The following is a 57,671-nucleotide window of genomic DNA, read 5'->3' on the forward strand; positions in this document are numbered from 1 at the left end:
TATAATCTTCGTAATGCCTTTTAAACTTAATATGCGGGGTTCTGTTACTTTTTAAAAAGTTAAGAATACAATATTTTAAGGTATCTATCTTATTCCAAATCTTTATCCCAAACCCTGGAGGTATAGATATTAACTTGCTTTTATCTTTTACAAAATCTTTGTGAATATTAATTTTAGCATAAACATCACACCAATCATATGCATATTCATCTACTATCGTTTTATCCCAGAAATCAACTATATACTTAGAATACTCAACCCCATCATAAATAACAAAGGCCAGATAATGATCGTAGATTTCATGATCGTTTCTTTTTTTTAACGATTTAAAAGCTTGGGCTGAAAAACGCACGCTATCCTTACCAAAATAATCATACAAACCTTGAATATAATATGAGGCATATAAAACTTTTACGGTCGGATCAATGTAAATTGTATATCTCGATTTCATAGGATTTGCAACAGTAATTTTATCTAAAACTAATAGAAATTATTGATCTGAAAATAAATGTAAATGCAAATAAATTTATATTTTCAACAAACTCATGGCTAAACGTATGACATGATGTGGAATTTGCTTTTTGGCGGTTTCATATATTTCTTGCAAAGAAGCATTGGGTTGATGATTCAAGATTTCCTTTACCTCCATCAATTCGTAAGGCATTACATATTGCTCAATATCAACAGCCACTCCTTTTTCGAATAGAGTTGCTAAATGCGAATACACTGTAATTACATTTATGCCTTGCTGCGAAGCGATTATCTCGGGAGACAATCCTTTTTTATATAACTCATAGGTCTTTTGAAAGGCAGGTTTAGCCTTATTACTTTTTTCACCTAAAAAGGCTTTAATTTCATCTACAAAAGCTTGCCCATATCTATCCCACTTGGTATTTCCAACTCCAGAAATATCTTTCATCTCCCATTCGTTCGTTGGTCGTTCCTCCACCATCTCTGCCAAGGTAGCATCCGAAAATAAAATATATGGAGGCACACCTTGCTGAACAGCCATCGTTCGTCGTAACTGACGTAGGCGTTCGAACAAACCTTTTTCTTGCTGGAAAGCTGGTGCCACAACACGCTTTTTAGGTTCAGGTTTTTTCTCCCGTTTTATTTTCTCATCTAAACGATGGAGCATTACTTTTCCACCCTCAAACAAAACCTCATTACTCAAAGGTGTTAAGGCCAAAATACTTCCTAACTGATAATCGATCTTCAGGTAACCTAAACTCACCAATTGATTAACTATACGCTGCCAATCATCTGTAGAAACATCAGCTCCTGCACCAAATGTTTTTATACTATCCAATTTACCTGCAACCACATCGGGCGTTCTATTACCCGTCATTACATGTGGTAAAATATTTTGAGGTAGTTTGTTTTGCAATCTGGCTACAGCCGATAATGCTTTTTGAGCCAATAAGGTGCCATCAAATAAAGATTGACTTCCTTTACAATTATCGCACTCGCCACAATTATCTTGGGTCCATTCTCCAAAATAATTGAGCAGAAGTTTTCGTCTGCAATGGTTCGATTCTGCCAAATGCAGCATTCTATCTAAACGCGCATTTAATATTACTTTTCGCTCTGACTCATCGTTAAATCCAGCCAGTATATTATAGTCCTTACCACCATAAAACAGCAAGGCATGGGCTGGCATTCCGTCTCTACCACTACGACCTATCTCTTGATAATATCCTTCTATATTTTTGGGTAAATTATGATGCACTACCCATCTAACATTAGATTTGTCAATACCCATTCCAAAGGCAATGGTAGCGCAAACCACACGAATTCTATCATTAATAAAATCATTTTGAACTCGATTTCTAATCTCTGCAGGCATACCCGCATGGTAAAAACCTGCGGCAATACCGTTGCTTTTTAAGTAGCGCGATAAGTCTTCTGTATTCTTTTTACTCAAACAATAGATAATTCCTGATTCTTCTTCTCTTCGTTGAATAAAGTTTAAGATTACCTCCTTACGTTTATAGGCAGGTCGTGCCTCAATAAAAATATTTGGCCGACTAAACGAATCTTTAAATATGGCAGGTTTATGCAGCTTTAACTGAACTACAATATCGTTTTGTGTTAAAGGGTCAGCTGTTGCAGTTAGCGCCATTATTGGCACCTCTTTAAATTGTTTTTTTAAATAGCCCAGTTTTTTATAATCAGGTCTGAAATCGTGCCCCCACGAGGAGATACAATGCGCCTCATCAATGGCAATTAAATTCAAATTAAGCTGCAACAGGGTGTAATAAAAACTCTCTGAGTTCATTTTTTCAGGTGATACATAGAGCAATTTTATTTTTCCATCAAGCGCTCTTTTTATCACATCTGCCTGTTCCGATTCCGTTAATGAGCTATTGATAAACTCAGCAGCCACACCGTTTACCTTAAGTGCTTCCACCTGATCTTTCATTAAAGCGATCAATGGAGAAACCACAACGGTAACTCCCGGTAAAGTAAGTGCTGGTATTTGAAAACAAATAGACTTCCCTCCTCCTGTTGGCATTAGTACCAAACTATCCTGTTTGTTTAAAACAGCTTCCACCACCTTTTCTTGAGTAGGTCGGAAACTGCTATAACCAAAAACATCTTTTAATATTTGCTTTGCTTGTGAAATAGCCATGGCGCAAAAATATCTAAAATTTAAAAGCTTTTTAATAAAAGTTGTAACCACTTAAAAATAGTGGTAGTCTAAATAAATAGAAACAGATAATTTAAAAATTAAAAACATCTATATTATGGTAGAAATTATAGTTCCCGTTACGTTATTTGGTGGTGTATTTACAATGATAATCATGCTTTCTTATTTTAAGAATAGACGCATGGAAAGAACCTCCTTAATTGCTGCTGGCAAAGAAGCATCCATATTTAATGAAGGTGATAAAAAACCTCTAATTAGCCAAGCTCTTAAATTTGGTATTTTGTTTATTGGTGTTGGATTGGGTTTATTAGTAGGTGATTACTTAGCTAATAGTACAAACATGGAGGAAACCATTGCTTATTTAGCACCTGTTTGTATTTCTGGCGGAATAAGCCTTTTGGTTTATTACCTGATTCAAAACAAACTTGATCAGAAAAACAAAGAGGAAATCTAATGATTTATCCATTAAGGTAATAATTAAAAATGGCACCCTATTTATAAGATAAGGTGCCATTTTTAATATCTAAGTATTTTTCTTATTTCTTAAATCTATAAAGCTTAAGCATTTTATCAAACAATGCCGTATTTTCATAGATACCCATAAACTCATTAGCTCCAGGTCCAAAAGCAAAAACAGGAACCATTACTCCGCTATGACCTCCTGTTGCATATTTGGCTTTTACAAAACCCTCTGAAATATCACTTTTCATAAGCGCCATTCCTCCTGTTTCATGATCTGCAGTTACAATAACTAAAGTCTCTCTATCCTTTACTGCAAACTCCAACATTTGACCAATCACCTTGTCAAAATCTAACATTTCGCCAACTACATACGAGGTATTGTTTTGATGACCACCCCAATCAATCTGCGAACCTTCAATCATCAAGAAAAAACCTTCTTTATCTTTAGCTAATATCTCTATGGCCTTATCAGAAGCCTCTTGTAACATCTCTCCTCGTTCTGAGAATTTTGCATTATGCTCAGGTGCAGTAAGTACAGCTAATTTGCCAGAATTAATATTTTTAGCATCATCGAGCTTATTAAAAACTTGATAATTTTTGTCCTCAAGTTCCTTTGTTAAATCTCTTCCATCCTTACGCTCTTTAAAGAAACTTTCTCCTCCTCCTATAAAAACATTGATATCTGTATTCAAAAAGTCAGCCGCAATCTCTTCGTACATTTCGCGCTTAGGCTGGTGTGCTATAAAACTTGCTGGCGTGGCATGCGTGATGGCCGATGTTGACACCAATCCTGTTGCTTTGTTATTTGTTTCTGCAATTTCTAAAATAGTTTCCAGGGGATTGCCATCAGCATCCACACCAATAGCTCCATTATAAGTCTTCTTTCCGGACGATATGGCTGTACCACCTGCTGCAGAATCGGTAATATAATGCGAACTACTTTGTGTTTTTGAAAAACCAATGGCTTTCATATTTTGCAAGTGGAGTTTTCCTTTATTGGCAGTAATACCAGAAAACACATGGCTAACTCCCATTCCATCACCTATCAATAAAATAATATTCTTTGGATGTTTCTTAAATTTCAGTTCGTCTTCTGCATAAATTTTTACATCATAAAAATCTTCATTCTGATATTCAAATTTTGCATCAACCGTTTTATAGTTCTCTTGAGCAACAATTCCTGTTGCAGGTAATATTAAAAACAATAAAACAAATTGTAATATCCTATTTTTCATCGTGTTCTAAATTGATCTATTTTAAAAAAATGCGTTGCAATCTAATAATAATTCTCACTTGAATAACTATCAAATGACATACTTAGTTCATGTATATAGAAAATATTTTTTACCCACCCTTTTCGATACAGAAAATTAACAATATAGCAATTCAACCCCGAATAAAAAGACTAATCGCCTATAGAAAATAGCAATATTTGAAACTACACCCCTCCGCAATATACATTCCTTGAATAAAAACCCATTTTTAACTATTCTTAACGGAAGTAATCGAATTATATCCGCATATATTCTACATATTTGCAGTAGGGATTTTTCATAAAACTTGGATTTAGTTAGCTGAGTTAAGGGTAAAGGACGGATTTTTTAATCTGTCCTTTTTTTATGCTTTGATTTCTTATGAGTTTTATCTTCAAAAAATAGTATTTCAATAAAGCCTGTACTAATTACAACACCAGCAATAAGGCTTCCCCACAATGCTCCAAACGTCACATCCAAAGGCGTATGTACACCAATCACAACCCTAGAATAGGCCATAATAACTGCCCATAAAAACAATAGACAGACTACCCAAACATGCTTACGTTTAAAATATTTAAGAAAGATATATGATAATAAACTCATCATTAAAAAAACAGTTACCGTATGCCCTGATGGAAAAGAATAACCTGCTTCTTTAATCCATACCTTTTTTATTAAGTTACTAATGGACTGATGTTGATCGTTTTTAATATCAATACCTTCTGTTTTTAAATAATCTTGCACATAAGCTCTTCTTAATTCTTTTCCTTCTTGCTGATAAAACTCGTTAGCATTAAAGCCATATTCTTTCTGCAGTAATTCAATACTTGGTCGGTGTACGCACAATTGCTCTTTTATTAAATGTTCGTTTAAAAAAGCTGTAGCGCCAATAACCGCGCCTAAAAAAACGATCAGCATAAAAGCCTTAAGTAATCTTTTGAGCGTCCCTTGATAAGTAAACGACCAAACTATGGCAATTATTAATATAGTAATACCTACTCCAACTGTACCGCCTATATTGGTTAACCCAATCCAAAATGCAGCCCAAAATTCATTAAATACAACTAAATTAGATACTGGCAACACAAATGTTAATGCTACTAATGTAACTGCACATAAGCTGAATAACAAAACCAGATTTAAACCTTTTCTTTTTTTTATAATACGCATTAGATGTCTTTCTTGGTGAATAAAAAGTGATAGCCCAACTATCACTTTCATGAAAAACAAAAGTAAGTTTTAATTAGTTGAATAGCGAATACCACTAACAAACTTGATTATTAAGCCAAATTTTACGACATTATAAATGAAGTTAAAAATCATTGATAATTCGGTACTCTAAATACCAGATTCTAACCGTGATGTTAACTATGTTTTATCTTATTGTTATCGCGTAGTTTTATAAATCGTATTAAATATATTATATTGTGCACGGTACTTAAAACCTAAACAAAAATTTGCAATGGCAGAATTAAAAGAAAAAATTGAACTTGAATACGTTATTAAAACCTCTCCTTCTATTTTGTATAACCGCTTATCTAGCCCTAGCGGACTTTCAGAGTGGTTTTCTGACGATGTGAATGTCAAAGGTGATGTTTATTCATTTATTTGGGAAGGTTCAGGGCAAGAAGCTAAGTTACTCTCTAAAAAAGATAACAAGTATGTGCGTTTTCATTGGTTAGATGATGAAGAGGAGGATACTTTTTTTGAATTTACAATTGATGTAGATGAGCTAACTGGAGATACTGCGTTGGTTGTGACTGACTTTGCAGAGGCAGATGATAAAGAAGACGCTATTGAGTTATGGAATCAACAAGTTGATCAACTAAAACATGGCTTAGGCTCGGTTTAAAATCTTGCTAAACATTAAAATATTAGTATAACTTTGCATTCTCAGAATCCACGATTCTTTGAATGCATTTTTTTTGGCATTATTCATGCATGCCAACGGCAAAAAACCTAAATATTTATCATGAAGCGACTGCATATTTTCATCTTAAAAAGCTATTTGAATCCGTTAATAATGACGTTTTTAATTTCGCTTTTTATATTGGTCATGCAATTTTTATGGCGTTATGTTGACGACCTTGTAGGAAAAGGATTAGAAATAAGCATTTTGGTTGAGCTTATTTTTTACGCTTCACTAATGGTAGTTCCTATGGCATTGCCTTTGGCCATATTATTGGCCTCCTTAATGTCGTTCGGTAATTTAGGTGAAAACTACGAACTCACTGCGCTTAAGTCAGCAGGCATTTCCTTACCTCGAATAATGTCACCCTTAATTATATTTTTGGTTTTTGTTTGCTTTGGAGCCTTTAAGTTTTCAAATAACATTTTACCTGTAGCTAACTTAAAACTATATAGTCTATTATGGTCTGTACGCCAAGCTAGCCCAGAGTTTGACATTAAAGAGAAAATATTTTACAATGGGCTAACGGATTTTATTATTAAAATAGACAAGAAATCACAGACTGATGATATGCTTTATGGTATCATGATTTATGACCATAGAAATAAACTAGCCAAAAATAGTAATGTTACCATTGCCGATTCAGGTAAACTTCAATTTTCAGATGATAAAACATCGCTGAAGCTTACCTTATGGGATGGTGTTACTTACGACGAAAAAGCTGACCAGAAGAAAAGGACCATCAGGTCAAAAGATAAGCAACAGTTTAGGATAGATAATTTCAAAAAGCAGATTGCTTTAATTCCTATGCAAGGGATGGATTTTCAGCGGCATGACGAAGGTTTATTTAAGAACCACAACAGGATGAAGAACCTCGAGCAATTAAGTCATGATTCTGATTCGTTACAAACAGAAAGAGATATACATATTCAACGTTTAAAACCTAGAGTTGAGCAGAACTACTTTGTTTTAAACAAAACACATAATCGAAAACTCAGACGAGAGCTAGAAGATGACCCTGATATTGATTCTGCGCTGATAAAAGCCTTTAAACCTAGAGCTATAGAATCTTACGGCATTGCCGACATAGATAGCGTATTTGAGAGCTTTGATGCTGGCACTAAAGTAATGGTATTAGAAAATGCACTACGAAGAGCAAGAGATACCAAAAGCCAAATTGATGAAGGCATGGTAAATGTAGACAAAGTCGATTATCAACTTGTTAGGCATAAAATTGAGTGGCATCGCAAGTTTACTTTATCCTTTGCCTGCTTTATTTTCTTTTTTATTGGAGCTCCTTTAGGCGCCATTATCAGAAAAGGAGGATTAGGTATGCCCGTGGTTATTTCTATCATCTTTTTTATAGTCTACTATATCATTGATACGTTTGGTCTTAAAGTAAGTAAGGAAGGCGTATGGCCTCCTCATATAGGTATGTGGTTATCATCATTTGTTCTATTTCCAATTGGTGTATTTTTAACCTATAAAGCAGCTACCGATTCTGCCATACTAAATGCAGATGCTTACATTATTTTCTTTCAAAAATTGTTTGCACGACTTAAAAAGAGAATAAAAGGCAATAAATAACTCCCGTATTTTTCGTATCTTATTTTTGCCTTTTAACATTGGCAACAAACTTGTTACGAAACTATTTAAACCTATCTCAAACCAAGTTTTACACATTGACATACAAGGCTTAAACATGCATTGAATTATTTCATTGTTGAGCGTAAATATTTAATTACCTTTGCAAGCCTAAAAAAACAACTTTTCCGTAAAAATTAATTGTTGCCATGAGCGATAACAAATATCAATTAAATACTATTGAAGAGGCTATTGAAGCCATTAAACAAGGGGAGCTTATCATTGTAATTGATGATGAAGACAGAGAGAACGAGGGTGATTTTATTGCTGCTGGAGAGTTAATGACTCCGGAAAAGGTAAACTTTATGGCCACGCATGGTAGAGGTTTAATTTGTACGCCTATTACCGAAGAACGATGCGAAGAGCTTGAACTTGATTTAATGGTAGGTAAAAATACCGCTTTACATGCCACTCCATTTACTGTTTCTGTTGATTTAAATGGTCATGGTTGTACCACAGGTATTTCTGCATCGGACAGAGCTAAAACCATTTTAGCTTTATGCGACAAACGCACCGAACCTGAAGATTTAGGAAGACCGGGTCATATCTTTCCGCTTAAAGCGAAAAACAAAGGTGTACTAAGAAGAGCTGGACATACCGAAGCTGCTGTTGACTTAGCTCGTTTAGCTGGTTTATCACCAGTGGGTGTTTTAGTGGAGATTATGAACGAGGATGGTACCATGGCTCGCTTACCAGAATTAATTGAAATCGCTAAAAAGTTCGACCTTAAACTAATTACCATTAAGGATTTAATTGCTTACAGGTTAAAGCAAGAAAGCTTAGTAATTAAAGGTGTTCAGGTGAATATGCCTACCGATCATGGTAATTTCCAATTTATTCCTTTTAAACAAAAATCGAACGGGTTAGAGCACATGGCCTTAATTAAAGGTGAATGGACAGAAGACGAACCTATCTTAGTTCGAGTTCACTCATCTTGTGCTACAGGAGACATTTTTCACTCCAAAAGATGTGAATGTGGAGAGCAGCTTCATAAAGCTATGGAGACGATTGAAAAAGAAGGTAAAGGTGTTATTGTTTACATGAACCAAGAAGGTAGAGGAATTGGTTTAATGAATAAAATTGCGGCCTATAAATTACAAGAAGAAGGTATGGATACGGTAGACGCCAACGTTGAATTAGGTTTTAATGCCGATGAACGTGACTACGGTGTTGGCGCTCAGATATTACGAGAACTAGGAGTGTGTAAAATGAAACTAATGACCAATAATCCAGTTAAAAGAATTGGTTTAGAAGGCTATGGACTTGAGATAGTTGACAATATTGGTTTAGAAGTTAAACCAAACGCACACAACGAATTTTACATGAAGACGAAAAAGGAAAAGATGGGTCACAACCTTGATTTCTTTAAATATGAAAAATAGCAAAGCTAATTTTTAAGCTTTTACAATATTATAGAGAGTGGTTTTATAGCCACTCTTTTTTTATGCCAAATAAATACTTCCGCCTATATTATTTTCACTTGCTCCTGTCACTGAAGAAAGGCAATTGACCCGCTCTTCAACTCTCAGCACTCCCAAAAAAGCAAATATTAAAGCTTCCTTAAAATCTATAATTTCTGGTGCAGGAATAATAATCTCAGCGCTTGAATACTCAGATACTAACTTCATAAAGAAGTCATTAAATGTTCCTCCTCCAGTAAACAATACTTTATGCAGTTGATGTACATTTAAAACATTACCTATTTGCTGAGAAAAATGATGATAACAGGTTGTGAGGATATCTTTTTTATCCGCTGAACTTTGCTTGAGTAATGGAAGAATATTTAACTCAACCCATTCCCGGGCTAAAGACTTAGGTCCTTTTTCTTGGTAAAAACTAAGATGATTTAATTGCTCTAATAATTCCTGATCTACAGTTCCTGATGCACCAACTTCACCTCCTTTATCAAAATCAATTTCAAAATATTGCTGCACAATTTCGTTTAAAACAATATTAACAGGACAAATATCAAAAGCTATTCTACCCCCATCACCCCCAAAGGAAATATTGGCAAAACCTCCTAAATTTACGCAAGCATCATATTTACTAAATAAAAGCTCATCGCCAATAGGAACCAAAGGAGCACCATGTCCACCCATAGCAATGTCAAGCGTTCTAAAGTCGGATATGGTTTTTATACCACAATGTGCTGCAATAGCTGCCCCACACCCAATTTGAAAAGTCACTTGATTATCTGGTTCATGAAAAACGGTATGCCCATGAGAGGCCACAAAATCAATCTCTTCGTTAAAATTACTAATGAATTTAGAAAGCTCTTCGCCTATAAACCTACCAAACCTGCGATGTAACTCAACGAAATCATACGCACTCAAAGTTTGGGCATTACCTAACTCCAATTTCATTTTTTGGTTATAGGTTATTGTATCTCCCTTTACAATATGACAGTCCCAGTTTTCTCCCTTCCTACAAAACTCACACAAAGCTAAATCTAAACCATCCAAGGATGTTCCACTCATCACACCAACTACCCTATAAAAATCTTTTTGTATCATCAATTACAATCTTTCTGCTTACATAAAAATAGATGACTTAAGTCTTACTTGGTATCTAAAATAATCCTTAAATTACCGTATCGTTTTTTTTTAATACTTTTCAAATATACGATTATGCCTGATTTATCAACCTCGTATTTAGGACTACAACTTAAAAGTCCGATTATAGCTGCAGCTTCTGGATTGACAAATTCTTTACAAGATATTATTGAACTTGAAAAACATGGTGCTGGTGCAGTAGTTCTTAAATCTCTGTTTGAAGAAGAAATTGTAACTGAGATGGATCATGAACTTAACAAAATGCATTCAGAAAACTACTTGTATCCTGAAACCATGGAGTTTTATGAGGATTACGATGTAGAAGATACTTTAAGTCGCTATTTAAAGCTGATTAATGATTGTAAGGAAAATGTGCAAATACCAATTATTGCGAGTATTAATTGCTTAACTGCACATAATTGGCCATACTTTGCTAAATCACTGGAGGATGCAGGAGCAAGTGCTTTGGAATTAAATATCTCGGTATTGCCATCTGACTCAGAATTAACGAGTGCTGAAAATGAAAAAGTATATTTTGATATTATTAGTGCGGTTAAAAATGAAGTTACTATACCTGTTTCTATAAAGATTAGCAACTACTTTTCTAATTTGGCAGGTATGCTTAAACGCTTTTCAAATGCAGGTGTCGAAGGCATCGTATTGTTCAACCGTTTCTATTCGCCCGATTTTGATATTGACTCTTTTGATATTGTTCCTGCCAACAAATTTAGTTCGTCAGATGATTATATTATGCCGCTAAGATGGATTGCCATAATGAGCGATCGCATAGAATGCGACTTATCTGCATCTACCGGAGTACATGATGGAACTACATTAATAAAAATGATTTTAGCAGGAGCTTCTTCTGTTCAGGTTGCCTCTACGCTATACAAAAATGGTTTTGCCCACATTCAAATTATGCTGCAAGAGCTTTCAACTTGGATGACCAGCAAAGATTTTAGTAACATAAACCAAGTTAAAGGACTTCTAAGTCAATCAAAATCTATTAATCCTGCTGGATATTTAAGAATACAGTTTATGAAACACTTTGCTGAAAAATAAAACCTTTTTTAACTGTAGGTTTTGATTCCGTATAGTGCCAAAAACTAGGCACTGCTTATAGTTAACTGTTGGTCGTATTTTTTATCTTTGCAAAAAAACTGAATGGATTATATTGACGATTACTATCCTCAGAAACCACTTAAGGAAGGTGAAGATTTTACAATGGACCCAAGAGGTTATAGAGTGATGACTAAAAAGTACCTAACAGAGAGGGGATACTGTTGTGGTAACGGCTGTAAAAACTGCCCATATTTCCCGAAACATCAGAAAGGAAATACCACTTTACGTTAGAATAGTCTACCATTAATTATTGAATAGAAAGTACTAAGCATATATGTCGATAAGCAAAAATGATTTAAGAATAGTATTTATGGGTACGCCCGAGTTTGCGGTAGAAAGCCTTAAAGTTCTTGTTGAAAACGATTATAACGTAGTTGGTGTAGTAACAGTAGCTGATAAACCTGCAGGTAGAGGTCGAAAAATAAAAACCTCTCCAGTAAAAGATTATGCCATTGAGCAAGGCATTAAGGTCCTGCAACCAGAAAAGCTTAAGGCGGAATCATTTATTTCTGAATTAAGAGAATTAAAAGCGGATCTTCAGGTGATTGTTGCTTTTAGAATGCTACCCGAAATAGTGTGGAACATGCCTCGTTTAGGTTCATTTAATTTGCATGGATCGTTATTACCACAATATAGAGGAGCAGCTCCTATTAACTGGGCTGTTATCAATGGTGATAAAGAAACTGGTGTAACTACCTTCTTTTTGCAACACGAAATTGATACGGGTAATATCATAGACCAAAAGAGAATGCCTATTGCTCCCAATGACAATGCGGGCTCAGTACATGATAAAATGATGGTACTTGGAGCTAGTTTGGTACTGGAAACTGTTAGTAATATATGCGCTGGAACTATTGCTACTAAAAAGCAAGATGAGTTTATTGCCGAAGGAACCGTTTTAAACCCTGCTCCTAAAATTTTTAAAGAAGATTGTAAAATCAATTGGAATGACCCTATTGATAAAATACATAATAAAATAAGAGGCTTAAGTCCCTACCCTGCTGCCTGGACGGAGCTTGTTGATGCAGATGGTGAAAAAGTTGGCCTAAAGATATTTGAAACCGAGATTATTGAAGAAAATTCTACCCTGGGTAAAATTGAGTCGGATGGTAAATCAACCATTACAATATCAGCCAATGGTGGTTCTTTAAAAATTCAATCTCTACAATTAGCAGGAAAAAAACGAATGACTACTAAAGAGTTTTTAAATGGGTTTAAAACACTTTCTAATTTTTCAATTAAATTAGATTAAGTCAACCTTTGCTAATTTATCAGCAACTCCATCAATGTATTGGATGAACAATACATTACTATACTTATATATAAATACTTCCCTTTGCTTGCTAAGAGCTAAGGGAATATTTTAATTAAATCGTTTTATAAACTCATCTAAAAACCACCCACTTTCACTGCTTTATTTAATGGAACAACCAGAATACTTTCTTTATCAAAAGATTCATCTAATATAGTTTCAAGTTCTTTTACTACTTCGATAATTCTTAGCGCACTTAAAGCAGTATTTAAAGATTGCTCTTTTGATTTAAATGGTTGCCAATTCTTCTTATTGACTGGAGTCACTGTTGAAAGTTGTGTTCTTCCTGCATCTGCGTATCCTGTAATTTTAACTATACAGGAATCATTCGTCTCCACTAACTGCATTTGAACTCGTCGGGCATTTATGTAGTTAACTTTATTCTTATTTACCGAATAGTTCGCTTGGTCTCCTATAAAATCGTCATGATTTAAAGCATCCACTCCCATTGCTTTTAAATCAAATACAAATGTTTTTTGTTGTGCTGTACTGCTCTTCCAATCTCCTAACTTCTTTCTTTGTTCTGATGTAAAAAAGGATGAAGCAATATATTCATCCGGTTCAAAATAATAAACGGAATTAACCAGCGTATCAGATACAAAGCTAGGCTCTTTATTTCTCTCCAACTCCTTAAGATAATCTTTAACTCCACCCGTAGCATTAACATACAACTGCACCTCATCTTTACTATCTCGATAAACGGAGTAGGTAGCAGCCAGCAGCTTTACCCTTATATCATGGTGTTTATTGCTATCCTGAAAAAGAAATAAATCTTGCGTGTTGACATCAAAAAAAGAACCATCCTCAAACACATAAACAGAATCCCTATTTTCCCAATTTTGAGGCTGTTCGCCTAAGGCTATTTTCATTTTATTTAACTCCTGCTCAGCATGACTAATCTTTTTATATTCGGCACTTATTTTGCGTTGCACATCGGCAAGTCGCCTTTCTTTATCCCTCAGATTGGTTAAGTTAACCTCGTTTTTAAACTTTCTATTATCAATGGCAGCCGCACTAACATAATCGAGTTTTCGCAATGAATCTATTTCTAAATTAATTGAATCAATCTGGTTTAGGATGATTTCTTTAATGCTATTTTCTCTCTCATATACCGCCAACAATCCACCTTCCTTATTTAACTCAGTAACTACATTGTCAATCTTTCGCTTTTTGTAATCTACTAGCCTATCAAAATAAGATGTCCCTTCCACTCTATTGGGGTCTGGTGAGAATTGTGGCGTACCGATTAAAACATAACTCTTTTGTCCCTTCTCAACCACCACTGTTGGGTATTTATCCCAATCCATCCCCCATAAGGTTAAATGAATTAAAATAGGTTCTTTCTGTAGCGTTTTTACTTCAACTTCAGATAGATAATCTGGGCTTAATTCTCCTTTGCGCACCTTCATTTTATAAGTAAACAAACCAATGCCCTTACCTGTGCCTGTATTTATTTCAGGTCCTTCTTCACCATCTTCGCGTTCTCCCAACAATCCCGACGAACCGCTACCATCGCCCACGGCTAATAAACTTCCTTTAAAATAAACCTCGTTTCCTAGTAAGCTATTAAAATACTGCTCTGATGTTTCAGCCACATGCGAAGTAACTAATTGATGCCACCTGTCAAATACCTTCTTTTTTTCCTGAACCGTCACTTTCCCTACGTTATCAAAGGATTCAAACTTACGATTGATACTAAGGCTCGGATTGATGATATCGTAAAATACAGGTAAATATTTCTCTTTTACCATAGCTCCTTTTTTCATGCGTAAGGGCAAAGACTCCACCATTTCCTGATAAATAATCTTCACATCACCACCCTCATAAAAAGATGTATTTTGGACATATCCAGCCTTTATGTTGGAATACAACTCCCATAAAGAAAGCTTTACAGAAGCATCTGCCATCAAACCAGGCGAAGTTTTTCTGATAGCATTCCAATCTACGCGTAGCAACTCAGGGTGCAGAACGATGCTATGTATAATAGAATCCCACATATCAACATAGTAGGTGTGCGTTCTTCCATTTACTATTTCAACTACCTTTTTGGTTTCTGGAATACCTCCTGTGTACAAAAAATGATGATTCCAATTTTGCCTTAAGCAAGATGTACCACGAACTATTTTATACAGATAGGCTTGTTGTTGCGGAGTAAATTCCTGCGCAAGCATGCCTGTTGGGACAATAACTAGAAGTAATAATAAAAGTATGTTTAGGCGCATGTGAGTTCTAGGAAACTATTAAAAACAACAAAAGATACTTGAATTATCTCAAATATCTTTTGTTTAAACTTAGTTCTTTAATATTTTATTTCTTCTTTTTACGTAATTGAATAGCCTGTCCCTCTTTTACTTTATCCCCTTCTTTCAGGTTATTATATCTGTATAAACGATTTATCTTAACGCCATACTTTTGCGATACGTAATGTAACGATTCACCAGTTTTAATGCGGTGCGAAGAATGTTTACGGTGTGCTTTATTTCGCTTAGGCTGAACGTATACATATTTAAATTCAGAAATATCTGCATTCTCTTCCATATCGTTATAACTAAAAAGCTCCCAACTCTTCAGCCCATATTCACGACTAATATTATCAAACGAATCGCCTTCCTGCACTTTTACATACTTAACGCCATTATTATGCTGAATCTTATGTGCTCCAAAAGCATTTATAGTAAAATTATCATTACCTGAATTTTTAGCTACTGAATTACTTTTTGATTTACTACTGCTCTTTTTATACTTGCCTCCTTTATCAAATCGGTCCAGATTATTTGCTTCAATAATATCAATTAAACGATGTGCATATTTGGGGTCGGTTGCATAACCAGCTTTTTTCAAGCCTTTAGCCCAGCCTTTATAATCAGTTAATTTTAAGTCGAATAAAGAAGCATATCGCTGCTTACCTGTTAAAAAATCGGAGTGGTCGATATACGATTGATATGGGTTTTTATACTTTCTAAAGCATTCGCCTTTTTTATCATCATCGTGATAAACACGTTTTCCTTTCCAGTCGTTATGGCATTTTATACCAAAGTGATTGTTTGATTTTTGCGCTAAGGTTGAATTTCCATTACCCGATTCTAACATTCCTTGCGCTAAAGTTATACTTGCCGGAATACCTACCCTATTCATTTCCTTAATGGCTAACTCATGATATTTTTCAATATACATATCTCTGCTTAAGCCACTTCCGCCTTTTGCAAAAAGCATTCCTCCTGCATATAAAGCAATGGCTAACAATAAAAACCTTAAACTATGTCTCATTCCTTAAGTATATTAATGTGCTGACAAATATAATTATTTCGGCGAACTGAGGTGGTGTTTAAACCGAACAGTCCATCACCAATTAACCAACAATCATTCCAATTTCTGTACTTTACAAAATTGGCTTTATCATGTGTAAACGTTACTTTTGACTGAAATCGTATAATACTGTCACTGGTAAAGAGTTTATAAGATAATAAAGTCGAAAATTTAAAGTCGATTAAACAGATTACCACCTGCAGCATTGCATGAAGACAACATACATTTGCTGACTAGTTTTACGATGCCAACAATAAAAAACAAACACATGAAGTTTCTTGAAATAAAAACACAAATAAAGCAGTTCGATAATATAGATGAATTACCACAGGCGGACACAGAATTGGTTATGATGGCTAGAGCTGCCGCAGAAAAGTCGTATTCTCCTTATTCTAATTTTAAAGTTGGTACTGCCCTATTACTCGAAAACGGAGAAATTGTTACTGGTAATAATCAAGAGAATGCAGCATACCCTTCTGGATTATGCGCAGAACGTACAGCCATTTTCTGGGCCAATTCGCAATACCCTGATGTTCCTGTTATAAAAATGGCCATTACCGCCATAAAAAATGGAAAAATATTACCTTCGCCTGTTGCTCCATGCGGTTCTTGCCGTCAGGTTATGATTGAAACAGAAAACAGATTTAATACAGAAATAGAAACCATTTTAGATAGCAGTGGTGAAATTTGGGTAGCAGATAAAGCCAAAGATTTTTTACCGCTATTTTTTGAAGGGAAGGATTTGGAGTAAGTTCTTTATTAGGCAGTCAGCAGTATTCAAAAAAAACAGTATTCAGTATAACAGTAAACAAAACTGTTCACTGCATACTGCCAACTGCTTATTACAATTACATCACATTCTGAAACTCATTCCATAGGTTATCTTCCTTAGGAACTGGTGCTAAAATAGAAATAAACTCCTTTGTTACTGGATGCGTAAACTCAATCTTTCGAGCATGTAAATTAACTCCTCCTCCTTTATTTGAACGAGCAGCACCATATTTTAAATCGCCTCTGATAGGACATCCAATTTTTGCCAGCTGACATCGAATTTGATGGTGTCTTCCGGTTTCTAATTCAATTTCTAACAGATGGTAGTTAGCCGAACTCGAAACCAACTTATAGGTTAGTACTGCTTCCTTCGACTTTTTACGTGGCGTATCATAAGCACTCGAACGGTTTTTCTCCTGATTCTTAATCATGTGATGCACCAATCTTCCTGAATCAGACTCTGGAAGTTGCTTTACTATTGCCCAATATGTTTTTTTTATCTCTTTTTCTAGAAACATTTTGCTCAACCGTGTGGCTGCTTTACTGGTGCGGGCAAATATTACTACTCCACTTACAGGCCGATCAATACGATGTACAACACCTAAATAAACATCACCTGGCTTTTTATATTTTTTTTTGATATAAGCTTTTACTGTATCAGATAAAGCTTCATCTCCAGTTTTATCTCCCTGAACGATTTCAGAGTTAGATTTATTTACCGCGATGATATGATTGTCTTCAAATAATATATTCATTTCTTCAATTATCAATTTACAGTTAACAACAATCAGCTAGCAATAAAAAGTCATCCCTAAATTTGATAACTGATCATTGTTACTTGTTCATTGCCTAATATTGTTCCCTGTCATTAGGGAAATCTACCGATTTTACATCGTCAATATAATTACCTACGGCACCGCCTATTTCTGCAAATAAGTTATGGTAACGACGTAAAAATCTTGGTGAGAACTCTTGATTAATACCCAGCATATCGTGTAAAACAAGTACCTGCCCATCTACGCCACTTCCCGCACCAATACCAATTATTGGAATAGTTAACTCATCCGCAACGCGTTTCGCTAACTCAGCAGGTATCTTTTCTAGCACTATAGCAAAGCATCCTGCTTCTTGAAGTAAATGAGCATCTTTAATTAACTTCTCAGCTTCTTCTTCTTGCTTAGCCCTTACGGTATAAGTACCAAATTTATGAATAGATTGTGGTGTTAAGCCTAAATGCCCCATTACAGGAATACCTGCAGACAAAATTCTGGAAATACACTCTACCACTTCTTCTCCACCCTCTAGCTTAACAGAATCCGCAGCAGTTTCTTTCATTATTCTAATGGCCGAAGAAAGCGCCTCTTTTGAGTTACCTTGGTAGGTACCAAAAGGCATATCTACAACAACCAGTGCTCTATTGACGGCACGTACAACCGACGCACCATGATATATCATTTGATCTAAGGTAATAGGCAAAGTGGTTTCAAAACCAGCCATCACATTAGAAGCAGAGTCTCCTACCAATATTACATCAATACCAGATTGATCTACTATTTTAGCCAATGAGTAATCATAGGCTGTCAACATGGCAATTTTCTCTTTATTATGCTTCATCTCACTCAAAACATGAGTGGTCACCTTCTTCTGACGATTCATTGCTACCGACATAATTTATAAAGTGTTTTTGTGTTTGATGGGCGCAAAGTTAATAAATTGTTATATGGAGATGGCAATAATAATGAAAAGCTTCATATCTAAATTTAATATTTTATAATTTCGTGCGTTTCTAATAACAACACAACACTTAAAACACAACAATAATGAAACATTCTTTAATTATTATCGGCCTATTAATAATGGGATTAAGCCAGTTAGTAGCCCAACCTTTAACTTTTGAACAACAAAGCATTGGTTTTGCTGTGGGTATACCTGCTATTAACCAAAATAATGTCACCTCTCGCAATCCATCTATTACAGCTCAATACGAATATGGAATAAGTGATAAAATAGGTATTGGTTATATTGGTGTAGGCGGTTTACTTTCATTTGCTGGTGCAGAATACAACGATCAAATAATGAATACTAAATATTCTAACAAATACAACTACACACTTATTGGACCAAGAGCTGCTTACCATTTTGACATGGTAGACTTAACTGGAAGTACTGCATGGAGTAATATAGATGTTTATGGAGGTGCATTTTTAGGCCTTAAGTTTGAATCTTTCAAATATGATTCGCCTGTTACCAATAAGCAGGAAAAAGAAAACAACACTAAACTGGCCACCGACTTATTTGCTGGTATTAGATATGGCTTTAACGATAACATTGGTGCTTTTGCAGAAATGGGGTTTGGCGTAAGTTATTTTAGTGTGGGGGTAAACTGGAGGTTCTAATTTAAAACGATACTTTATTAAGCATATCAAGTCATATTTGCATTGTTAATTGTATACAAATTATATTTTTGTAACAATTAAACTATTACCCTATGACTACTAAGCATTATATTGTACTATTTGCACTTACCCTATTTATTAATTTGGCTTTTTGCCAATACGATGATGAGTTTAACTATAGCTCAAACGATACTTTTACAAAGCACGAAGCTGAATTAAAAGACTATTTCTGGAATCAATGCGATTCAACTTTTAGGATTTCCGAAGTTCCCAATAAATGGGAAAACGAATCGGCAGTAATCCTTTCCAAAAGAATTGAGTACACAGTAAAGAAAAAAGGCTTTTCGAATAAGCTACTTGAACATTATTATTATCATATAAGGGTAAAACTTCTAGATAATAATGCTGTTGATGAGTTTTCGGAATACACTTTTAAAAATAGCAAAAGACAATATCGAGGAGCATTTAGTTATGAAACGATTAACCTTTATACAGGAGTAAAAGTTGAAAAAGAAAATGGTGAAATAATTGAAGTTGATTTAAGTGATGCAGTTGAAAAAGAAATTTCGAGTGGTTATAGAAGAAAAGCCTATAATAAGTTAGCTATTCCTAATACTCAGATAGGTGATATTATAGACATATATTATTGTATTGAAAGGAAATTTCCAATTTCTGGTTTCCATGAATTTTCGCCCGTTTACTTCGAATTACAAGGTGAGTATCCCATTTTAAATCAAACATTACATTTTAACATCCTTAGAAATTGTTATTTAAATGCAAAATCAATCAATGGAGCTCCTGATTTGAAATGTGTTGATGTAAATGTAAACGAAGGAATTGACTCTTTTGAACTAACGGATAAAGACAGAGAAAAATTTATTGACGAAGAATGGAGTAATTCCATCTTTGAAGTTCCTGCTCTTAAATTTCAAGCTTATTTTGCAGGAAGTGCTAACGGATATCTTAACTCTGGGTACGAATCTTTTTTTGCGCCTATAAGTAAACTAAAATCAAAGCCAAATACGGCCGCCCTGGCCGATTTTTCCATTTCAATGAAAACTAATATAATGAATGCATATAATCCCTATCGTCCATTATATATCAATACTTATCGTTATTTAAAACGCATTAGCAAAACTAAAGAGTTTAGTACAGAAGAGTTAACTGAGGAAGCTTATTACTTTATTAGAGAGTTTTGGTACCAGCAAAACTTTCATCTTACGCCCCAGTTTTTCAGTTATCAAAACAGGCAGCTAGATATTATTAACACAACATTTGCTATTAGTGCTGCCTTAATCCGATTAAAACGACCTCACAAGATAATATACCTAATCCCTAAAAATATAAGTACAAAAGAGGAACTATTGTTTTTAGCTGAACTAACTCCTGGCATTAAAACATCTTCAACACAAGCTCCAATTTACATCACCGACATTGGGCCAACTACAAATTGCGGAGAGATACCTAGCACTCATCGAGCAACCACGGCATTTAGTACAAGCATTTCGAATCTTGGAGCCAGTAAAATAACAACAATAGAAACTCCTGAGCAGAAAGCCAATTACAACACATGCCATATAGAAAGCGAAGCTGCATTCTTTTCTGATTATGATTCTCTATTGGTTAAATCAAAAATTAGCCTGCTGGGCGCTGAGAAACTAAGCTGGGATTCTGTAGTTTTCGTATCCAAAACCATTCAGGAAGAGTTTAATAAAGAAAAATACAGTAAATACATTTTTGACAAGACCTTGACAGAAACGGCAGCTAGTAAAGAAAGAAAACAGGAGCTATTGTTACTTTTTGAAGAAGAAGAACAGGAACGTTTAGAAAGTATAAAGGAGAAAATAAAACAATCCTTTTCTGTTGAGGATGTTTCCTTAAAGCACTTTAATTTAATAAACTCTGGGAGGTGGAAACAAAATCCGAATTTAATATTTGAAATAGAATATGCCATTAAAGCAAATACTACAAATATTGGCAGCAATATTATATTTTCCACTAATAATTTAACAAGCCATTTGGGTTCTATATTAGAATCTGAAAGAAAATACGACATCTACCTTCCCTATAAGAAGGAGGTTATGCATAGTATTCGCTTAACAGGTTTTAATGTGAGCAATAGTTCAGGGTTTGAGAAGTTAACAAAATCCTTCGAATCAGATGAAATATCCTTTTCGAGCCAATACAAGATAGAAGAGAATTCATTAGTTATTAACTCAAAAGAAACAATTAATGAAATTGAACTTAAAAAAACAGAATGGCTTAAATTTATGGATTTTAAAAAATCTATGTACGACTTTAAGAACACTAAACTAAAACTAAGCATTGAATAAATACTATGAGAAGAGTTCTTTTAATCCTTATGTCACTGTTTATATTGTTGTGTTGCGCTATTGCGGATAACACGCCATACTCAAAACAAGAATTAAAAAAGAAATGGCCCAAAGCTGAAACTATAATAAGTAATTACACCACTGTAATTACTTTTGCAATAAACTCTAACAGTGGTAAAATAGAAGTATTTCAGAATGATACAATTGATATTGTTCCTATCTTGAATAAACCATTCGAAAGGCTGTATTACTATAACAATTATGCTTCGGTAAATAAATGTACTCTGAAGGAGAATAATGAATATAAAAAAAGAATGAGCATCATTGATGGTAATGAGGATTCTGAAAATATATTTCATTCAGATTTAAAATTTAGGCATTTCTCGTATAGCCCAGATATTAATTCTAAGTTTTATCGTTTTACAGGGATGCAAACAATAAATGACATTCGCTATTGGGGTGCAGAATTTTTAAATGATCCTATATATCCCGTTAAAACCAGAAAGTACATTATTAAAATTCCTAAATGGTTAAAACTGAAAATTCAAGATTTTAATTTTAAACACTTTGACATTAGTAAAACTGAAAAGAATGGATCAGACGGTTCAACCCTTATTGAATACACGGCGAAAAACCTAAATAAAAATCCTTCAAAAAAAAATAAAGACAGCTTCCTTAGTCCTTTTCATTCATACCCCAACCTATTATTCCTTCCTGAAAAATACACAAATGAAAATGGTAATGATAAAAATATCCATTCGAATGTAGATGATTTATATAAATGGTATACTGAACTTGCTGGTAATCTAGATTATGATACTGTTTTTTTTGAACCTATTGTGACAGATATTGTAACAGAGGCTAAAAGCTCTACCGATTCCATAAAAGCCATTTACTATTGGGTGCAAGACAACATTCGTTATGTAGCTTTTGAAGAAGGGCTTGCTGGCTTTAGGCCAGACCGTGCTAAAAGTGTATATGAAAAAAAATATGGAGATTGTAAAGGCATGTCGAACCTTCTTTCTGCCATGCTAAATCAGGCTGGCTTTAATGCTAAAATTGCCTGGATGGGAACACAGCATTTAATCTATGATTATTCGACGCCTTCCATTGCAACAGACAATCATATGATTTGCTATTTAAATCATAACAATCAAGATTACTATTTAGATGCCACATATAATAAGCTAGCCTTGGGCAACAATAGTCCTGCTATTCAGGGCAAGCAAGTATTAATTGAAAACGGTTCTAATTATATCATTAAAACAATTCCTAAAAAAGATGTTAAGTGCAATATTGCTAAACAAACCTCAAACTATACAATACACAACAACCAATTAATTGGCAACACAACATTAAGCTATTCTGGAGATGCTAAAATTGTTTTAAACTCTGCACTAACCAGCATTAAGCAAAACGATAAAGAAAAATTTATACAAGAAGTAGTTTGGAAACACAAGGATATACAAATTAGTGATATTGAGATAACAAACATCAATCAAAGAGATTCAGCATTAATAGTAAACTTCCAAGAAAAAAACACTAATTGTTTGGTAAAATTTGATCAGGAAGTGTTTCTGAATGTAAACAAATTCAACTCAACAACTGCAGCAAGAGTTGATACCGTTGATCGTTATCACATTTACCTCACTCGAAAAATTAATTCTCAGAGTGAAATGAGTATAGAATTACCATCTACAATGCAACTTATTAAACTGCCTAAATCCGAAAGCTATTCTGATAGCATATTCTCCTTTAAGGTTGATTACATGCAGGTAGATAACAAAATTATTTTTTCAAAAGAGTTAAAAATAGACCATCAGATTATTTACAAAGATTTGTTTAATAAATACTACACATTTTTAGATAAATACAAAAAATGCTTAAACAAAACTATTGAGCTCACCATAAAACAACCCTAATTATATTATCAATATAATTACACCGTTCTATTAATGTCTGTTACAAACATTAACTTACTATATCAATGGAACAAATAGTACTTAAAGTGGATTAAGAAATAATTACTGGTCCGCTTCAATAGGAATGAAAATTTAACCAAGTCTATGCATACCAATAACCATCAAAAATACCTTCATCACACATCAGAACCGGATGCCTTTCATCAACAAACGTATAACGACCTTAATTTGGAAGAGGTATATGAGCAAATAGATGAAACACAATCTGCCTATGGCAAACAGTTTTTCTATAAGTATCTATTTGATGATTCATTTACTATCTCGAATAAAAATATTAAAGATGATATTGATGAAATAAATATATCTACAAAACAAAAAAAGCGTATTCAAAAACATCTAACAAAGGCTAATCAATTTAAAGATTATTTTTTGGTGGATTTATTCTTTGATTCATTTTCGATTCATAAATATCTCAAATGGCTTTCTGCATTACCTCCTATTCTTTACCTCATTGGAACGATAGGAATCATCTTGCAGAACCCGTTGCTTATTGCCTCTATAATTGCTTTTTGTATAAATATTTACTTTTACGCCTGGAGCAAACGTCAAATATTATATAGTATATATGGCTTATCGGCATTAAAACGATTCCTAAATATTTCCAAACTGGTAAATGGAAAAGAATCATTCAAACTTAAGGGTATTTCATTTAACCTTACGCTAAAACCCATTAGAATAAAAGCTTACTTATCTGTGCTTAATCTTCAGTTTGGTAAAGACGGGCTTGATATTATTGTCTCCACAATTACCGAACTATTTAAATGTGCTTTTAATCTTGAGTTTTTTGCCTACTGGATATGTAGTCGTAAAATACTTAAACACAAAAAGCAATTATTACAAGCATATGAAAAAGTTGCGTATATCGATATGCTTATTGCATTAGATAAATTAAAGCAAAGTCCACACGTTTGTAGCCCAACTATTACAGCTGATTTTAACCAACTGCAAATTGTAGATGGCTGGCATCCTCTGGTTAACCATTGTGTACCAAATAACTTTTCTCCAAAACAAAAAAACACACTTATTACAGGTGCCAATATGAGTGGCAAATCCATATTCATAAAACAAATAGCCTTAAATGTTTATTTGGGCCAGAAAATTGATATTTGTTTTGCACAAATAGCTATTATTCCTCAATGCCCAGTTTATACTTACCTGACTATATCTGATGATATTTTAAATGGCAAAAGTTATTACTATCGGGAACTTGAACGGGTAAAAGAAATCTTATTTCATGCACAAGCAAGTAATGGTTTGGTAGTAATCGATGAGATTTTTAAAGGAACCAACCGCAACGAACAGATTGCTATGGGGTATAGTGTATTAAATGGCATTAGCGAAACTGGCTCAATAGTAATAGCTTCTACGCACGATATTAATCTGCTAAACATGCTAAACGGTTTTAACAATTACTTTTTTGAGATGGTGAAAACAAACGAAGAATACGTATTTAACTATCAAATTCAAGAAGGTAAAAATATGCCTATTAATGCCATTACTCTGGCAAAACACATTGGCTTACCTAATAGTATTGTTGAAAATGCAGAAAGAGCTTTTAAAGAAATTAATAATTAAATATCCTCTAAAACCTTACAATTATGAACACCCAATGGTATAACAACAAAACGTTAATGTGTCAGTTAATTATTCTTCCGCCTGCATTTTTGTACGGCTTATATTTTTCTGATGTATTTAAGAAATCGCATAAAATAATTTTCGCTTTGGCGTACGCCGTATTGTTTTTCCTTGTCGTATTTCTTTTGTTGGCTTAATGACATATCTCCAAAAATGTCTTTTTGTCACAAAAACATGACACGATTTATTCGATTTTTAATTTTCCTGTGTCATTATTTCATCAAACTGACACATTTTTATGATGGCACAGCATTTGAAATAATGGAAACCGAGTTCATAAATAGACAAATTAAAAATCTTATATAAATTAAATTAAAATGGGAAAAATAATTGGAATCGATTTAGGTACGACCAACTCTTGTGTTTCTGTAATGGAAGGAAGCGAGCCGGTTGTAATTCCAAATAGCGAAGGTAAAAGAACAACTCCTTCTATTGTGGCGTTTGTTGAAGGTGGTGAAAGAAAAGTAGGTGACCCTGCAAAACGTCAGGCTATTACTAACCCTACCAAAACGATTTATTCTATTAAGCGTTTCATCGGTGATAACTTTGATGAGATTCCTAACGAAGTAACTCGTGTTCCTTATCAAGTAATTAAAGGTGATAACAACACACCTCGTGTACTTATCGACGATAGAAAATATTCTCCTCAGGAAATTTCAGCAATGACACTTCAAAAAATGAAGAAGACAGCTGAGGATTACTTAGGACAAGAAGTGACTGAAGCTGTAATTACAGTTCCTGCTTACTTTAACGATGCACAACGTCAAGCTACTAAAGAAGCAGGTGAAATTGCTGGTTTAGCTGTAAAACGTATCATCAATGAGCCTACTGCTGCTTCGTTAGCGTATGGTTTAGACAAGATGGACAGAGACATGAAAATTGCTGTGTTCGACCTTGGTGGTGGTACTTTTGATATCTCAGTTCTTGAGTTAGGAGATGGTGTATTCGAAGTAAAATCTACTAACGGTGATACTCACCTTGGTGGTGATGACTTTGATGATGTAATCATTAACTGGTTAGCTGACGAGTTTTTAAAAGACGAAGGTATTGATTTACGTAAAGATCCAATGGCTCACCAGCGTTTAAAAGATGCTGCTGAAAAAGCTAAAATTGAGCTTTCAAGTGGTAACTCTACTGAAATCAACTTACCATATATTATGCCTGTTGATGGTATTCCAAAGCACTTGGTAAAAAGTTTAAGTCGTGCACAATTCGAGCAATTGGCTGACAAATTAATCCAAGCTACTTTAGAGCCTTGTAAAGCTGCTCTTTCTGATGCTGGAATGTCGCCATCTGATATTGACGAAGTAATTTTAGTAGGTGGTTCTACTCGTATCCCTGCTATCCAAGAGATTGTTAAAAACTTCTTTGGTAAAGAAGCTTCTAAAGGTGTAAACCCTGATGAGGTTGTAGCTGTAGGTGCTGCTATCCAAGGTGGTGTATTAACTGGTGAAGTTAAAGATGTATTGTTATTAGATGTTACTCCACTTTCATTAGGTATTGAAACTATGGGTGGTGTAATGACTAAGCTGATTGAAGCAAACACTACTATCCCAACCAAAAAGTCGGAAACATTTACAACTGCTGCTGACAACCAGCCTTCAGTTGAGATTCATATTGTACAAGGTGAGCGTCCGATGGCTGCTCAAAACAAAACAATTGGTCGTTTCCACTTAGATGGAATTTCTCCAGCACAGCGTGGTGTACCACAAATTGAAGTATCTTTTGATATTGATGCAAATGGTATCCTTCACGTAACGGCTAAAGATAAAGCAACAGGTAAAGAGCAAAGTATTCGTATTGAGGCTTCTTCTGGTTTAAGCGATAACGAAATCAAGCGCATGAAGGATGAAGCGGCTGCTAATGCAGATGCGGACAACCAAGCGAAAGAGAAGATTGACAAAATGAACGGTGCTGACAGCCTTATCTTCCAAACTGAAAAACAATTAAAAGAGTTTGGTGATAAATTACCAGCTGACAAAAAAGGACCTATTGAAGCTGCTTTAGAGAAGTTAAAAGAAGCGCATAAAGCGGAAGATTTAGCTGCTATTGATGCTGCAACTACTGAGTTGAATACAGTATTCCAAGCTGCTTCTCAGGAGATGTATAACGCTACTCAAGCTGAAGGTGGACAAGCAGGTGGAGCTCAACCAGGACCAGATGCTGGTGCACAAGGTGGACAAGCTAAAGGTGACGACGAAGTTACTGATGTAGACTTTGAAGAAGTGAAGTAATTCGCTTACTACATATAGAATGATTTAAAGCCCTCAGTAATGAGGGCTTTTTTTATGCTCTTTCATATAGAGTATTCTGACATGATTTACAAGATTTACATGGCTTTACATTTTTTCATCATGTAAAGCCAGTCTAAAATTTGCAGTTTCCTTCTCTTAATACAGTTTAAACTCAACACTTATTTGTTTATTCTAAACTGTTCTAATTCTGGGGGTGCTAACAAGAAGCTTTAGCGGCAGATACTTATTATAAGATTTGAGGCCTATTATTTTATTCAATCAACTCTTCAAATGAAGCTTCAAGAACCTGCTTCCTTTCAAAATCAAACAGAGCCAATTTTCTAATACTATAATACCTTTGCCAATATTCTGCTAAAAAGCACCGTCGAATTGAGTCAATATCTGCAAAGTATTCATATCCATAAATTTATAAAACTTTAGCTAATACATATACTCAATAAAAAAATCCCAACACAGAAACTGCATTGGGATTAACATCATAACTTTCGTCTTTTTACTTTCAACCATTGGTCTACGACCAATGACCGTAACTTATCACTTTTTCGCTACCATTATCTGGATAGATTTAATAGAAGTATTTCCAATATTGTCCACTGCTTCAACGGTAATAGTATACACTTCTGATTCTTTAAAGCTTTTTAGTTCGTTACCTATGGCCGATGAGTATAGTTTTTTAGTTCCATCATTAATTTGATAATGGATTGTTTTATTTCCACACTCGTTATCGGTGGCTGCCAAATACATTTTCGCGAACGGCGAATACACATTAACTGGCTTACCATCCACCTGCTCTGTACGAATAGGTTTAATACTAAAGTTGATGAAAATATCAGGCCCGCTTTTATCTACATAAAACTGACTTTCTTTTATCTCTTCCTTATTATTGACATTATCGAGCGCATAATACTTTAACGAATGAAATCCTTCATCCGCCACTTTAAGCTCCGATGCCAAAACCTCTTCTGCCCCATCTAAATTATAAGCTATGTGTTTTAATCCTGAAGCCTCATCTTCTGATAATAACTGAATGCTGGTGTTCTCTGAAATAAACAAGGTATCCTTAGCAAAAAACTGTGCCCCTTTGTAATCTACCCCTGAGTACGGCGTTTCCATATCTACATAAACTTGCAGTTGTTCAATATTCGAAACATTGGAAACCAAATCGTTGGCCTGATAATACAAGGTATGCACGCCATCCTCTTGTGGAAAAGGAATCGGTTCGGCCCAATCGGTATTCACCATCACATCAAAACAAGTTTTATCTAAACTTTTTGAATTAAAGCTGTATAGTATTTTAAAGATTCCCACCAAGTCGTCTTTACCTTGAATTTGTGCTTTACTACGCCCCGATACATATTGGTATTTACCTTTATAAAAATCGCCCTTAATTTCGCACCCTACCGTTGGTGCTACATCATCTACCACAAACGAAAACATCTCATTATTAACACCTGCTACCGAGCCATTAGAATCTCCTGCTACATCGGAAATATTACCTACATTATCCTCGGCCCAAAACACCAGTTGGTGCGTACCCGTTTTTAAAAATGAAGTACTGATAGGTTTGTAATACGTTTTTTCAGCTCCATCATCAATGCGGTATTTAATGCTTTTAATACCTGTTGTTTCGTCCATAGCCAACAACTTAATGGTAGAGTTACCTGATATGGTATTACCAGAAACCTCTCCATGAAAAGCCCAATTAACCGTTGGCTTTTTATTATCTATAGTAAATGTCTTTTCTTTTTCTTCTTCCACGTTACCCACATGGTCAACGGCGTAATATTTTAGCATATATTCACCTGCTGTCTCAAAACTAAGTGTATCCTGATACTTGCTATATGCTGAACCATTTAAACTATAATACACATCCTCTACTCCTGAAACTTTATCCTTAGCTTTTAATACAATTTTCAGATTCTGATTATAGAAGATAGCACCCTCGTTGACATATGATTTTGCTTGCAGAAAATGAGATGAAGTAGCAGGTGCCAAACCATCGGCGTACACTTCAAAAACAATATCTGCCTCTGGGTAAACTATTTTCTTGGTTACTGTATCAACCTGCGACGGCGTTCTAACCGTATTTAGTCCTTCTGAATCGAAATAAAAAGGGCTGGCATATTGAGGGGTGCTATGACTTTTAAGTTCCTCAACACCACTAGCTGGATTAGGCGAAGTTCCTAAAAACAAATACATGGGTTGATGTTTGTTGGCATAAACCTTCCCTTCGGCCGATTTATACATTTTTTTTGGGTGATTTAAAGGCTGTTGAGCCACCAACATAGAAGATAAGTAAAGACAAGCAAATAGCGCTTTCAGTTTAATTCCCATAACAGTACAAAAGTTTAAGTGTCCCCCAAAAAATCATACGGCAATTATTTAAAAAAGGTTGTCATCTTTAGACAAAAGAATTCAACATTTTTATAACATCTATTGAGATAACAATACTTAGTTACTAGCGGTTAATTGTTAGCGTTAAAAGGGTAGCTTATAAACATACAAACTGAAAGCATACGAACTTATAAATCCCCGTACCAACACTCTCTGGCGGTGTACTTCCGCATACTCTCAAGAGTAAAAGAAAGAGCTTAATACATGAAGCTGGTAATTTGTAAACCATGCCAAAACCAATAGAACTATTGCTAGCTAATGATTATTAATCAATAACTGTAGGCCGCCTACTGGCAACTGAATACTAGGTACTCTCAACTTTCTTAAATATATTTGTGCCTATGGATCATAGAGATAATGTATTTTTGGCTGTGGCCGAAAACTTGAGTTTTTCCAAAGCAGCGGAAGAGCTTTTTATTAGTCAGCCTGCCGTTACCAAACACATCAAGGAGTTGGAAAGCAAACTAAACAGCACTCTGTTTGAGCGAAAAGGCAATAGAATATACCTGACTAAGGCTGGTAAAATAAACTATGAATATCTGAAAAAAATAAAACACCAATACGAAGAATTAGAGTTCGAATTGGGTCAGTTAAACGATACTTTCAAAGGAACCTTGCGGGTTGGTGCTAGTTCAACCATTTCAAATTACGTTATTCCCGAAGCTATCGCCTCGTTCTACAAACGATATCCCAACATCGATTTACACCTGTATAGTGGCAACTCGGTTGAAATACAGAAAAAACTAGTTTCCAACGAAATTGATATTGCCCTGGTTGAAAACAACTCTTCGCTGTCAGACCTAAAGTACATTGATTTATTAGAAGACGAACTTGTGGTGGTTACGGGTAGCAATAGCGTTTATGCCAAGCGCAAGCAGGTAAGCTTAGCCGACTTAAAAGAGATTCCTATTGTGTTGCGCGAAAAGGGTTCGGGTACTTTAGAGGTGATACAGCAATCTTTAAAAAAGCACAATCTACGCCTCGACGACCTCAACATAATTATTCATCTGGGCAGTACCGAAGCCATTAAAAACTTCCTCACAAACTTTAATGGTATTGCCATATTATCGGAGAAGTCAGTAAAAAAAGAGTTTCAACTAAAAAGCATAGTAAAACTAAGCGTTAAAGGGCTTCAATTCCAACGAAAGTTACGAATTGCCCTGAAGCAAGGTAATGTGGGTCATAGTACACAAACATTTATTAACCTACTCTCTAAATATAACTTTTAGTTATACATTATAAACATTTTGTATTTGCTTTAGATATACGACGCATCTATATTTGTATCGTAATGAAAGCAAAACTAAATATCAGTCAGAAACAGGTACAACTTATTTATTGTACAATTGCAGCGCTTTGCTTCACGCCGATTCTGTCGCCTGCAATAGCCCTATTACTAGGTATTGGCTTATCATTACTCGGCATAAAATACACGCCCAAAACTTTTAATACTTCTATTATTCTACAAGCATCAATTGTATTGATGGGCTTTGGCATGAACCTGGGTAAAGTGATTGAAACTTCGCAAAGCGCATTCTTTGAAACGGCAATTTCGGTAGTAGCTGTCATGAGTATAGGTATACTACTGGGTAAGTTATTAAAGGTAGATAGTAAGGTAAGTATTTTAATAGCTGCTGGCACTGCTATCTGTGGAGGTAGCGCTATTGCAGCAGTATCTAACGTACTCAACCCTAAAAATCACCAGGTATCATTTTCTTTAATCGTTATATTTATACTAAACGCTTTGGCCTTATTTATCTTTCCATATGTGGGTCACCATTTAAATTTATCGCAAGCTACTTTTGGGCATTGGGCTGCTATTGCTATACACGATACCAGCTCGGTTGTTGGTGCCGGTGCCATATACGGACAAGAAGCTTTGGACATTGCCACAACCGTTAAATTGGTTAGGGCACTTTGGATTATTCCCTTGTCTATAGTTATTTCGTTTAGTCAGAAGAAAGAAGAAAAAGGCAAAGTAAAAGTTCCTTATTTTATTTTCCTTTTTGTAGGAGCCATATTAGTAGCACACCTTTTACCTGATTGGCAAGGAACATATACTCATTTTAATTGGCTAGGTAAAAAAGGAATGGTGTTGGCCTTATTTTTTATCGGAACAAATATTTCTGTTGCCGACACTAAAAAAGCGGGTATAAAAAGCTTTGTTTTAGGCGTTTCTCTTTGGCTTGTAATTGCTGTAGGTTCTTTATTGGTTCTGAACATTTAAAATATCATCAACTATATTTTTTATTGAGGGGTGACTTTAGTTCTTAACTTAAAGTTACCTCTTTGATAATTTAAACAAACGTCACATACAAGGACATAGCCAACGCGATCAATAACAAAAATGAATACATAAAAAAGATAGCTACTAACTTAAAAATTATGTTACTCCATTTTCGCTGATACAGTTTTCGAGCTCCTATTATCGAGTAAATCGGAATTAAAAAGAATAGGTAGTTTTCAATCGAACTTTCCTTATTGGGAAAAATAAGCTTGATTCCCATCATGAGAATAAAAATTACAAATAGGAAGGAATGTTGGTTGATGGCAAATATGAGATGCCCCAAGTAATACTTATATTTTTTATGGAAGAACAACCACAAAAAAGCGCCATACAAAGGCATTAATAAAAATAAAAACCACGATAAATATTTTATAAATTGAGGGAAATAATACTCTGGATGTTTTAATATATCTTTTAATTTTTTCTCATCCTTACTATCTAATTTTTCATCTGGCGTACTAATTATTTCATTGTAAACATCTTTAAACTCACCACCTGGGCCAATTTCTCCTTTATCAATAGATTGTTTTATTTTCTTAAGCTCCTTTCGCTCGTCCTCAGACATAGTATTATTCACTATAACTGAATCAATAACTTCACCAACCTCCTCTTTAACCGAATCATGAATGCTTATTCCATTTTTACCAAGGTTGATTTTGCTTCCATCATAATTTTTAAATGTGGTGTAATTCAACATCATAAAAAAGATAAAGCTCACAAACACATAAAACCTAAATGGTGGCATGTAACGTACGCGATGCCCCAATATAAATTCGTGTGCCATTTTACCAGGCAGAAATAAAACAGCTTTTAGGGTTTTCCATAGGCGGGTATCAAAGGCAAACATATTTCCTGCCAAATCATAAATTAACATGCCAAATGGCTGGTTGTACTCTCTGATATTTTGCCCGCAATTAGGACAAAAATTTCCTATAAATTCGGTTGAACAGTTTTTACAGGTAATATTATCGGAAGTATTTGTTTGATCACTCATAGCTGGATAATTCGGTATTTCACATTATCTAACCCAAGAACTTTGCACATTTTACTTCTTCTTTTTAAGCGTTGAAAGCTTATACGAGAATGAGACGTATACATATTGCATTACTGGGTTAAAGTAGGAGTTATTAATTTGATCTTCTCGTTGATTAATTAGTTTTCGGTAATTATAAGAGTCAAATATATCATTCAACTTCAAACTAAGCAAACCTTTTCCTTTTAAGAGTTTGTACTTGGCGGATAAATTTACCGTATAATATTGGTAGCGCTTACCCTGCACTGAAATATCCGTTCCATTATAATTGGCCATCATCTGACAACTAAGCTTTTTATTTACGCTGTAATTGGCTGATAATTTTAGCATAGTATACCATTGTTCTTTATCCAAAGAACTTGAGAGCTTTTCCCCTTCTAAAGTTTTGTAGTAGGAAGTAATTGAAGGCCTAAATACCAACTTACCCCAAGGTAGAGATCCAGAAACTTCAAAACCCATATTTTGCATACTTCCTAAATTATCCGCTTGCGATTTAGTGATGAGCTTACCATCCTCTTCAACCAAGGAATAATATGTACCTATTAAATCATCGATATGTGTATAAAAGATTGCTCCATTTAAGCTTATTTTATTCATCATTAAGTGATGATGAAAATCTAAAGTTTGCGTTTGCTGACTCTTTAAGTTCGGATTTCCAGTATTTTTATAATACCCACCAAAGGACAAAGAAATAGGACTTAACTGCCTGTAATTTGGCATCTTATTACGTAAAGAATAACTAATACCCCAAGTGTAACGCTCATTAACTTCTTTTTCGAGTAAAAAAGATGGTGCCCAAGCCGTTAAATTAGATATAGTGGTACTATCCAACGAGGGCACTTCTTGCGTAATTTGCGTTTGCTCATACCTTAAACCACCCGAGAAATCATACTTCCCCATGCTTCCATTCATAACCGCATAAAGGCCAGGTTTAATTTCATCCAAATTAAAACCAACATCTCTCACTTCTTCTTTCTTTATCTCATCAACATTGATGTAATTTATTTTCTTCGATATCTTTTCCTGCTCAAAACGTCGGTAATTAATCTGTGTTCCCAGCTCTAAATGCCAATTCTTATGCACGGGTAATTCGTAATCTACTTTTAGCATTGCCGAGTTATTATCATCACTACCAGTTCTAATCTCCTTGGATGAACTAGGCAAAGGTTCCTCTGTTTCAATATCCAATGGCTGCGATGTTCTTATATAATCTAACGTAGCTCCTGCTTTAGCATATTTTAGCTGAGCCCTTAGTTTGTGCTTCTTCGAATTCTTAAATGTCTTTCGATAAATACCCGAAAACTCCAACAAGGCATTGGTATTTTCCTCCTCCCTATTATTATTAGATAAACTGGTTAATATCGTATCTGCATCATAAGATTCTGTTAGATAATTAGATGTTAACGGAGCATCCTTCTCTTGATACAAGGTCTGAAAAGTAAGATTGGATAATTTTGAAAATCGATATCTGGCATTAGCCCGAATAAAAAGTGCTTGTTGTACGCGATGATTATGTAATTTTTGCTTTAAATGCTTATCCCCTTTCTCTGAGAATATACTTCTGGAAACATCTCTATAATCTTCCTTGGGGTCTTCCTTTACACTAGCATTTAATCCAAAATTCCAGTCTTTATAGGTAATATTTACTCCTGCATTTACATTGTATCGCTTAGGCCATCCATAACCCACGCTATACTTCTGGTTAAATCCAGATAACTGATTATCTTTTAATTTAATATTAATAATGCCGCCCCCATTTTTAGAATCGTATTTTGCGGAAGGATTAGAAATGACCTCAATACTTGAAATAACATCACTAGGTAATTGGCCCAACATATCTGCCAAATCACTCTCAACTCCATCTATTAATATTGTCGCTTTAGCTCCCTTTAAGGTCACATTGTCATCCATATCCATACCCAAGGATGGGATATTCTTAAAAACATCTAAGGCATTCTCTCCTGCATTTGATCCACTCCCCACATTATAAACCAACATACCAGGATGATTCTCTACCAAGGCCTTTTCCGAAACAATGGTGATTTCTTCGAGCTGGGTCGCTTTTCTTCGCATCTTTAAAGTATCCATACGATTATTCCCTTTCTTTACCCAAATACTATCCTTTGTCAAAGGCTCATAACCTAAGTAATACGATTGAATAGAATAATATCCTTCTGATAAATCACCGAAAGTAAATACTCCTAAATCATCTGAAACAGTACCTTGAAGAATTTGAGAATTACCTAGTTCTCGAATAGTAATATTAGCAAATGGAATTTCTTGACCATTTTTGGTTGACAACACGCCTTGTAGAGAAGTCGTATTTTGGCCAATAACAATAGAACTTAAGAATGATAAATATAAAATGATAAGAATATAACGCATAACCATAAATTAATGGTTAGCAATATATTCATAACACGAAACAAGCTACCTCGCAGCAGTATTTATCCACTTCATAATTTGTCTCTGTCAATATATAAATAGATGAAATGTGGGTCTAATACTTTTTAAACTTCCTAATATGTCTCTCATCATCCAATATAAATTCGATGATATAAACTCCTGAAGTCAATTCGGAAACATCTATATAATCAGCACCTAAGTTAAAATCATTAATCACTTGAATTACTAGACCTTTTGTATTCAGTATTTTTACAGTCTTAGCCTTTTGCACTAAATCTATCTTTACATTTAGTACATCAATCACTGGGTTAGGATAAATGATCAATGTGTTTTCGCCAAATAAATTATTTACATCTGTACTGGTATCACTTATGTATACCTTAAACGTGAATGCTCCAACTCCACCTTTTCCATCATTAGCAGTAACTGTCACCTCAGTTTCGCCTATATTCAATGCACTTAAACTTAGCTGACCTGTAACCAGTTCATGATTTATAATGCTTTCACTAGATACTTCATAACTATACGACATCAAGTCATTATCTACATCATTAAAGTGAGCATCTAGATTTATATTAAATGAAGGGTCGTTTAACTGTAAATACACATCATTGACATCAATAAAACAAATAGGATTACTATTGGCTAAAACTCTTAACGTAAACGAATGCACTATCGTAGCATCAAAGGAATTTGTAGCTGTCACAGCTATCTGCATACTTCCTACAGACGAAGGATTAAAGCTTAAAATATTTTCATTAATTATACTAGGAGTTGCAATACTTCTATCCGAACTGATAGAATACGACAGAACACTACCGCTGTTTGGTTCACTAAATACTTGATTTAAATCAATCTGACCATTAGAAGTCAAATAAACGCTTCTATCTCCTATAGGGTCAATTACACTTGGTGGTAATATCGTTGTACCTAGTAATGATACTTGAATACTTGGTTTATCTGGATCTGACGACTGAATTTGAAGTGTGCCGGAATAATCCTGATTTAAGGTAGGTGCAAATTTTACATCTACCCAAAGTATTTCACTTGGCATAACAACTTGGCTACTAAACATGGCTGTAAAGGCCTCATTTGTGAACTCCAATGCATTCACATCTAATTTTCTTGATCCAGTATTTTTAATACCAATTTTGCTCCATCGTGCCTCGTTAATCAGTACGTTTGTAAAATCTAATTGTGATAAGTCAGCTTCAATATTCTCTATTCCAGAAACATTCAATAAAATAGGCACTTGAAGGTCACTTGAAGATATATCGTTATTATTCACTTTTATGTCAACCACATATTCACCCTCAGCCATTCTTCGGGTATCGATGGTATATTTTATACTGTCTGATTTTTGGCCAGAAATAAAAACATTTTTACTCTGCACCTGACAAGCTTTAGGGTTTAGTTCTTTTACGCCATATTTAAATGAGTTTATTAATAAATCCTCGTGCCCTTTTTTACTCATATATTGAAAGGACTCATCCCCCATCGTTATAACCTTACCATCTCCCAGTTGACTTGTTGCTGCATAACAATTCCCATTCATATCGTTAATTAAACGAGAAGCAGGAGTTTCAACTAATAAAGTGCTTTCGGCATGTGTTCCTATTTCGTAACCTGATATCGAATTTGTAATATTGTGCGAAACAACTATTCCATTTCCTCCAATAGCGGGAACACTTGTAAATGAGATTCCTGTGCCTGATAAAAACTCATTATAAGCACTTAATATTCCATCTCCTTGAATTATTAACAGACCACCATTTTTGATCCAAGATTTTAATTCATCACCTTTACTATCTAATAAATCAACTGAATCATCTATAATCAGAACATTTAAACTATTGATATTCTCATCAAAATTAGTTGAGGTAATCCTCATAAAAGAACAACCATTAGCACTTAAAACATCTTTTAAACTATTATAGTAATACACATTTTTTACCAGCCCCACTTCAACATCAGATAAATCCTGAACCAATGAATGGTATTCAATTGGATTTTTACTTTCTCCTTTTTCATATGCAGAAAGCAATTCACCTTGATATGCCAGTATACCTGTATTTATATTATTCACCACGATAAAACTATCTATCGTTTCTCCACTCCATAAATCTATTCTAACCGTATCTGCATTTACAGAAATATCCGGAGAAGATTCAACCTGAATTTGTCTCGTTATCTGATTATTCGAAAAACAGTTATCTGCTAACAGCGCTACTTCATAAGTTCCTGATTCTCGATATTTATGTTTTGGATTTTGATCACTAGATTCTTCTCCATCTCCGAAGCTCCAGCTCCAAGATTTTGGAGTATTAGATGACTGGTCATTGAACTGAATATTGTAATTAACGGGTAATAGCTCTTCCGATATAGTAAAGTCAGCTATGGTCTGCTCACCTGTGGTAAAATCCGTTTTGGTCCAACTCGCTTTAAAACCATCTTCATTAACCGAACCATCCGATGTAAATATCAACAACATCTTACCTGAGGTAGCTTGTACTGATGTTCCTTCGGCTATAGTACCTTTTAAATGGGCTAATAAAGGATCTGAAGTTTCGCTACCATCATATACTTTTAGTCCATCACAACAAGCTTCTGTACTAAATGATTCAATATTTAAAATAATCTCATAAGCACAATCAGGAGCTATTAAAAAGGAAAAGTTTTCTTCTCTATTATACGTTCCAGTTTCGCCACCCGAATCAAGTATAAAGCCATCGCTTAAAGAAGATTCGGTATCTTCTCCCATAATAAACTCATTCGTTACAGTTAACTGTTTTACCAATTTATTTGAACCAAACTCATTTGTCACTGTCAGCTCTACATCATAAACCCCATTAACATCATATACAACCTCTGGAGAACTATCTGTAGAGTATTCTGGTGAACCACCCTCAAAATACCAAATACGATCAGTTGGAAAGTTTTGGCTTTGATCTTCAAAAGTAACAGATTGATTTTTACTAATCTTCTCTTTACTCATTGAAAATAATGCTTGTGGTGCATCCGTATTCTCACTTAATACAACAGCGTAATCCTCATATTGCCCATACTTAGAATCATCTTTTGCATTTAAACCTGAACTATACTCAACCTTATCAGAACCAACTCTCATTCTTAGTGGTAAATCGAAATAGGTTCCTTTTGGAATTTCAACGAATCCAGAGTGAATACCAAGTCCTTCAGAATAAAACACTAGTTCATTGGCATCTGAAAAACCTCCATCATTATTAAAGTCAATCCAAGCTTTTACAGCTTCAGGATATGTTTCTCCAGTTCTTATTTCTATCGGATAGCTTTTTCCTTCAATTAAATTTGCTCTTATTGGACAAGTGTAGTCAACATATCCATCACTTACTCCCAATGATCGATTAACAATATCTTCAAACAAGAAACTATAAATTCCACCATCTTCAGCATTCTCGCTTTCTGGCATAAAATCCGCAACTACAAGAGCTCCATCTTCTGACACCGAAAAATAGTTTTCAACTTCAATGAAATCGGAAGATTGACAAGAAGAGGTTCCTTCCACCTCTAACCTTAGTGCATAATCCCCAGAACTTTCTAGCGTAACTAAAGGATTTTCCTCATTACTGAACTCTACGCCATTTAAATACCAAGTATAAACATTGGCATTAGTGCTTATATTTTGAATCTCAACAGTTACAGGAGAACTGCAAAACTTTGTTTGACTTGAAGTAAAAGCTGCATTAACAGCATCTTGATAGGCTTGCCCAACACCCACTGCATACCAAGCATTAGTAACCTGAATAACCTCATTTGAACAAGCTCCATACAAATCTATGGCCGCTTGAATAGAATAGAATCTAGCATCCTCATAATCGCTATATTGCCCTAAGTATACGGTTAAATTCCGGTAAGATATGGCAGCTGCAGCATCCATACCAATGGCTTCTACCATAAACTTATCACCGTTATCGTTGATACCATTACCTCCCTCACAAAGTAAATAAAACCAATAATTTTGAACCATCGAATTGGTATGAACTCCTCCATGATCATGGCTTTCTGTAACCCAATATGTTCCTTTATAAGTGGTTGGTTGAAATGCGCTTTTAGGGTCAGCTATATTTCTCATAAAAGAAACACCATCTAAAAAAACCTGCTCTCCTATGATATAATTTGCTGAACTTGGTTTTGCATAAAAATCAACAGCTATCCCAAAAATATCAGAAAAGGATTCGTTTAAAGCTCCTGACTCATTTAAGTATTCCAAATTAGCTGTATGATCGGTTAAACCATGAGCTATTTCGTGAGCCACAATATCTAAGGAAGCTAATGCCGTTTTATTGACTCCATCACCGTCTCCATAAGTCATTCTGTCTCCATCCCAAAAAGCATTACCATAATTCTCTCCAAAATGAACGTATGACTTTAACACCTTACCTTGATCATCAATTGAGTTTCTACCAAAGTTATGCCAGAAATAGTCGTATGTTTTTTCAGCTCCATAATGTGCATCATAGGCTACTTGATCATATACGTTATCCCAATAATTATCATCATCAACAAAGGGTACCGCTTCATGATAAAATTGACCATTATTCAAATTATACGTCTCAACGCCATTTCCTCTATTACTTTCTTTTAGCTGATAAGCACCATCGGTTTCTGTAGTTGTAATATTTACATTCCCATTATAAAAAGTAACAGCATTTCCTTCTACATCACCTAAATGAATCCTAGAAATTCGTTTGAGCACACCCCCAGTTTGAGCATTTACATAAACATACTCTCTTTTTAAAGGTATTAATGAATAAACATCGATTTTATAACACAATTGAAGAACCTGATTGTTGGGAACATAAACTAATTCAGCTTTAGGATATAACTCTGTATCATTATCCCATACAAACCTTTTAGAATCGAATGATGAAATGGCTATCTCTATTGCTCTACTATCAGATATACTTACTGCTTGATAAACAGTTTGCGTTTTTGTGATCTTTCCACTGGCACTACTGGGGCTCCCATTATTATAATGTACTGCAAAACCCATTCCTTCCACAGGAATATCTTTATACTGTAATTGATATTTTATATGAAACTCACCTCGACTGTCAACTTCATTCTTTAGGTGATTGAGGTCATAATTGTTAGGAAGAGCTAGATTAGCTTTTAATTCTTTCTCGCTTAATCTATTACCTGATTTTAATTTTAGTGCAGATAACTCAAAAAACTCAATATTTCCAGAAACGCTATCAACCCTCACTTTTTGAGTTCCAGAAAGGATGGCATCACTCTTTTCTCCCAAATAAGATTGAGCATTTACCGTACAGGTAAGTAATCCAAAAAATAATATTAGAGCAATTCCTTTCAATGTGTTGATGCCTGTTAAATTTTTATCATCCAAAATAGGACAACAAACAAATTTACGCAAAAAACGGATGGAACTTTACAAAACTTTGACAAATGAATCAAATAACTAGTTCTAGCTTATATTTTTAACACTAAAGAAATGGAATTGTTGAAGCTCACAGTTATAATGCAGTTATAGCATTTATTGTTAATGATTAACCTTTCAAAAAAATTACACTTCAGAAACCATTGAACTAGTATCATCGAGCTCTTCATTAGGAGCCTTATTTAAAACAAATCGTTTATAATAGGAGAACATAAGAGTAGTCAACGGTAATGCAACTAGCATTCCTAACAGACCTAATAGACTTCCCCAAATAGATAGTGATAAAAGAATGATGGCAGGATGAAGACCATAGACACGACCCATGATTTTAGGTACTAAAATAGTTTCTTGAATCAACTGAACCACACCCATTACTATAGCCGCTAGTAAAACCACTTGCCAAAAGCTTTGATTTGTTTCCATTGCTCGTAATAACGACAGCAAAAAAACAGGGATAAAACCAACCACTTGAAGGTAAGGCACAATATTCAAAGCTCCTATGAATAGGCCAATGATAATAGCCATTGGTAAACCAATAATCTTAAAACCTATGGACAATAAAACACCTACTATCAATGCAATTAAGCCTTGAGCTCTAAAGTAAATCTGCATCCCTTCTGTCAAGTCGTTAAATAATTCTGACACTGGCCCTCTAAATTTTGGAGGAATTAATCCTTGCCAGCCTTCAGATATTTGCCTAAAGTCAATTAAAAGAAATACCAGATATACCAAAATAATCAACAGACTTACTAATCCAAAAACAAAATTCATTGAACCTGAAAATACTTTCCAAGCTTGACCAAAAAGATTTTTCACAGAAGTTGCTACACTCTTCGCATCCAAGACTTGAGTAAAATCTGTATTATTAATATATTCTCGTACATAAACAATCACCTCTTTAGGTAAAATATCAGTTACCGAACCATGTTCAATATATTTTCTAATCAACTGAACCATTTTAGCCATCTCTGCAAAAAAGAGAGGTACAAGCCATGTGAATAAAAAATAAAGACCACCTAGAACAATGACTAAACTAGTAGCAACTGCCAATCCCCTATACTTAAACCTGCACTTATATTGAAAGAAGCCTACCAACGGATTAATAAGATAAGCCATTAAAACAGCTATAAAAAAGGGCACTAACGCACCACTTAAGCGTTTTAATAGAAAGTAAAATGCAAGTAAAAATGCTATAGAAAGAACCATTCGAACTACTCGATCGAATGTATATGGTTTGGATTCAGGTGAAATCATATTTTCAATTTTGCAGCAATATATTAAAAAATTAGCATACTGTTATTTTTGCAAAAATAAATAGGTCCAATCTTCGTTTCTCTGTAGAAGCAATTAATTAAGCATTGTGAATATTTGTTAATTAATGTAATTAATTATAAACAATTTAATAGGAATTAAAAAGATTATTACTTAATTTACAGTTCATTTTTTAATAAAAAAAGAAACAACAACATACTCTAAATATCAACAGATTAGCATTATTAATTCTATGGGGAAATTGGAAAAATATCTATTACTACTGCTTATACCTCTGAGCTTTTTCTCTTGCGAAAGGGAATTTGTTTTTTTGAGCGGTTCAGATGGACTAAATTTTTCCGTAGATACCTTAATGTTTGATACCATTTTCACCTCTGTTGGTTCTGCTACTAAAAACTTTAGAATTTATAATCCTTACGATGAAGATATCATTATCAACTCAGTAGAATTATCTGGAGGAGAAACAAGTAGCTTTAGGTTAAATATAAATGGCCAAGCAGAAGAAAGAGTTGAAAACTTAAAAATTAATGCAAAGGATAGTTTATATATTTTTGTAGATATAACAATAGAACCTGACGATACAACAAACCCTTTTGTTGTAAACGATTCGGTCATTTTTCATTCAGGCGAAAGATTTCAGAAAGTAAACTTAGTAGCTTATGGGCAAAATGTCGTTCTTTTAAAAAAGACTAATATTAAAACAAGCACCTTTACTGCGGAAAAACCATACTTAATATACGACTTTTTAGTTGTAGACAGTGCAGAAACCTTGACAATCGATCCAGGAGCACGTCTTCATTTTCATAACGAAGCAAGCCTAATTGTTTTTGGCAGTATGCAGGTTAAAGGAACCACCGAAGAACCCGTTTCATTTTTAGGGGATAGACTAGAAGATTGGTATCAAGATAAACCTGGACAATGGGGTTATATTCATTTTATGCCAGGTAGCTCGAACAATGTTATTGACAATGCCATTATTAAAAATGGACTTATGGGTATTTTTGTGGACTCGGTAGGTATAGGTTCGAATCCACCTCTTACCATTAGTAATACAACTATTAATCATGTTTCGCAATTTGGCATATTAACTCAAAATTCAGAAGTTGACGTATATAACAGCATAATTGGAGATTGTGGCTATCACTCAGTAGCCCTAACTTTAGGTGGAACATACAACTTTTATCACACCACCATTGCCAACTATTTCCCTAGCTATGTTAAGTCACGAAATACACCTGCTTTATTTTTGAATAATTATTATAAAGATGATGAGGGTGAAGAAACCATTAATCCATTGATTGAAGCCAATTTTTATAATTCTATAGTGCATGGCGATAGATACATGGAATTAGGTTTTGATTTTAAGGAATCTGAAAAATATGCCAATAAAGGATATAGCTATCAGTTTGTAAACTGCCTTTTAAAGTCGGGTGATATGGATCTTTCTGATGAAGATAAATTTGTTAGTGTATGGGCTAATGAAGATCCAAATTTTATCGATCCACTAAAATTCAATTATCAACTTGATACCTTATCATTCTGCAAAGACATTGGTGATTTGGAAATTGGAAGTTTATTCCCCAAAGATATACTTAACCAAAGCCGAATAGATGATAAAGGACCTGACTTGGGTGCATACGAAAGGATTGAAAAAGAATAACCTTTACTTTATTTTAATCATCCTTCTCCTTCCCACTTACCTCACTTCTCAAAATCAACATGAAATTGGTGTCATGTTTTACAATGTCGAAAATCTTTTCGATATTAAAAACGATAGCATTAAATTGGATGATGAATATACACCCGATGGTGATAGAAACTGGAACTATTTTAGGTACGCTCAAAAATTAAAAAATATTTCCCGCGTTATATACGAATCTGGAAAATGGAACCCTCCAGCATTAATTGGACTTTGCGAAATTGAAAATAAGGAAGTGCTCCAAGATTTAATCTGGCAGACAGGATTGAAAAACCTAGGCTACGACATCATTCACTACCAATCTCCTGACCAAAGAGGTATAGACGTTGCTCTTCTTTATAAAGAAGATGAATTCACTGTTCTTGAGTCTATTCCAATAAAGGTAGGGTTTGGCAAAAACACAAGACCCACTAGAGATATCTTATATGTGTTTGGATACCTTAAAGACACTATCCCTGTAAATATATTTGTAGCACATTTCCCTTCCAGATATGGAGGCGTTCAAGACACCAAACCATTAAGATTTAAAGCCGCACAAATTCTTAGTGATACCGTCAAACATATAATGGTTCAAAATCCTGATGCAAACATTCTTGCCATGGGCGATTTTAACGATGAACCTGATGATGAAAGTATGCATTATCTTGCTGCGAATTCTAAACTTATAAACATGGCCTCAAAACTTCAAACCATAAATAACTCTGCAGGTACCTTAAAGCATCAATTCGAGTGGAATACTTTTGATCACTTTTTAGTCTCGAAAAATCTATTAGATAAAAAACAATCTATTTATATTAATGATGCTATGAAAGTAATGGATTTTAACTTTCTATTGGAGGATGATAAAATATATACAGGGTTAAAGCCGTACAGAACATATATTGGCTACAAATATAATAATGGATTTAGCGATCACTTCCCCATTTGGTTAACCCTAAAGGTTCAACCATAATTATTGTTCTACCTTATGAAATTGCTTAACCCATTCGTATAGCGCAACACTACAAGCATGCGATACATTCATTGATTTTATAGCTCCAATCATAGGAATATGATAACACTGCTGACAATGAGATAATACCTCTTCTGAGAGTCCCTTTATTTCATTCCCCATAACCAAAGCTAGTTTTTTGGGTAGTTGACTATTTGCAATATTTAAAGAATCCTCGGTTGTTTCAATAGCTGCAATAGTATAGTCCTGAGGAACCTGATTCATCCAATCCTCCTTCGTGCAAAATATCCAATCTACTTGTCCTGCTGCAGCTCCAGCAACACGTTTTATCTTGCTATGTCTAACACTTTGCTCCTCTCCAATAAAAATAACTTTAATCGCGCCAAAATTACTCGCCAGCCTAATTAAATGCCCCATGTTTTCAGGAGATTTAAAACCATCAGCAACTACAATAGGACCATCAACTTCTATCTTATATTTTATAGATGAAAACAAAGGTGCACTTTGTGTTATGGTTTTATTCGTCATCCTTTTTTAACGTTAATCCCATATCCTTACCTAATTTTAACATGAGCTCGTAAGCTTGCTCTTTATCGTTATTAATTTCGCCATCCAAAATAGCCTCCTTAATAGCCGACTTAATATCTCCAATCTCACGACAAGGTTTGATACCATAAGCTTCCATAATATCTTCACCCGAAACTGGTGGTTGAAAGTTTCTTACTTTATCCTTTTCTTCAATCTCCTTTAACTTTCGCCTAACAACTTTAAAATTCTTCATGTACTTTCTGACCTTATCTTCATTTTTAGAAGTAATATCAGCTTCACATAAAGTCATTAAAGAATCGATATCATCACCTGCATCGAATAACAATCTACGTACAGCAGAATCTGTGACGATATCCTCTGAAAGAACAATAGGTCGCATATGCAGATAAACCATCTTTTGAATGAATTTCATTTTATCATTCATAGGGAATTTCATCCGTTTAAAAATCTTCGGAATCATCTTTTGACCAACATGATTATGCGCATGAAAAGTCCACCCAAGTTTATTATCATATCTTTTCGTTACGGGCTTGGCGATGTCATGAAAAATAGCAGACCATCGCAACCAAACATCATCTGTAAAAGGAACAATTCGATCTAGAACTTCTAACGTGTGATAAAAGTTGTCTTTATGTTTTTTTCCATTCTTCTCATCTACGCCCTTCATATCCTGCAATTCTGGCAGAATTATTTGCAAAAGTCCCGTAACCTCTAATAGCTTGAAAGCCATCGAAGGTTTATCTGCCATAATCATTTTATTGAGCTCATCTACAATGCGCTCTCCCGAAACTATTTCAATACGCTCTTTATTAGCCTTTATACCTTCAAAGGTTTCTGCTTCAATTTTAAATCCAAATCGCGATGCAAAACGTATGGCTCTTAGCATACGTAATGGATCATCCGAAAAAGTAATACCAGGTTCTAACGGAGTACGAATAATTCCATTTTCTAAATCTTTTCTCCCATTAAATGGGTCTACCAACTCTCCTAATGTTTCCTTATTTAAGGATAGTGCCAAAGCATTAATAGTAAAATCACGTCTATTTTGATCATCCTGTAAGCTTCCATCTTCCACAATTGGCTTACGCGAATTCCTTTGATACGATTCCTTTCGCGCACCTACAAATTCAACCTCTAAATCGCGATATTTAAACATGGCTGTGCCAAAATTTTTAAATACCGAAACCTTTAATCCGCCTAATTTAGCGGCGACTTTTTCCGCCATGGCAATTCCACCACCTCTAACAACAATATCAATATCTTTGGAAGGTTTATTCAAAAGCAAATCGCGCACATATCCGCCAATCACATAGGTTTCAATCTTATCCACATCTGCCACATGTCTAATCGCGTTAAAAACCGTACCTGTTAGATGCTTTATTATATCTTCTTTTGTCATCTTTTTTATTTAGGGTGACAAAATTACAACTATTTTGTTGGATTACGCAATAGTTAAATTCCATCTTACTATAGTTTCTTTGCCAATAGCTATGGCATCTATCTCATTAATATCATGCATAATAAAATACACAATCATCTTACTTTCAAATTTTATTTATAAATTTATTATAGGATATTTTGTCAGGTTTTTAACGAAAAACAGACCCATTTATTGACAAATGCAATTTGGCACACATATTGATATTGACATATCGATATTTTTAGATATCTTTATATTTAAAAAATAAACTGAATATTAATTTTAAAAAACTATAGCTATGTTAGAGCATTTAACAAAAGAGACATTTAAAGAAAAAGTATTTGATTTTGAAGCAAATAAAGAATGGAAATTCGCAGGTAACAAGCCATGTTTAATTGACTTTTATGCCGATTGGTGTGGACCTTGCAAAGCCATTGCTCCTGTATTAGAAGAATTATCGAAAGATTATGATGGAAAAATTGACATCTATAAAGTAGATACCGAAGCTGAAAGAGAATTATCAGGAATGTTTGGAGTACAAAGTATTCCATCCTTATTATTTATACCGAGCGAAGGGCAGCCGCAAATGGCACAAGGTGCTTTACCAAAGGAATCTCTTCAAAAAGCATTTAAAGATGTATTAAAAGTTAGTTTAGACTAATTGAAACATCTTAAGCAGGATTAAGTAAGAAAGACAAGACATTTGATAGCTAAAAAACAAAAAGATATGAAGGCATTAATTATTACAGGATTATTATCCGTTTTTATTTTCGCTAGTGTTTCATGCTCCAACAAAGCAGAGGCTAAATCTGCGGACGCAAAAACAGAAGAAGGTGGGGTTATATACTTAAACAAAGATACGTTTAAGAAAGAGGTGTTTGATTATGAAGCAAACAAGGAGTGGAAATACAATGGTAAAGTTCCAGCCATTCTTGATTTTTATGCAGACTGGTGTGGACCTTGTCGTCAACTTGCACCTGTACTAGATAAAATGCAAAAAGAATACAAAGGTAAAATTCAAGTATTTAAGGTTGATACTGAAAAAGAAAAAGAGTTAGCTGGCATATTCGGAATTAGAAGTTTACCTACCATTGTTTTTATACCTGTTGATGGTGAACCGCAAGCTGCTATGGGTTTTAGGCCGCAAGCAGACTTAGAAAAAATGGTTAAAGAGATATTAAAAGTTGAGAAAGAATAGTTAAGATTTATCCAATCAATAAAAGGCTGTTGTAAAAGTTAATTACTTTTGCAGCAGCTTTTTTATTTAAAATAAATGGAATACTATATTATATCCAACCCCACTCCTATAACAAAGGAATACGAGATTGTAAATTATATCTTAGAAAACTTCAACTTAACTTTTCATTTACGGAAGCCTGACTTTAAAAAAAGTCAGATGTCAGAGTACTTAAGTAAAATCTCAAATTCATTACACCATAAGATTGTTTTACACAGTCATCATGAGCTTATTAATCACTTTGAAATAAAAGGAGTTCATTTTACACATCACAACAAGAAAAATATTCCTGATCTAGCACACATAAATTGTTCAAAAAGTATATCCACACATAGTTATGATGAAATACTCTCGTATAAAACATACTTCAATTACTACTTTTTAAGCCCTATTTTTCAAAGTATTTCTAAACCCAACTACGGAGGTGACAGCTTTAATAAGCAAGAGTTAAAAACATTTATTCAATCAAATAATGATAAAAAAATAGTAGCCTTGGGAGGAATAGACAAGCATACAATAGGCCTTGCAGCTGATCTCGGTTTTAACGGTGTAGCTCTTTTAGGGACATTATGGCAGTATTGCTGCAGTATACATAACTTAAGTAATGTGAATAATATTTTCGAATCTTTAAAAATTCCTAAAGAGGATTGTTAAGTACCACGAAATAACTATGTTTGTTTTAAACTTACACACACACAACACAACAAAATACAATGGATAAAATTATCAGCCGACTTCAATTCATTACTTATCAAGGAGTTGAAAAGTCTGCCTCACAACAAACACTAGAGTTCTGCGCTGGAGGCGGAGATTGGGTTCAATTAAGGATAAAGAACAAAACTCAAGAAGAAATACTTTCTGAAGCACAAAAGTGCGTTAATATATGCCAGACTTATGGTGCAACACTCATCATAAACGACAATCCAGAACTTGCTCGAAGTATTGATGCCGACGGGGTTCATTTAGGTTTAAATGACATGAGCATTGCAGAAGCAAGAAACATTTTAGGGGAGCATAAAATTATTGGAGGTACTGCCAATACTATTGAGGACGTAGAACGACTTGTATCTGAAGGCGTTGATTATATCGGTTTAGGTCCTTATAAATACACTGACACGAAAAAGAACCTAAGTCCGATACTTGGTCTAGAAGGATATTCGAAAATTATTTCGGCCTGCAATTTAAAAAATATTGATATTCCTATTATTGCGATAGGAGGAATTGTAAATGATGAATTTGAGGCTTTGTTTAAAACTGGTATTCATGGTATTGCCCTATCATCCTACATTGCTAAAAAGGACAATATTGGTGAAACTACCCTGAATGCTTTAACCGAGGTTGGTAAAGCATATTCCTTTAGCTATGTAAATCAACAATAAGGCATTATAGATTTTATTACAACCTGCTACACAAGACTTGAAGATAATACAAAGATTCTCTAACTTTAAGAATGATTTGTTTATAAGATTTAAAGGTCTTAATTTCGCATCCGTTTTCCTACAATGGGGTGCCTGAAACGTAGCAGGCTGAGATTACACCCTTCGAACCTGGGCAGGTAATGCTGTCAAGGGAAAGAGTTCTTCTCCTATTTTCCTCATTGCAGTATTTAATTAATAAAAACTGTAATAATGAAAAAATTAATTTTATTTATCTTTTTAAGCCTGGTCGCAGTATCAACTGCTTGGTCGCAACATACACTAAGCGGCACAGTTGTGGATGATCAGAAAAACCTACTTATTGGAGCCAATGTAATTATTGAAGGCTTAAATAAGGGAACCGTAACAGATGCAGATGGTAAATTTACCTTTTACGATGTAAAGTCAGGCGAGTATAACATTAAAGCAACTTATCTTGGTTATAACCCAATATCATTGCTTTTTAAGATTAATGAGGATACCAAAATCACCCTTCAACTTAATGAGAAGTCATTTATGAAAGGTGAAGTAATTGTATCATCTATTAAGGCTGGAAATAAAACACCAGTGGCTAAAACAAACCTAACTAAAGAACAGTTACAATCCTTAAATGCGGCAGATGACATTCCTTTATTACTGAGTTTAACACCTTCGGTAGTATCAACCACCGAATCAGGTATAGGAGTAGGTTATAGCAGTATGCGCATTAGAGGTACGGATGCTACCCGAACCAATGTCACTATCAATGGTATTCCATTAAACGACCCAGAGAGTCAAGGCGTTTTTTGGGTTAATATGCCTGACTTTTCTTCCTCTGTAGATGAAGTTCAAATTCAAAGAGGAGTGGGAACTTCAACAAATGGAGGTGCAGCATTTGGGGCAAGCATCAATTTTAACACAACCACTTTTAACGCAAAACCTCATGCTGAAATCAGTTCGACTGCTGGATCTTTCAACACTTTTAAAAACTCATTTAGTGGTAGTACTGGCTTAATTAAGGATAAATTTTCGTTTGATTTTAGATATAGTGATTTACAATCTGATGGATACGTAGATTATGCATTTTCTGATCATCAATCTCTATATCTGAGCGGAACACTCCATATGAACAATAGCTTTTTAAAAGCTAACATCATACATGGTGATCAGAAAACAGGGATCAGCTGGTGGGGTATTGATGCTGACAAACTAAAAGAAGACCGCAAGTACAATCCAGCAGGTCAATATACAGATGAGTTTGGCAATCCTCGATATTACGAAGATCAAACTGATAATTATAAGCAAACACATTATCAAATATTCTATAGCCATAATCTAACCAATAACTGGCTATTAAATACAGCTCTTCATTATACCAGAGGTGATGGCTATTACGAACAATATAAAGAGAATGAAAGTTACAAAGAATATGGATGGGAACCTTATGAAATTTCTCCTGGAGAATTTGTTGACCAAACGGATTTAATACGTCAAAAGTGGCTTACTAACGACTTTTACGGATTCACTAGCTCATTAAATTACGACAATGGAGATTTAAGTGTAAATATTGGTGGAGGTTGGAACAAGTATGACGGCGACCATTTTGGACAAGTCATTTGGGCTCGATTTGCAGGTACATCTGAAAAAGAAGATCAATGGTATTTTAACAATGGTGTTAAAACTGATTATAATATTTACGCCAAAGTAAACTACTCCTTAACCAGTAAATTAAATGTATTTGGCGACCTACAACACAGGGGAATTAAATACACCATGGAAGGGATTGATGATGACTTAAGTAAAGATGAGGGTATTTATATTTTAGATCAGGAACATCAATTCAATTTTATAAATCCTAAAGCTGGGGTGTTTTATACAGTTAATAAGCACCACCAGATTTACAGCTCATTTGCCGTTGCTAACAGAGAGCCAACGCGTACCGATTTTAAAGATGCTAACGGAGATTCTGAGTCAACTCCTCGTTCGGAACGTTTAAATGATTTAGAAATTGGCTATCATTATAAATCGAGTAAGGTAGCTGCTAATATCAACTTTTATTACATGTACTACAAAGACCAATTAATACCAACAGGTGAGAAAAGCAATGTAGGTAGCCCTATTATGACCAATGTAGATAAAAGCTATAGAACAGGTATTGAACTAGATTTAGGAGTGAAAATTCTAAATAACCTTTCTTGGAGTGGAAATGCTACTTTCAGTAAAAATATAATTAAGGATTACGTAGAAACTTACGATCCGGACTACAACCCCGCAACAAAAAACGATATCCATATTAAACATGGCGATAATCAAATAGCCTATTCTCCTTCATATATTGCAAGTAGTATATTTACATATAAAGCATTTAAAGGAAACTCTATAAGTTTTATTACAAAGCATGTTGGAGAGCAGTATTTTGACAACACTCAAAGCGAGGATAGAAAACTAAGTGCATATACTGTCTCAAACGCTATATTCACTCAAGAATTTACACCTTCTTGGATGAAAAAAATAGAACTACAATTAAGCATTAACAACCTATTTAATAAAGAATATGTAAGTAATGCTTATGGCGGAAACTGGTACGAAGGTGGTGTTGAAAACTCTTGGGCTGCCTATTACCCTCAAGCAGGAACACATGCATTTTTTAGAGCTCGATTTATTTTCTAATTAAAACTATAAAGCACAAAAACGGGAGAGTTGAATTTATCGACTCTCCCGTTTCTTTTCCTTCAGAATAAAAAATAGCGCAACTACTCCTCTATTTCTTTTAAAATATTTTCTACTTCCGATTCTGTTTTGTGTAGTTTATCCTTACACACTTTTAATAAAACCGAAACTCTTTTTACCTTCTCCGATAACTCATCAACATCTAGCTCATTATCTTCTATCTTAGTCAAGATATCTTCTATTTCTGTAATGGCATCAACGTAGCCAATTTTCTTTTTTGTCATGCTAATTAACTATAAATATTGCTTAAAGGTACAGTAAATTTAAATGTACTACCTTTCTCTAACCTACTTTCAGCAGAAATTGTTCCCTTATTTATCTCCACAAACTCTTTACAAAGCACTAAGCCAAGTCCAGTTCCTTTTTCATTCAGCGTTCCTGCAGTGCTTATATTGGTATCTACTCTAAATATTTTTTGCAGATTCTCCTTACTTATTCCCACCCCAGTATCGGTTACTGATATCTCTATATTTTTACCTTTAGTTTTTCCTGCCACAGTAATTACACTGCCCACACGCGAAAACTTAATAGCATTACTAACTAAATTTCTCAATACCGCACTAAACAAATCCTTATCTGCCCAAGCAATCATCTCATTTCCTACATTTACCGAAATTACAATATCCTTTTCTTCAGCATTAATCTTTAAAATGGAAACAATGTTAATCGCCAATATTTTAACATCAATTTTCTCTGGCTTATATTCTGTAGTTCCTAATTGAGTTCTTGACCATTGTAATAATGTTTCAACCAATGAGTATAATTTTCGGGTAGAATTATGTATCGATCTACTGTATTCCATAATCTCCCTTTGACTTTTACTTTCAACCTGCAAGGATAATACTTCAGAGAATCCCATCAAGGAATTAAACGGACTTTTAAGATCGTGCGCTATAATAGAAAAGAACTTATCCTTGGTTGCATTTAAGCGCTCTAGTTCCTCATTTTTACTTTTTAAGGTTTTGCTTAAGATTACTTTAGATCTGAATAAAATAAAAAATACCAATGCAAAAAGAAACAATAACGAAAGGCTAATTATATACACCGTTTTATTTTCGTCTTCCACTCCTGTCAATAAATCTAAGCTTGATACTTCTGTGATTTCTATTGGCTCTTCTACCACATCCTTTGTTTTTTTGTTAACAGAAGTTTGAATGCTTAATAATTGTAAGGTTTGACTTTTAAGCAAAGAATCTTGAATGTGAGCACTCTTATTTTTATAATATAAAGCCGACTTATAATCACCCATTTTTTCGTACAACGCCGATAACACACAAAAACATCTAACTTTTAATTCTTCAGAATGAATATTAGATGAAATAGCCAGTGCCTTTTTGGCATACGATTTTGCCTCAGAAAAACTTTTTGTTTCCAAACCAACCTCGGCCAACACAATAAAAGCGTTTGCTTTTAACTCGTTATCCACATCGTGAGGCATTTCATTTAAGGCCTGAAAAACAGTTGTAGTGGCATTCGAAAAATCCTTTTGGTGATAATAATATTTACCCAAAGCAATATCAGCCTCTACAATTCCAACCGAATCGCCATGACTCGCTTTAAACTTTTTGAATTTATTTAAATAAGGAATTGCCCTGTCGAACTGACCATCGCGCATGTAAACTATACCTATTTTATAATTAAGATACGATTGCATGACTGAATCTTTGCACAACTTTAATTGATCTTGCAATAATTCCAGAGCCTTGGGATTATTATTAAGGTGAGAATACAATTCGGCATTTTCAATTACCTTATTGCAATTATGAGATGCTGAACTAATTTTTCCTTCTCCACTTGCAATATGTGGAAGAAGTAATAATAGAGCTACTGCTAATCCTTTGACAATTTGATGCATGTGTTTTTTGTATCTAGGCGATGATTGCCATAAAGATAGAAAAAGGATTTAAATACAAAAATGATATGCCAATTCAACTCTATTTTATTATTTCATAGCTAGGTTAGGTTGGTAACATTTATTTTATCACTAATACTCAGTTAGTTTATGTGATGGCGTAAAATTTATACAAACTTTTAAAACAGTAATCAGTAGTCAAACTTATTATACCAACTACAACAAGGGAATGTTTACAAATTAACTTTTAATGTACTAAGGTAATTACCAACCTTAGTTTACACAGTCGGAAACTCTTCTGTATTAAAACTATCTTCAATTAACCAAGTGCTATCATCTAACATCCAAGCTTCAAGATTTAAAGCATCCTCATTTAAATGTTCACTAAACTCATATATGTCAATGTCGGCAAATTTTTCAGGAATCCATGTACAGCAATTCAACATCCATGCGTGTAACTCAAGGCTTTCCTCCTCTACAGTATTATAATTAACTAACTGCTCATTGGTAACAACAGGAACATCCCAATCGTTTAATTCAAGCATCCAAGATTTTACCTCTAATTCTTCCTCTAAAGGCTCAGTGGTAATAGCAGATTCCTCTTCAATCCATCCTTCATCACTTAACATCCACCCTTCGAGTTCCAAGCTAGGCTCAGACTCCTCGAACATGTCACTTGCTACTGTTGATGATTCAAGTCCCCAACTATCCATATTAGTCATCCATCCCTCTAAAACCAAAGGTTGCTCATATTCCATTTCAATAGTTGAAGCCGAAACTGCCATAGTTGGTTCCGAAACCCACTCTGAATAATCTGTCATCCAAGATTCCAGCACTAAAGGTGTTTCCACAAACTCTTCTGAATATGTATGTGAATATATCGCTTCTGGTAAAGTAGAACTAACAACAAGGTCAGATCCCAAAACTCGCTCCGAATAAGTATAGCTATTAGTGTTGTGATTAAACTCAATTACTTTATAAACTCCAAAACTTAATAATAAGATAGAAACAACTACTAAAGCAACTAATACTCTAAATTGATAATCGTTATGACTTACATGTGTTTTCATGACTAAACCCTCCGTTTAATGTTTGTACAAGGGTATAATCAGCAACCGTACCAAAAACCACAACTAACTACATTACTGCAACTTAATCGCACACAACGCTAAAAATGAAGATTTAAAATTGAACGCTTACGAATAAAAACGCGTTCAGTATCGGACAGTGGTAAGGAGTTTATTATACAATAAACGTGTTGGGCAAAAAAAAGGACTCTAATCGAGTCCTTTATATTTTTGTTTTAATTTATTCAATTCACGTGCTAAGGTTTGTTCTCGTTCCAACGCCCACTTTCTGTGTTTATCAAACTCTTCCTGTTTTTCTTCGAGCGATTGTTTTGTTTTAACCGTTACACTATTACTTCGCTTAAATAAAAATATCATAACCAATAAAGCCACAACCAATACAAAAATGATTGTCCAAACCATGGTACTATAAACACTTTTAGTTAAAAGTGCACCTAAAAACCTAAAGCTATCTCTTTCTTGAGTGGCTACTTCTAATTTATCGTTCGTTTCTTTTAAGTTTGATTTTAGAACGTTAACCTCCTTTTGCTGCTCTTGAACCTGACCTTCTAAAGTTGATACACTTTCTTGTAATACTTTAATAGAATCAAGCGCATTTGACTTTAGTTTTCTCAACCATGTTAATCGAATTACTTTAAATTCGTTATGGCTACTTGCCTTTTGTATCGCATAATCAAATTGTGCTCCTAATGGTCCTTCTTCCAGACCAGCTCCCTTATTATCCTGCGCAAAAATCGTTCCTGCACAAAATAAAGCAATCATTAATGTTGTTGTAAATAGCTTTCTCACTTGTTAAATATTTATTTGTTGTGTTGTACTTGATAAAGTAAATATAACGCAAAAAAAAGAAAAATATTAAACAATCTCGCGGTTTTACTCGCCACATCTCGTATTTGGTATGGATTTGCTTCATTTATACTCCAATGATGATTTAATTAGATTCAATCTATTTAATATTTAATACAGAAATATTTCTTTTTTTGCTTGCATATTTCATATTCTCCACTTATTTTCGCAACGTTAGAAAGTATATGATGAAACACCCAAAAGGAAGCGCAGAATACATCAATCGTTTGAATAAGATTAAGGTTTTAAACCTGATCCGAGAGAGCGGTGAAATATCTCGCGCCGAAATTGTTAAACAAACAGGATTAAGTGCACCTACTATTACACGTATAGTGGATAGTTTGATTAATACCGAAAAGCTAGCCGTACAGGTGGGCATTGGTGAGTCAAAAGGTGGTCGTCCTCCTGTTATCGTTAAGTTTAACGGTGCCGACAGCTATGTAATTGGTATCGATTGGGGACGTACACATATATATAGTGTATTATCTAACCTTAACGGAGACGCACTTGCAGAGGTGGATACTGGCACTGAAGCCAGCGATAGTTTCGAATCTGACTTAGAACGTGTTATCGACTTAATAGAACAGCTTTTTAATAAATCTGGAATTGATAAACGCAAGTTACATGGTATTGGTGTAGCTGCTGCAGGATTTATCAATAAACGAACGGATAACATTGAATATTCGCCCAACTTTAAATGGGAAAATGTTGATATCAAAAAGCCTTTGATTGACCACTTTAAAGTTCCTGTTCTGGTTGACAATGTTTCGCGTGTGATGGCACAGGGCGAGTTAATGTATGGCATTGGCGACAAATTCAAAGATTTTATTTTTATTAATATAGGATATGGTATAGGTGCTGGTTTTATTGTAAACGGGCAGCCTTTCTTTGGTTTCGACGGTATGGCTGGCGAAATTGGACACAACAAAATAATAGGTGCTGCACCTGTTGGATTAAAGTGTTCTTGTGGTAAAATGGATTGTTTAGAATGTTACTCTTCTGGTAGAGGAATTACTGAGATTGCCATCAGACAAAAAGACTTATATCCAGATTCTAGCTTGAATAAACTAGAAAAACTATCTACGGAAAAGATTGCCGCAGAAGCTAAGAATGGCGACCAGTTTGCTTTACATCTGTTTAATCAAGCTGCTGAATATTTAGGACAGGCTATTGCTGCAACGGCCAACTTATTTAATCCTGCTGCTATTGTTTTAGGCGGAAGGGTAATGAATTCGGGAGCTTTCTTTACCGAGAAAATTAAAACTGTATTTAAAAGGGAGGTTATACAGCAACCCAACCGAAATATAGATTTATTGCAAAGTAAATTAGGAAACCAAGCTGCTGTAAAAGGAGCTACCTCTCTTATTTTGCACGAAGTGTTGAATTTTAGAGTGTAAAAAATATAAGATCGGTTAAAGGGAAACTGGTAACCGAATTTTTTGAAAGAACTTAATTTCTTAACGTTAAGAAGTTACTAAAATATATAGATC

The 57,671-nt window shown here is 34.5% G+C and carries 43 protein-coding genes (1 of these 43 only partly in view); 23 read left to right on the forward strand and 20 right to left on the reverse strand.

What is annotated here, in order from left to right:
- Nucleotides 1–451, reverse strand: partial view of a hypothetical protein gene (locus A8L32_RS14800; protein ID WP_075590868.1) — the beginning only. Its footprint begins 605 nt before the window's first position; 451 of the gene's 1,056 nt are visible here — the first part of the coding sequence; the start codon lies at nt 449–451; its stop codon lies beyond the left edge, outside the window.
- Nucleotides 452–526: 75 nt separating this feature from the next.
- A complete protein-coding gene (gene recQ, locus A8L32_RS14805; protein ID WP_075590869.1) occupies nt 527–2,632 on the reverse strand; it encodes a DNA helicase RecQ in 2,106 nt (701 codons plus the stop codon).
- Nucleotides 2,633–2,747: 115 nt separating this feature from the next.
- Between recQ and A8L32_RS14810 the strand changes: the two genes are divergently transcribed.
- Nucleotides 2,748–3,104 (forward strand): DUF6249 domain-containing protein, encoded by a 357-nt coding sequence (locus tag A8L32_RS14810; protein ID WP_075590870.1) that lies wholly within the window; start codon nt 2,748–2,750, stop codon nt 3,102–3,104.
- A gap of 82 nt (nt 3,105–3,186) precedes the next feature.
- Here A8L32_RS14810 and A8L32_RS14815 read toward each other — a convergent pair whose 3' ends face one another.
- Both A8L32_RS14815 and A8L32_RS14820 read right to left on the reverse strand, forming a co-directional pair.
- Entirely contained in the window at nt 3,187–4,347 is a 1,161-nt protein-coding gene (locus A8L32_RS14815; protein ID WP_075590871.1) for an alkaline phosphatase, read from the reverse strand.
- A gap of 366 nt (nt 4,348–4,713) precedes the next feature.
- On the reverse strand, nt 4,714–5,538 hold the full coding sequence (locus A8L32_RS14820; RefSeq protein ID WP_158027251.1) for a phosphatase PAP2 family protein: 825 nt from the start codon (nt 5,536–5,538) through the stop codon (nt 4,714–4,716).
- Between the two features lie 292 nt (nt 5,539–5,830).
- Between A8L32_RS14820 and A8L32_RS14825 the strand changes: the two genes are divergently transcribed.
- The 3 genes from A8L32_RS14825 (at nt 5,831) to A8L32_RS14835 (ending at nt 9,303) form a co-directional block, all read left to right on the forward strand.
- Nucleotides 5,831–6,220: an START-like domain-containing protein gene (locus A8L32_RS14825; protein ID WP_075590873.1), complete on the forward strand. Its 390-nt coding sequence runs from the start codon at nt 5,831–5,833 to the stop codon at nt 6,218–6,220.
- 120 nt (nt 6,221–6,340) lie between these two features.
- Entirely contained in the window at nt 6,341–7,864 is a 1,524-nt protein-coding gene (locus tag A8L32_RS14830) for an LptF/LptG family permease (RefSeq protein WP_075590874.1), read from the forward strand.
- Between the two features lie 206 nt (nt 7,865–8,070).
- On the forward strand, nt 8,071–9,303 hold the full coding sequence (locus A8L32_RS14835; RefSeq protein ID WP_075590875.1) for a bifunctional 3,4-dihydroxy-2-butanone-4-phosphate synthase/GTP cyclohydrolase II: 1,233 nt from the start codon (nt 8,071–8,073) through the stop codon (nt 9,301–9,303).
- A 60-nt stretch (nt 9,304–9,363) separates the two neighbouring features.
- Here the strand turns inward: A8L32_RS14835 and A8L32_RS14840 are convergent, their stop codons facing one another.
- On the reverse strand, nt 9,364–10,434 hold the full coding sequence (locus A8L32_RS14840; protein ID WP_075590876.1) for an anhydro-N-acetylmuramic acid kinase: 1,071 nt from the start codon (nt 10,432–10,434) through the stop codon (nt 9,364–9,366).
- Between the two features lie 114 nt (nt 10,435–10,548).
- Between A8L32_RS14840 and A8L32_RS14845 the strand changes: the two genes are divergently transcribed.
- From A8L32_RS14845 to fmt, 3 genes are all read left to right on the forward strand, one after another.
- Nucleotides 10,549–11,535, forward strand: a complete 987-nt coding sequence (locus A8L32_RS14845; RefSeq protein WP_075590877.1) for a dihydroorotate dehydrogenase-like protein — start codon at nt 10,549–10,551, stop codon at nt 11,533–11,535.
- 102 nt (nt 11,536–11,637) lie between these two features.
- Entirely contained in the window at nt 11,638–11,826 is a 189-nt protein-coding gene (locus A8L32_RS14850; protein ID WP_075590878.1) for a DUF5522 domain-containing protein, read from the forward strand.
- A gap of 43 nt (nt 11,827–11,869) precedes the next feature.
- On the forward strand, nt 11,870–12,847 hold the full coding sequence (fmt, locus tag A8L32_RS14855) for a methionyl-tRNA formyltransferase (protein ID WP_143525122.1): 978 nt from the start codon (nt 11,870–11,872) through the stop codon (nt 12,845–12,847).
- 137 nt (nt 12,848–12,984) lie between these two features.
- Here the strand turns inward: fmt and A8L32_RS14860 are convergent, their stop codons facing one another.
- Both A8L32_RS14860 and A8L32_RS14865 read right to left on the reverse strand, forming a co-directional pair.
- Nucleotides 12,985–15,129 carry a hypothetical protein gene (locus tag A8L32_RS14860; protein WP_075590879.1) on the reverse strand — a complete coding sequence of 715 codons (2,145 nt, stop codon included), beginning with the start codon at nt 15,127–15,129 and terminating at the stop codon, nt 12,985–12,987.
- 85 nt (nt 15,130–15,214) lie between these two features.
- Nucleotides 15,215–16,174 carry a glucosaminidase domain-containing protein gene (locus tag A8L32_RS14865; protein ID WP_075590880.1) on the reverse strand — a complete coding sequence of 320 codons (960 nt, stop codon included), beginning with the start codon at nt 16,172–16,174 and terminating at the stop codon, nt 15,215–15,217.
- A gap of 283 nt (nt 16,175–16,457) precedes the next feature.
- Between A8L32_RS14865 and A8L32_RS14875 the strand changes: the two genes are divergently transcribed.
- Complete coding sequence (locus tag A8L32_RS14875) at nt 16,458–16,964, forward strand: cytidine deaminase (protein WP_394333281.1); 507 nt, start codon at nt 16,458–16,460, stop codon at nt 16,962–16,964.
- Nucleotides 16,965–17,061: 97 nt separating this feature from the next.
- Here A8L32_RS14875 and A8L32_RS14880 read toward each other — a convergent pair whose 3' ends face one another.
- Together A8L32_RS14880 and panB are read right to left on the reverse strand one after the other, a co-directional pair.
- The gene (locus tag A8L32_RS14880) at nt 17,062–17,739 is read right to left on the reverse strand and encodes an RluA family pseudouridine synthase (RefSeq protein WP_075590883.1); all 678 of its coding nucleotides are present in this window, start codon (nt 17,737–17,739) and stop codon (nt 17,062–17,064) included.
- Between the two features lie 94 nt (nt 17,740–17,833).
- Nucleotides 17,834–18,652, reverse strand: a complete 819-nt coding sequence (gene panB / locus A8L32_RS14885) for a 3-methyl-2-oxobutanoate hydroxymethyltransferase (RefSeq protein ID WP_075590884.1) — start codon at nt 18,650–18,652, stop codon at nt 17,834–17,836.
- 152 nt (nt 18,653–18,804) lie between these two features.
- Between panB and A8L32_RS14890 the strand changes: the two genes are divergently transcribed.
- The 5 genes from A8L32_RS14890 to dnaK all read left to right on the forward strand — a co-directional run bounded on the left by A8L32_RS14890 (nt 18,805) and on the right by dnaK (nt 27,564).
- The gene (locus A8L32_RS14890) at nt 18,805–19,380 is read left to right on the forward strand and encodes an outer membrane protein (RefSeq protein WP_075590885.1); all 576 of its coding nucleotides are present in this window, start codon (nt 18,805–18,807) and stop codon (nt 19,378–19,380) included.
- Nucleotides 19,381–19,472: 92 nt separating this feature from the next.
- Nucleotides 19,473–21,713 carry a DUF3857 domain-containing protein gene (locus A8L32_RS14895; protein ID WP_075590886.1) on the forward strand — a complete coding sequence of 747 codons (2,241 nt, stop codon included), beginning with the start codon at nt 19,473–19,475 and terminating at the stop codon, nt 21,711–21,713.
- Nucleotides 21,714–21,742: 29 nt separating this feature from the next.
- Nucleotides 21,743–23,635 carry a transglutaminase domain-containing protein gene (locus tag A8L32_RS14900; protein WP_075590887.1) on the forward strand — a complete coding sequence of 631 codons (1,893 nt, stop codon included), beginning with the start codon at nt 21,743–21,745 and terminating at the stop codon, nt 23,633–23,635.
- Nucleotides 23,636–23,779: 144 nt separating this feature from the next.
- Complete coding sequence (locus A8L32_RS14905; RefSeq protein ID WP_075590888.1) at nt 23,780–25,270, forward strand: MutS-related protein; 1,491 nt, start codon at nt 23,780–23,782, stop codon at nt 25,268–25,270.
- 377 nt (nt 25,271–25,647) lie between these two features.
- A complete protein-coding gene (gene dnaK / locus A8L32_RS14910) occupies nt 25,648–27,564 on the forward strand; it encodes a molecular chaperone DnaK (RefSeq protein ID WP_075590889.1) in 1,917 nt (638 codons plus the stop codon).
- Between the two features lie 555 nt (nt 27,565–28,119).
- On the opposite strand, the gene A8L32_RS14915 is transcribed toward dnaK, so the two are convergent.
- Complete coding sequence (locus A8L32_RS14915) at nt 28,120–29,919, reverse strand: OmpL47-type beta-barrel domain-containing protein (protein WP_075590890.1); 1,800 nt, start codon at nt 29,917–29,919, stop codon at nt 28,120–28,122.
- A gap of 401 nt (nt 29,920–30,320) precedes the next feature.
- Here A8L32_RS14915 and A8L32_RS14920 point away from each other — a divergent pair, with 401 nt between their 5' ends.
- Both A8L32_RS14920 and A8L32_RS14925 read left to right on the forward strand, forming a co-directional pair.
- The gene (locus tag A8L32_RS14920) at nt 30,321–31,208 is read left to right on the forward strand and encodes a LysR family transcriptional regulator (protein WP_075590891.1); all 888 of its coding nucleotides are present in this window, start codon (nt 30,321–30,323) and stop codon (nt 31,206–31,208) included.
- 62 nt (nt 31,209–31,270) lie between these two features.
- On the forward strand, nt 31,271–32,206 hold the full coding sequence (locus A8L32_RS14925; RefSeq protein WP_075590892.1) for a YeiH family protein: 936 nt from the start codon (nt 31,271–31,273) through the stop codon (nt 32,204–32,206).
- Between the two features lie 70 nt (nt 32,207–32,276).
- Here the strand turns inward: A8L32_RS14925 and A8L32_RS14930 are convergent, their stop codons facing one another.
- The 4 genes from A8L32_RS14930 to A8L32_RS14945 form a co-directional block, all read right to left on the reverse strand.
- Nucleotides 32,277–33,260: a DUF3667 domain-containing protein gene (locus tag A8L32_RS14930; RefSeq protein WP_075590893.1), complete on the reverse strand. Its 984-nt coding sequence runs from the start codon at nt 33,258–33,260 to the stop codon at nt 32,277–32,279.
- Between the two features lie 51 nt (nt 33,261–33,311).
- Nucleotides 33,312–35,684, reverse strand: coding sequence for an outer membrane beta-barrel family protein (locus A8L32_RS14935; protein WP_158027252.1), 2,373 nt, complete (start codon nt 35,682–35,684; stop codon nt 33,312–33,314).
- Nucleotides 35,685–35,799: 115 nt separating this feature from the next.
- Nucleotides 35,800–41,091 carry a M4 family metallopeptidase gene (locus A8L32_RS14940; protein ID WP_143525123.1) on the reverse strand — a complete coding sequence of 1,764 codons (5,292 nt, stop codon included), beginning with the start codon at nt 41,089–41,091 and terminating at the stop codon, nt 35,800–35,802.
- Nucleotides 41,092–41,268: 177 nt separating this feature from the next.
- Nucleotides 41,269–42,396, reverse strand: a complete 1,128-nt coding sequence (locus A8L32_RS14945) for an AI-2E family transporter (protein ID WP_075590896.1) — start codon at nt 42,394–42,396, stop codon at nt 41,269–41,271.
- 250 nt (nt 42,397–42,646) lie between these two features.
- Between A8L32_RS14945 and A8L32_RS14950 the strand changes: the two genes are divergently transcribed.
- Nucleotides 42,647–44,074, forward strand: a complete 1,428-nt coding sequence (locus A8L32_RS14950; protein WP_075590897.1) for a right-handed parallel beta-helix repeat-containing protein — start codon at nt 42,647–42,649, stop codon at nt 44,072–44,074.
- 73 nt (nt 44,075–44,147) lie between these two features.
- On the forward strand, nt 44,148–45,065 hold the full coding sequence (locus tag A8L32_RS14955; RefSeq protein ID WP_143525124.1) for an endonuclease/exonuclease/phosphatase family protein: 918 nt from the start codon (nt 44,148–44,150) through the stop codon (nt 45,063–45,065).
- On the opposite strand, the gene A8L32_RS14960 is transcribed toward A8L32_RS14955, so the two are convergent.
- Both A8L32_RS14960 and A8L32_RS14965 read right to left on the reverse strand, forming a co-directional pair.
- Nucleotides 45,066–45,593 (reverse strand): TrmH family RNA methyltransferase, encoded by a 528-nt coding sequence (locus A8L32_RS14960; RefSeq protein WP_075590899.1) that lies wholly within the window; start codon nt 45,591–45,593, stop codon nt 45,066–45,068.
- The gene (locus A8L32_RS14965; RefSeq protein WP_075590900.1) at nt 45,583–47,013 is read right to left on the reverse strand and encodes a CCA tRNA nucleotidyltransferase; all 1,431 of its coding nucleotides are present in this window, start codon (nt 47,011–47,013) and stop codon (nt 45,583–45,585) included. Before A8L32_RS14965 ends, A8L32_RS14960 begins: the two co-directional genes overlap by 11 nt.
- A gap of 319 nt (nt 47,014–47,332) precedes the next feature.
- Between A8L32_RS14965 and trxA (A8L32_RS14970) the strand changes: the two genes are divergently transcribed.
- From trxA (A8L32_RS14970) to A8L32_RS14990, 5 genes are all read left to right on the forward strand, one after another.
- The gene (gene trxA, locus A8L32_RS14970; protein ID WP_075590901.1) at nt 47,333–47,695 is read left to right on the forward strand and encodes a thioredoxin; all 363 of its coding nucleotides are present in this window, start codon (nt 47,333–47,335) and stop codon (nt 47,693–47,695) included.
- A 66-nt stretch (nt 47,696–47,761) separates the two neighbouring features.
- Nucleotides 47,762–48,232, forward strand: coding sequence for a thioredoxin (gene trxA, locus A8L32_RS14975; protein WP_075590902.1), 471 nt, complete (start codon nt 47,762–47,764; stop codon nt 48,230–48,232).
- A gap of 75 nt (nt 48,233–48,307) precedes the next feature.
- Nucleotides 48,308–48,925: a thiamine phosphate synthase gene (locus A8L32_RS14980; protein WP_075590903.1), complete on the forward strand. Its 618-nt coding sequence runs from the start codon at nt 48,308–48,310 to the stop codon at nt 48,923–48,925.
- 59 nt (nt 48,926–48,984) lie between these two features.
- Complete coding sequence (locus A8L32_RS14985; RefSeq protein ID WP_075590904.1) at nt 48,985–49,650, forward strand: thiamine phosphate synthase; 666 nt, start codon at nt 48,985–48,987, stop codon at nt 49,648–49,650.
- 249 nt (nt 49,651–49,899) lie between these two features.
- On the forward strand, nt 49,900–52,335 hold the full coding sequence (locus A8L32_RS14990) for a TonB-dependent receptor (RefSeq protein WP_143525125.1): 2,436 nt from the start codon (nt 49,900–49,902) through the stop codon (nt 52,333–52,335).
- 83 nt (nt 52,336–52,418) lie between these two features.
- Here the strand turns inward: A8L32_RS14990 and xseB are convergent, their stop codons facing one another.
- The 4 genes from xseB to A8L32_RS15010 all read right to left on the reverse strand — a co-directional run bounded on the left by xseB (nt 52,419) and on the right by A8L32_RS15010 (nt 56,124).
- Entirely contained in the window at nt 52,419–52,619 is a 201-nt protein-coding gene (xseB, locus tag A8L32_RS14995; RefSeq protein WP_075590905.1) for an exodeoxyribonuclease VII small subunit, read from the reverse strand.
- A gap of 5 nt (nt 52,620–52,624) precedes the next feature.
- Complete coding sequence (locus A8L32_RS15000) at nt 52,625–54,250, reverse strand: tetratricopeptide repeat-containing sensor histidine kinase (protein ID WP_075590906.1); 1,626 nt, start codon at nt 54,248–54,250, stop codon at nt 52,625–52,627.
- Nucleotides 54,251–54,525: 275 nt separating this feature from the next.
- Nucleotides 54,526–55,317: a hypothetical protein gene (locus tag A8L32_RS15005; protein WP_075590907.1), complete on the reverse strand. Its 792-nt coding sequence runs from the start codon at nt 55,315–55,317 to the stop codon at nt 54,526–54,528.
- Between the two features lie 207 nt (nt 55,318–55,524).
- Nucleotides 55,525–56,124, reverse strand: a complete 600-nt coding sequence (locus A8L32_RS15010; RefSeq protein ID WP_143525126.1) for a hypothetical protein — start codon at nt 56,122–56,124, stop codon at nt 55,525–55,527.
- 245 nt (nt 56,125–56,369) lie between these two features.
- Between A8L32_RS15010 and A8L32_RS15015 the strand changes: the two genes are divergently transcribed.
- Nucleotides 56,370–57,578: an ROK family transcriptional regulator gene (locus A8L32_RS15015; protein ID WP_158027253.1), complete on the forward strand. Its 1,209-nt coding sequence runs from the start codon at nt 56,370–56,372 to the stop codon at nt 57,576–57,578.
- Nucleotides 57,579–57,671 lie beyond the last annotated feature (93 nt).

The sequence above is a fragment of the Labilibacter marinus genome (assembly GCF_001659685.2).
GTDB lineage: Bacteria > Bacteroidota > Bacteroidia > Bacteroidales > Marinilabiliaceae > Saccharicrinis > Saccharicrinis marinus.

Coding starts and splice junctions, on each gene's coding strand:
- recQ (WP_075590869.1), bottom strand. CDS start 2,632: ATGGCTATTTCACAAGCAAAGCAAATATTAAAAGATGTTTTTGGTTAT.
- A8L32_RS14810 (WP_075590870.1), top strand. CDS start 2,748: ATGGTAGAAATTATAGTTCCCGTTACGTTATTTGGTGGTGTATTTACA.
- A8L32_RS14815 (WP_075590871.1), bottom strand. CDS start 4,347: ATGAAAAATAGGATATTACAATTTGTTTTATTGTTTTTAATATTACCT.
- A8L32_RS14820 (WP_158027251.1), bottom strand. CDS start 5,538: ATGCGTATTATAAAAAAAAGAAAAGGTTTAAATCTGGTTTTGTTATTC.
- A8L32_RS14825 (WP_075590873.1), top strand. CDS start 5,831: ATGGCAGAATTAAAAGAAAAAATTGAACTTGAATACGTTATTAAAACC.
- A8L32_RS14830 (WP_075590874.1), top strand. CDS start 6,341: ATGAAGCGACTGCATATTTTCATCTTAAAAAGCTATTTGAATCCGTTA.
- A8L32_RS14835 (WP_075590875.1), top strand. CDS start 8,071: ATGAGCGATAACAAATATCAATTAAATACTATTGAAGAGGCTATTGAA.
- A8L32_RS14840 (WP_075590876.1), bottom strand. CDS start 10,434: ATGATACAAAAAGATTTTTATAGGGTAGTTGGTGTGATGAGTGGAACA.
- A8L32_RS14845 (WP_075590877.1), top strand. CDS start 10,549: ATGCCTGATTTATCAACCTCGTATTTAGGACTACAACTTAAAAGTCCG.
- A8L32_RS14850 (WP_075590878.1), top strand. CDS start 11,638: ATGGATTATATTGACGATTACTATCCTCAGAAACCACTTAAGGAAGGT.
- fmt (WP_143525122.1), top strand. CDS start 11,870: ATGTCGATAAGCAAAAATGATTTAAGAATAGTATTTATGGGTACGCCC.
- A8L32_RS14860 (WP_075590879.1), bottom strand. CDS start 15,129: ATGCGCCTAAACATACTTTTATTATTACTTCTAGTTATTGTCCCAACA.
- A8L32_RS14865 (WP_075590880.1), bottom strand. CDS start 16,174: ATGAGACATAGTTTAAGGTTTTTATTGTTAGCCATTGCTTTATATGCA.
- A8L32_RS14875 (WP_394333281.1), top strand. CDS start 16,458: ATGCCAACAATAAAAAACAAACACATGAAGTTTCTTGAAATAAAAACA.
- A8L32_RS14880 (WP_075590883.1), bottom strand. CDS start 17,739: ATGAATATATTATTTGAAGACAATCATATCATCGCGGTAAATAAATCT.
- panB (WP_075590884.1), bottom strand. CDS start 18,652: ATGTCGGTAGCAATGAATCGTCAGAAGAAGGTGACCACTCATGTTTTG.
- A8L32_RS14890 (WP_075590885.1), top strand. CDS start 18,805: ATGAAACATTCTTTAATTATTATCGGCCTATTAATAATGGGATTAAGC.
- A8L32_RS14895 (WP_075590886.1), top strand. CDS start 19,473: ATGACTACTAAGCATTATATTGTACTATTTGCACTTACCCTATTTATT.
- A8L32_RS14900 (WP_075590887.1), top strand. CDS start 21,743: ATGTCACTGTTTATATTGTTGTGTTGCGCTATTGCGGATAACACGCCA.
- A8L32_RS14905 (WP_075590888.1), top strand. CDS start 23,780: ATGCATACCAATAACCATCAAAAATACCTTCATCACACATCAGAACCG.
- dnaK (WP_075590889.1), top strand. CDS start 25,648: ATGGGAAAAATAATTGGAATCGATTTAGGTACGACCAACTCTTGTGTT.
- A8L32_RS14915 (WP_075590890.1), bottom strand. CDS start 29,919: ATGGGAATTAAACTGAAAGCGCTATTTGCTTGTCTTTACTTATCTTCT.
- A8L32_RS14920 (WP_075590891.1), top strand. CDS start 30,321: ATGGATCATAGAGATAATGTATTTTTGGCTGTGGCCGAAAACTTGAGT.
- A8L32_RS14925 (WP_075590892.1), top strand. CDS start 31,271: ATGAAAGCAAAACTAAATATCAGTCAGAAACAGGTACAACTTATTTAT.
- A8L32_RS14930 (WP_075590893.1), bottom strand. CDS start 33,260: ATGAGTGATCAAACAAATACTTCCGATAATATTACCTGTAAAAACTGT.
- A8L32_RS14935 (WP_158027252.1), bottom strand. CDS start 35,684: ATGCGTTATATTCTTATCATTTTATATTTATCATTCTTAAGTTCTATT.
- A8L32_RS14945 (WP_075590896.1), bottom strand. CDS start 42,396: ATGATTTCACCTGAATCCAAACCATATACATTCGATCGAGTAGTTCGA.
- A8L32_RS14950 (WP_075590897.1), top strand. CDS start 42,647: ATGGGGAAATTGGAAAAATATCTATTACTACTGCTTATACCTCTGAGC.
- A8L32_RS14955 (WP_143525124.1), top strand. CDS start 44,148: ATGTTTTACAATGTCGAAAATCTTTTCGATATTAAAAACGATAGCATT.
- A8L32_RS14960 (WP_075590899.1), bottom strand. CDS start 45,593: ATGACGAATAAAACCATAACACAAAGTGCACCTTTGTTTTCATCTATA.
- A8L32_RS14965 (WP_075590900.1), bottom strand. CDS start 47,013: ATGACAAAAGAAGATATAATAAAGCATCTAACAGGTACGGTTTTTAAC.
- trxA (WP_075590901.1), top strand. CDS start 47,333: ATGTTAGAGCATTTAACAAAAGAGACATTTAAAGAAAAAGTATTTGAT.
- trxA (WP_075590902.1), top strand. CDS start 47,762: ATGAAGGCATTAATTATTACAGGATTATTATCCGTTTTTATTTTCGCT.
- A8L32_RS14980 (WP_075590903.1), top strand. CDS start 48,308: ATGGAATACTATATTATATCCAACCCCACTCCTATAACAAAGGAATAC.
- A8L32_RS14985 (WP_075590904.1), top strand. CDS start 48,985: ATGGATAAAATTATCAGCCGACTTCAATTCATTACTTATCAAGGAGTT.
- A8L32_RS14990 (WP_143525125.1), top strand. CDS start 49,900: ATGAAAAAATTAATTTTATTTATCTTTTTAAGCCTGGTCGCAGTATCA.
- xseB (WP_075590905.1), bottom strand. CDS start 52,619: ATGACAAAAAAGAAAATTGGCTACGTTGATGCCATTACAGAAATAGAA.
- A8L32_RS15000 (WP_075590906.1), bottom strand. CDS start 54,250: ATGCATCAAATTGTCAAAGGATTAGCAGTAGCTCTATTATTACTTCTT.
- A8L32_RS15005 (WP_075590907.1), bottom strand. CDS start 55,317: ATGAAAACACATGTAAGTCATAACGATTATCAATTTAGAGTATTAGTT.
- A8L32_RS15015 (WP_158027253.1), top strand. CDS start 56,370: ATGAAACACCCAAAAGGAAGCGCAGAATACATCAATCGTTTGAATAAG.